Source organism: Pseudoruegeria sp. SK021, assembly GCF_002119405.1.
Taxonomy (GTDB): Bacteria; Pseudomonadota; Alphaproteobacteria; order Rhodobacterales; family Rhodobacteraceae; genus Meridianimarinicoccus.
Genome location: NZ_MTBG01000001.1, coordinates 57,672 through 115,342, shown reverse-complemented (window position 1 = coordinate 115,342; position 57,671 = coordinate 57,672). Strand labels below are relative to the sequence as shown.

The 57,671-nt window shown below is 61.3% G+C and carries 50 protein-coding genes, 2 tRNA genes and 1 riboswitch (2 of these 53 cut by a window edge); of the genes, 29 read left to right on the top strand and 23 right to left on the bottom strand.

The window, feature by feature from the left end; all coding sequences use genetic code 11:
- On the bottom strand, window positions 1-1,446 hold the 5' portion of the coding sequence (gene clpA, locus BV911_RS00500) for an ATP-dependent Clp protease ATP-binding subunit ClpA (protein ID WP_086051622.1). 876 nt of this gene lie to the left of the window's left edge; 1,446 of the gene's 2,322 nt are visible here — the first part of the coding sequence; the start codon lies at window positions 1,444-1,446; the stop codon falls past the left edge of the window.
- A gap of 185 nt (window positions 1,447-1,631) precedes the next feature.
- Window positions 1,632-2,399 (bottom strand): hydroxyacylglutathione hydrolase, encoded by a 768-nt coding sequence (gene gloB / locus BV911_RS00495; RefSeq protein ID WP_086051621.1) that lies wholly within the window; start codon window positions 2,397-2,399, stop codon window positions 1,632-1,634.
- Window positions 2,400-2,464: 65 nt separating this feature from the next.
- Here gloB and BV911_RS00490 point away from each other — a divergent pair, with 65 nt between their 5' ends.
- The 7 genes from BV911_RS00490 to BV911_RS00460 all read left to right on the top strand — a co-directional run bounded on the left by BV911_RS00490 (window position 2,465) and on the right by BV911_RS00460 (window position 10,239).
- Entirely contained in the window at window positions 2,465-3,232 is a 768-nt protein-coding gene (locus BV911_RS00490) for a class I SAM-dependent methyltransferase (protein ID WP_086051620.1), read from the top strand.
- Window positions 3,233-3,575: 343 nt separating this feature from the next.
- Entirely contained in the window at window positions 3,576-4,136 is a 561-nt protein-coding gene (locus tag BV911_RS00485) for a F0F1 ATP synthase subunit delta (protein ID WP_086051619.1), read from the top strand.
- A complete protein-coding gene (gene atpA / locus BV911_RS00480) occupies window positions 4,136-5,674 on the top strand; it encodes a F0F1 ATP synthase subunit alpha (protein WP_086051618.1) in 1,539 nt (512 codons plus the stop codon). Before BV911_RS00485 ends, atpA begins: the two co-directional genes overlap by 1 nt.
- Before the next feature lie 22 nt (window positions 5,675-5,696).
- Window positions 5,697-6,566 carry a F0F1 ATP synthase subunit gamma gene (locus BV911_RS00475; protein WP_086051617.1) on the top strand — a complete coding sequence of 290 codons (870 nt, stop codon included), beginning with the start codon at window positions 5,697-5,699 and terminating at the stop codon, window positions 6,564-6,566.
- 18 nt (window positions 6,567-6,584) lie between these two features.
- Window positions 6,585-8,009, top strand: a complete 1,425-nt coding sequence (gene atpD, locus BV911_RS00470) for a F0F1 ATP synthase subunit beta (protein ID WP_086051616.1) — start codon at window positions 6,585-6,587, stop codon at window positions 8,007-8,009.
- Window positions 8,010-8,088: 79 nt separating this feature from the next.
- On the top strand, window positions 8,089-8,484 hold the full coding sequence (locus BV911_RS00465; RefSeq protein ID WP_086051615.1) for a F0F1 ATP synthase subunit epsilon: 396 nt from the start codon (window positions 8,089-8,091) through the stop codon (window positions 8,482-8,484).
- 255 nt (window positions 8,485-8,739) lie between these two features.
- Window positions 8,740-10,239: a mechanosensitive ion channel family protein gene (locus BV911_RS00460; protein ID WP_086051614.1), complete on the top strand. Its 1,500-nt coding sequence runs from the start codon at window positions 8,740-8,742 to the stop codon at window positions 10,237-10,239.
- A gap of 19 nt (window positions 10,240-10,258) precedes the next feature.
- Here the strand turns inward: BV911_RS00460 and BV911_RS00455 are convergent, their stop codons facing one another.
- From BV911_RS00455 to BV911_RS00430, 6 genes are all read right to left on the bottom strand, one after another.
- On the bottom strand, window positions 10,259-11,008 hold the full coding sequence (locus BV911_RS00455; RefSeq protein WP_240512088.1) for an ABC transporter permease: 750 nt from the start codon (window positions 11,006-11,008) through the stop codon (window positions 10,259-10,261).
- Entirely contained in the window at window positions 11,005-11,730 is a 726-nt protein-coding gene (locus tag BV911_RS00450) for an ABC transporter ATP-binding protein (protein ID WP_086051613.1), read from the bottom strand. The genes BV911_RS00455 and BV911_RS00450 overlap by 4 nt, the downstream gene beginning before the upstream one ends.
- Window positions 11,727-12,413 (bottom strand): thiaminase II, encoded by a 687-nt coding sequence (tenA, locus tag BV911_RS00445; protein ID WP_086051612.1) that lies wholly within the window; start codon window positions 12,411-12,413, stop codon window positions 11,727-11,729. The genes BV911_RS00450 and tenA overlap by 4 nt, the downstream gene beginning before the upstream one ends.
- Window positions 12,410-13,345, bottom strand: a complete 936-nt coding sequence (locus tag BV911_RS00440; protein WP_086051611.1) for an ABC transporter substrate-binding protein — start codon at window positions 13,343-13,345, stop codon at window positions 12,410-12,412. Before BV911_RS00440 ends, tenA begins: the two co-directional genes overlap by 4 nt.
- 214 nt (window positions 13,346-13,559) lie before the next feature.
- Window positions 13,560-13,655: riboswitch (TPP riboswitch) on the bottom strand.
- A 52-nt stretch (window positions 13,656-13,707) separates the two neighbouring features.
- The gene (locus BV911_RS00435) at window positions 13,708-14,262 is read right to left on the bottom strand and encodes a hypothetical protein (protein WP_086051610.1); all 555 of its coding nucleotides are present in this window, start codon (window positions 14,260-14,262) and stop codon (window positions 13,708-13,710) included.
- A complete protein-coding gene (locus BV911_RS00430; RefSeq protein ID WP_168183943.1) occupies window positions 14,252-16,087 on the bottom strand; it encodes a glycerophosphodiester phosphodiesterase family protein in 1,836 nt (611 codons plus the stop codon). Before BV911_RS00430 ends, BV911_RS00435 begins: the two co-directional genes overlap by 11 nt.
- 519 nt (window positions 16,088-16,606) lie before the next feature.
- Here BV911_RS00430 and BV911_RS00425 point away from each other — a divergent pair.
- The 7 genes from BV911_RS00425 (at window position 16,607) to BV911_RS00395 (ending at window position 25,063) form a co-directional block, all read left to right on the top strand.
- Window positions 16,607-18,403, top strand: coding sequence for an adenine deaminase (locus tag BV911_RS00425; protein WP_240512087.1), 1,797 nt, complete (start codon window positions 16,607-16,609; stop codon window positions 18,401-18,403).
- A gap of 70 nt (window positions 18,404-18,473) precedes the next feature.
- Window positions 18,474-19,904 (top strand): AMP nucleosidase, encoded by a 1,431-nt coding sequence (locus BV911_RS00420; protein ID WP_086051998.1) that lies wholly within the window; start codon window positions 18,474-18,476, stop codon window positions 19,902-19,904.
- Between the two features lie 127 nt (window positions 19,905-20,031).
- Window positions 20,032-20,319, top strand: coding sequence for an HU family DNA-binding protein (locus tag BV911_RS00415; RefSeq protein ID WP_086051997.1), 288 nt, complete (start codon window positions 20,032-20,034; stop codon window positions 20,317-20,319).
- Between the two features lie 79 nt (window positions 20,320-20,398).
- A complete protein-coding gene (locus BV911_RS00410) occupies window positions 20,399-21,265 on the top strand; it encodes a DMT family transporter (RefSeq protein ID WP_086051607.1) in 867 nt (288 codons plus the stop codon).
- A gap of 143 nt (window positions 21,266-21,408) precedes the next feature.
- Window positions 21,409-22,011 (top strand): nicotinate-nucleotide adenylyltransferase, encoded by a 603-nt coding sequence (locus BV911_RS00405; protein ID WP_086051606.1) that lies wholly within the window; start codon window positions 21,409-21,411, stop codon window positions 22,009-22,011.
- Between the two features lie 250 nt (window positions 22,012-22,261).
- Window positions 22,262-22,351, top strand: a tRNA-Ser gene (locus BV911_RS00400).
- A gap of 426 nt (window positions 22,352-22,777) precedes the next feature.
- Window positions 22,778-25,063 (top strand): polysaccharide lyase family 7 protein, encoded by a 2,286-nt coding sequence (locus BV911_RS00395; RefSeq protein ID WP_168183942.1) that lies wholly within the window; start codon window positions 22,778-22,780, stop codon window positions 25,061-25,063.
- A 125-nt stretch (window positions 25,064-25,188) separates the two neighbouring features.
- Here the strand turns inward: BV911_RS00395 and BV911_RS00390 are convergent, their stop codons facing one another.
- On the bottom strand, window positions 25,189-26,115 hold the full coding sequence (locus BV911_RS00390) for a LysR family transcriptional regulator (RefSeq protein ID WP_086051604.1): 927 nt from the start codon (window positions 26,113-26,115) through the stop codon (window positions 25,189-25,191).
- 170 nt (window positions 26,116-26,285) lie between these two features.
- Here BV911_RS00390 and BV911_RS00385 point away from each other — a divergent pair, with 170 nt between their 5' ends.
- From BV911_RS00385 to BV911_RS00365, 5 genes are all read left to right on the top strand, one after another.
- Window positions 26,286-27,791 carry an ABC transporter substrate-binding protein gene (locus BV911_RS00385; protein WP_086051603.1) on the top strand — a complete coding sequence of 502 codons (1,506 nt, stop codon included), beginning with the start codon at window positions 26,286-26,288 and terminating at the stop codon, window positions 27,789-27,791.
- Window positions 27,792-27,854: 63 nt separating this feature from the next.
- Window positions 27,855-28,769: an ABC transporter permease gene (locus tag BV911_RS00380; protein WP_086051602.1), complete on the top strand. Its 915-nt coding sequence runs from the start codon at window positions 27,855-27,857 to the stop codon at window positions 28,767-28,769.
- 3 nt (window positions 28,770-28,772) lie between these two features.
- The gene (locus BV911_RS00375) at window positions 28,773-29,708 is read left to right on the top strand and encodes an ABC transporter permease (RefSeq protein ID WP_240512086.1); all 936 of its coding nucleotides are present in this window, start codon (window positions 28,773-28,775) and stop codon (window positions 29,706-29,708) included.
- Window positions 29,701-31,332: an ABC transporter ATP-binding protein gene (locus BV911_RS00370; RefSeq protein WP_086051601.1), complete on the top strand. Its 1,632-nt coding sequence runs from the start codon at window positions 29,701-29,703 to the stop codon at window positions 31,330-31,332. Before BV911_RS00375 ends, BV911_RS00370 begins: the two co-directional genes overlap by 8 nt.
- 133 nt (window positions 31,333-31,465) lie before the next feature.
- The gene (locus BV911_RS00365; RefSeq protein WP_086051600.1) at window positions 31,466-32,191 is read left to right on the top strand and encodes a ribonuclease activity regulator RraA; all 726 of its coding nucleotides are present in this window, start codon (window positions 31,466-31,468) and stop codon (window positions 32,189-32,191) included.
- Window positions 32,192-32,264: 73 nt separating this feature from the next.
- Here the strand turns inward: BV911_RS00365 and BV911_RS00360 are convergent, their stop codons facing one another.
- The 3 genes from BV911_RS00360 to BV911_RS00350 all read right to left on the bottom strand — a co-directional run bounded on the left by BV911_RS00360 (window position 32,265) and on the right by BV911_RS00350 (window position 37,362).
- Window positions 32,265-34,583: a Tex family protein gene (locus BV911_RS00360; protein ID WP_086051599.1), complete on the bottom strand. Its 2,319-nt coding sequence runs from the start codon at window positions 34,581-34,583 to the stop codon at window positions 32,265-32,267.
- Window positions 34,584-34,702: 119 nt separating this feature from the next.
- Window positions 34,703-36,013, bottom strand: a complete 1,311-nt coding sequence (locus BV911_RS00355; RefSeq protein WP_086051598.1) for an FAD-binding oxidoreductase — start codon at window positions 36,011-36,013, stop codon at window positions 34,703-34,705.
- Window positions 36,013-37,362 carry a glutamine synthetase family protein gene (locus BV911_RS00350; protein ID WP_086051597.1) on the bottom strand — a complete coding sequence of 450 codons (1,350 nt, stop codon included), beginning with the start codon at window positions 37,360-37,362 and terminating at the stop codon, window positions 36,013-36,015. The genes BV911_RS00355 and BV911_RS00350 overlap by 1 nt, the downstream gene beginning before the upstream one ends.
- A gap of 280 nt (window positions 37,363-37,642) precedes the next feature.
- Here BV911_RS00350 and BV911_RS00345 point away from each other — a divergent pair, with 280 nt between their 5' ends.
- The 5 genes from BV911_RS00345 to BV911_RS00325 all read left to right on the top strand — a co-directional run bounded on the left by BV911_RS00345 (window position 37,643) and on the right by BV911_RS00325 (window position 44,424).
- Entirely contained in the window at window positions 37,643-39,937 is a 2,295-nt protein-coding gene (locus BV911_RS00345; protein ID WP_086051596.1) for an arginine/lysine/ornithine decarboxylase, read from the top strand.
- Window positions 39,938-40,119: 182 nt separating this feature from the next.
- The gene (locus tag BV911_RS00340; RefSeq protein ID WP_086051995.1) at window positions 40,120-41,046 is read left to right on the top strand and encodes an MYG1 family protein; all 927 of its coding nucleotides are present in this window, start codon (window positions 40,120-40,122) and stop codon (window positions 41,044-41,046) included.
- A gap of 97 nt (window positions 41,047-41,143) precedes the next feature.
- Window positions 41,144-41,446 (top strand): SH3 domain-containing protein, encoded by a 303-nt coding sequence (locus BV911_RS00335; protein WP_086051595.1) that lies wholly within the window; start codon window positions 41,144-41,146, stop codon window positions 41,444-41,446.
- A 150-nt stretch (window positions 41,447-41,596) separates the two neighbouring features.
- Window positions 41,597-43,324, top strand: a complete 1,728-nt coding sequence (gene ggt, locus BV911_RS00330; RefSeq protein WP_086051594.1) for a gamma-glutamyltransferase — start codon at window positions 41,597-41,599, stop codon at window positions 43,322-43,324.
- Between the two features lie 149 nt (window positions 43,325-43,473).
- Window positions 43,474-44,424, top strand: a complete 951-nt coding sequence (locus BV911_RS00325) for an asparaginase (protein ID WP_086051593.1) — start codon at window positions 43,474-43,476, stop codon at window positions 44,422-44,424.
- A gap of 82 nt (window positions 44,425-44,506) precedes the next feature.
- On the opposite strand, the gene BV911_RS00320 is transcribed toward BV911_RS00325, so the two are convergent.
- A complete protein-coding gene (locus BV911_RS00320) occupies window positions 44,507-45,469 on the bottom strand; it encodes a phosphoribosylaminoimidazolesuccinocarboxamide synthase (protein ID WP_086051592.1) in 963 nt (320 codons plus the stop codon).
- 248 nt (window positions 45,470-45,717) lie between these two features.
- Here BV911_RS00320 and hisF point away from each other — a divergent pair, with 248 nt between their 5' ends.
- Window positions 45,718-46,479, top strand: coding sequence for an imidazole glycerol phosphate synthase subunit HisF (gene hisF, locus BV911_RS00315; RefSeq protein WP_086051591.1), 762 nt, complete (start codon window positions 45,718-45,720; stop codon window positions 46,477-46,479).
- Window positions 46,476-46,784: a phosphoribosyl-ATP diphosphatase gene (locus BV911_RS00310; protein WP_086051590.1), complete on the top strand. Its 309-nt coding sequence runs from the start codon at window positions 46,476-46,478 to the stop codon at window positions 46,782-46,784. The genes hisF and BV911_RS00310 overlap by 4 nt, the downstream gene beginning before the upstream one ends.
- 16 nt (window positions 46,785-46,800) lie before the next feature.
- Here the strand turns inward: BV911_RS00310 and BV911_RS00305 are convergent, their stop codons facing one another.
- The 3 genes from BV911_RS00305 to rlmB all read right to left on the bottom strand — a co-directional run bounded on the left by BV911_RS00305 (window position 46,801) and on the right by rlmB (window position 48,540).
- The gene (locus BV911_RS00305) at window positions 46,801-47,247 is read right to left on the bottom strand and encodes a CoA-binding protein (RefSeq protein ID WP_086051589.1); all 447 of its coding nucleotides are present in this window, start codon (window positions 47,245-47,247) and stop codon (window positions 46,801-46,803) included.
- 203 nt (window positions 47,248-47,450) lie between these two features.
- Window positions 47,451-47,750, bottom strand: coding sequence for a hypothetical protein (locus BV911_RS00300; RefSeq protein WP_086051588.1), 300 nt, complete (start codon window positions 47,748-47,750; stop codon window positions 47,451-47,453).
- A gap of 1 nt (window position 47,751) precedes the next feature.
- Window positions 47,752-48,540: a 23S rRNA (guanosine(2251)-2'-O)-methyltransferase RlmB gene (rlmB, locus tag BV911_RS00295; RefSeq protein ID WP_086051587.1), complete on the bottom strand. Its 789-nt coding sequence runs from the start codon at window positions 48,538-48,540 to the stop codon at window positions 47,752-47,754.
- Between the two features lie 123 nt (window positions 48,541-48,663).
- On the opposite strand from rlmB, the gene BV911_RS00290 reads away from it, so the two are divergent.
- Window positions 48,664-48,747: transfer RNA gene (locus BV911_RS00290), tRNA-Tyr, on the top strand.
- 472 nt (window positions 48,748-49,219) lie between these two features.
- On the top strand, window positions 49,220-49,471 hold the full coding sequence (locus BV911_RS00285) for a hypothetical protein (RefSeq protein ID WP_086051586.1): 252 nt from the start codon (window positions 49,220-49,222) through the stop codon (window positions 49,469-49,471).
- A gap of 46 nt (window positions 49,472-49,517) precedes the next feature.
- Here BV911_RS00285 and BV911_RS00280 read toward each other — a convergent pair whose 3' ends face one another.
- Together BV911_RS00280 and radA are read right to left on the bottom strand one after the other, a co-directional pair.
- Window positions 49,518-50,078 carry a CvpA family protein gene (locus tag BV911_RS00280; protein WP_086051585.1) on the bottom strand — a complete coding sequence of 187 codons (561 nt, stop codon included), beginning with the start codon at window positions 50,076-50,078 and terminating at the stop codon, window positions 49,518-49,520.
- Between the two features lie 19 nt (window positions 50,079-50,097).
- Window positions 50,098-51,459, bottom strand: a complete 1,362-nt coding sequence (radA, locus tag BV911_RS00275; RefSeq protein WP_086051994.1) for a DNA repair protein RadA — start codon at window positions 51,457-51,459, stop codon at window positions 50,098-50,100.
- Window positions 51,460-51,668: 209 nt separating this feature from the next.
- Here radA and BV911_RS00270 point away from each other — a divergent pair, with 209 nt between their 5' ends.
- Window positions 51,669-52,139 (top strand): hypothetical protein, encoded by a 471-nt coding sequence (locus BV911_RS00270; protein WP_086051584.1) that lies wholly within the window; start codon window positions 51,669-51,671, stop codon window positions 52,137-52,139.
- 10 nt (window positions 52,140-52,149) lie between these two features.
- Here BV911_RS00270 and cysG read toward each other — a convergent pair whose 3' ends face one another.
- The 5 genes in view from cysG to nirB are tightly spaced (at most 22 nt apart) and all read right to left on the bottom strand, a layout consistent with a single transcriptional unit that may run on beyond the window.
- Window positions 52,150-53,559 (bottom strand): siroheme synthase CysG, encoded by a 1,410-nt coding sequence (gene cysG, locus BV911_RS00265; RefSeq protein WP_086051583.1) that lies wholly within the window; start codon window positions 53,557-53,559, stop codon window positions 52,150-52,152.
- A gap of 10 nt (window positions 53,560-53,569) precedes the next feature.
- Entirely contained in the window at window positions 53,570-54,562 is a 993-nt protein-coding gene (locus BV911_RS00260; RefSeq protein WP_086051582.1) for a glycosyl transferase family protein, read from the bottom strand.
- 22 nt (window positions 54,563-54,584) lie between these two features.
- Complete coding sequence (locus BV911_RS00255; RefSeq protein WP_086051581.1) at window positions 54,585-57,209, bottom strand: nitrate reductase; 2,625 nt, start codon at window positions 57,207-57,209, stop codon at window positions 54,585-54,587.
- A complete protein-coding gene (nirD, locus tag BV911_RS00250) occupies window positions 57,206-57,553 on the bottom strand; it encodes a nitrite reductase small subunit NirD (RefSeq protein WP_086051580.1) in 348 nt (115 codons plus the stop codon). The genes BV911_RS00255 and nirD overlap by 4 nt, the downstream gene beginning before the upstream one ends.
- Window positions 57,550-57,671, bottom strand: the end of a protein-coding gene (gene nirB, locus BV911_RS00245) for a nitrite reductase large subunit NirB (protein ID WP_086051579.1). 2,320 nt of this gene lie beyond the right edge of the window; 122 of the gene's 2,442 nt are visible here — the last part of the coding sequence; the start codon falls outside the window, past its right edge; its stop codon occupies window positions 57,550-57,552. Before nirB ends, nirD begins: the two co-directional genes overlap by 4 nt.

Below are 57,671 nucleotides of genomic sequence, written 5' to 3'. Positions count from 1 at the left end.
CGAAGACAGCGCATCGATCGCCGCATCCTGACCGAACACCACGCGCTTCAACGACCGATCCAGATCCTTGAGGATCGCGGCGTCATCTTTGCTGACGTTTTTCGGCGGGATCCGGGCAATCTTGGCGACGACGGCCTCAATCTCTTTGGTGCCGATGGTCTTACGGCGGCGGCTGTCGGGCACAAGGTGCTGGGCCGCGCCCGCTTCGTCGATCACGTCGATGGCCTTGTCGGGCAATTTACGGTCATTGATATAGCGCGCCGACAGTTCCACCGCTGAACGGATGGCATCCATCGTATAGCGAATGTCGTGATGGGTTTCGAAATAGGGCTTGAGCCCTTTCAAAATTTTCACGGTGTCATCAATAGTGGGTTCGTTGACGTCGATTTTCTGAAAGCGGCGGCTTAGCGCCCGATCCTTTTCGAAATGCTGCCGGTATTCTTTGTAGGTGGTGGATCCCATGCATCGCAGCTTCCCGCCCTGAAGCGCGGGCTTCAGCAGGTTTGATGCATCCATCGCGCCGCCTGAGGTGGCCCCGGCCCCGATCACGGTGTGAATTTCATCGATGAACAGCACCGCATCGGGATGCTCTTCCAATTCATCCACAACGGCTTTGAGACGTTCTTCGAAGTCGCCGCGATAGCGCGTTCCGGCAAGCAGTGCCCCCAAGTCGAGCGAGAAAATGGTCGCCTTGGCGAGAACCTCAGGCGTTTCGCCGCGAACGATCTTCAGCGCAAGACCTTCGGCAATCGCGGTTTTGCCAACGCCCGGATCGCCGACCAGAAGCGGATTGTTCTTACGGCGGCGGCACAGGACCTGAATGCAGCGTTCGACCTCTTCCTCGCGGCCGATCAGCGGATCGACATCGCCTTTGCTGGCCTTCGCATTCAGATCAACGCAATATTTGCCCAACGCGGATTCTTTGCCCTCGGATTCGGTCGACTGGGTGGTTTCCTCTTCATACTCCGACGTGCCCGATACCGGCCGGGGCTCCCCGAAGCTGGGGTCTTTGGCAACGCCATGTGCAATGAAGTTCACGGCGTCATAGCGGGTCATATCCTGCTCCTGCAGGAAGAACGCCGCATTGCTTTCCCGTTCGGCGAAGATGGCGACAAGAACATTGGCGCCGGTGACTTCAGTCCGGCCAGACGATTGGACGTGAATCGCCGCACGCTGAATGACGCGCTGAAACGCAGCGGTTGGTACGGCTTCGGAACCGTCCACGTCGGTTTCCAGCGTCGACAGTTCTTCGTCGATGAAATCGGTCAACGATTTTCTGAGAACGTCAAAGTCGATCCCACAAGCTTGCATGACTTTTGCGGCGTTGGGTTCGTCAATCAACGCCAGCAGCAGATGTTCTAGGGTCGCAAGCTCATGGCGCCGTGTATTTGCCAAGGCCAGAGCCGCATGAATGGCTTGTTCAAGCGTATTCGAGAATGAAGGCACGCCGTGCTCCTTTTAAACAGGGCCGGATCGGGAAGGTCCCGCACCAACCGTGGGCTCCTTGTCTTAAGGTTTGGTTTTCCGCGGGCGTCTTCAAGTCTTTTTTCTGTGCGGTCGGGGAGAAAAGACAGTTGACGTTAGATTATGCGGCTCGGATCCGCGCTCGGGCTGCCTTGCCAGCAAAATGATCAGAAATTGTCTTTCATGCGTCTCATCTGGGCGAAAACCGCAGAATCCGCCGCATTTGACAGTCCCAAGGCGGCTTTGAGGCTAGGATCGGCCGCCCGCAGGAATGGATTTGTCGCCTTTTCCAGCCAAAGTTCGGTCGGAATGGTCGATTTTCCCGCGGCCCGGTCGCGATCAATTTTTGTTGCTCTGGCCTGCAATGCTGCGTTGTTTGGGTCGATGGACAGGGCAAACCGGGCATTTGACTGGCTGTATTCGTGGCCAGAGCACACCGTCACGTCGTCGGGCAGACCTGCGAGATGCGACAGGCTGGCCCACATTTGATCGGGGGTTCCCTCAAATAAACGCCCGCATCCAAGGCCCATCAAGCTGTCGCCGGAAAACAGCAGAGCCGATTTCGGGAAATAATAGGCGATATGGCCGACGGTATGGCCGGGCACGTCGATCACCGTCATCGTCTCGCCCAAGAGGTGCTGAGCCACGCCGGGGGCAAGGCTATGGTCCAGCGCCGGCAGGCGGTGCTGATCTGCGGCCGCGCCCCACACCGCGGCCCCAGTGACCGCACGAAGGGCGTCAACCCCGTCGATGTGGTCGCCATGATGATGGGTGATCAAGATATCGCTGAGGTGCCAACCGCGCGCCTCCAGTGCGGCCAGAACAGGCGCAGCGTCCGGAACATCGACCACAGCCGTCGCGCCGCTTGCATCATCGTGAATCAGAAAGGCATAGTTGTCAGATCGGCAGGGCACTGTGTCCAGAGTAAGAGGCATGGTTTTCCCTTCGGGATCAGCTATCATCGGGTCTGAACGGTACGCCGACCTGCAGGAGCTTCGCAATGCACCTCGACGTGCAGGACTTGAAAACTTTCTATTACCGCACCCAACTGGGCCGAGCGGCGCAAAAGGCGATCCGGGAAAAGGTCCTGCAAATCTGGCCCGAGGCGCAGGGTCAGACGATTGTGGGCTTCGGCTTTGCGGTGCCGTTGCTGCGCCCCTACTTGCCAACCGCGCGCCGGGTGGTGGGGCTGATGCCCGCGCCGCAAGGGGTGATGGCATGGCCGATGGGGCTGCCGAATGTGTCGGTCCTGTGCGAAGAGGCGCTGTGGCCGCTGGCGACCGGCATGGTCGACAAATTGATCATGCTGCATGGGCTGGAGACGTCAGAGCATCCAACAGAAGTTCTGGACGAATGCAGCCGTGTGCTGGGGCCGGGCGGGCGGGTTTTGTTCGTGGTTCCGAACCGGGCCGGGCTGTGGGCACGTAGCGATCAGACGCCGTTCGGATTTGGGCGCCCCTATAGTCTGTCGCAGATGGAAAAGCAGCTCAAGCGACACGGCTTTCATCTGACCCGCCATGAGGTGGCCCTGTTCCAGCCGCCATCGCACAAGAAGGTCTGGCTGCGCACGGCTGCCTTTTGCGAGAGGGTCGGGCAGCGCATTTCAAATCGCTATGCGGGCGGCGTATTGCTGGTCGAGGCGACCAAGCAAACCTTCCAGCCGACCGGCACCGAAATCCGCGATCAACTTGCCGATCCGATCCGGATTCTGGAAGGGATTGCCAAGCCCGCGCGCAAGCCGGCGACCTTGGTTGTGACCTCGCCGTGACAAGAATGCCGCCGGCACGGCGCGCAAGTTCACCCCAGAATGGCTGATCGACCGGCTGCAGGGCGGGCTAAGTGATATTAATCGGTGCCGGGGATTCGGCGGGCCACCCGCAGGAACCGGCATAATTCGTGAGTTGGGCCATGCACATAGGGTCGCACCCTTTCGCAGTTCCTTAAATCAAACGAATGGTTGCGCAATCGAGGTGGCTCTGAACGGTTGCTACAGCACAAGCCCTTTGCTACACCCACGCTGATTTTAACGGCTTCACGACGGTGTGAGGCTGGAATTCCGCCTGCGTCCTCGTTGAGAAAGCGAGCCGGGCCATGACATCGGAAGGGACGACGTGTCAGAACCAGCTTCGATTTCATCCGGCATCGCTGCGCGCTATGCCACAGCCATGTTTGAGCTGGCCAAAAGCGACGGTCAATTGCCAACACTCGAAGCAGATGTGGACGCGCTTGATGCGGCGTTGCATGATAGCGCGGACCTGCAGGCGATGATCCGCTCGCCGCTTTATGCAAGGGATGCCCAGCAATCGGCAATCACTGCCGTCGCCAAGGCGATGAAGCTGTCCCCCCTGTTTTCGAACACGCTGTCGCTGATCGCCTCTAAGCGCCGTTTGTTCGTCCTGCCGCAGTTCCTGCTCGCGCTGCGCGAGATGATTGCTGAGGAAAACGGCGAGACGACAGCAGAAGTGACGTCGGCGGTCAAGTTGACCGACGCGCAATCGGACAAGCTTGCCAAAACGCTGAAGTCGGCCGTCGGCAAAACTGTGAAGATCAAAGCGACTGTTGATGAGAGTCTCATCGGCGGTCTTGTTGTAAAAGTTGGCTCGCGAATGATCGACTCGTCGATCGCCGCAAAGCTCGCAAACCTCCAGAATTCAATGAAAGAGGTCGGATAATGGGAATCCAGGCAGCCGAAATATCTGCTATCCTAAAGGAACAGATCAAGAATTTCGGACAGGAAGCGGAAGTTGCTGAAGTCGGCCGTGTGCTGAGCGTCGGGGACGGGATCGCACGTGTTTACGGGTTGGACAATGTTCAGGCCGGCGAGATGGTCGAATTTCCAGGTGGCATCCGCGGGATGGCCCTGAACCTCGAGTCCGACAATGTCGGTGTCGTGATCTTCGGTGCCGACCGTGACATCAAAGAAGGCGATATCGTCAAGCGGACCAACTCCATCGTGGACGTGCCTGCGGGCAACGGTCTGTTGGGGCGCGTTCTGGACGGTCTGGGTAACCCGCTGGACGGCAAAGGTCCGGTTGATTTCTCCGAGCGCCGCGTTGCTGACAGCAAGGCACCGGGCATCATTCCGCGTAAATCGGTGCACGAGCCGATGGCGACGGGTCTGAAATCCGTCGACGCCATGATCCCGATTGGCCGTGGCCAGCGCGAGCTGATCATTGGTGACCGTCAGACCGGCAAAACCGCTGTCGCGCTGGACACCATTCTGAACCAGAAGTCGTATAACGACGCAGCTGGCGACGACGAAAGCAAGAAGCTGTATTGCATCTATGTTGCAATCGGCCAAAAGCGGTCGACCGTGGCGCAGCTGGTGAAGAAGTTGGAAGAAAGCGGCGCGATCGAATACACGATCGTTGTGGCTGCCACCGCGTCTGACCCGGCACCGATGCAGTTCCTTGCCCCCTATTCGGCAACGGCAATGGCAGAGTTTTTCCGCGACAATGGCCGTCACGCGCTGATCGTTTATGATGATCTGTCGAAGCAGGCTGTGTCCTACCGTCAGATGTCGCTGCTGCTGCGTCGCCCGCCCGGACGTGAAGCCTACCCTGGTGACGTGTTCTATCTGCACTCGCGCCTGCTGGAGCGGTCGTCGAAGTTGAACGAAGAAAACGGCTCGGGCTCGTTGACGGCGCTGCCGATCATCGAAACCCAAGGCGGCGACGTGTCGGCGTTTATTCCGACCAACGTGATCTCGATCACCGACGGTCAGATCTTCTTGGAAACCGAACTGTTCTATCAGGGCATCCGTCCGGCCGTGAACACCGGTCTGTCGGTGTCGCGGGTTGGCTCGTCGGCACAAACCGACGCGATGAAGTCGGTTGCCGGTCCGGTGAAGCTGGAATTGGCGCAGTACCGCGAAATGGCGGCCTTCGCTCAGTTCGGCTCGGACCTTGACGCCTCGACCCAGCGCTTGCTGAACCGTGGTGCCCGTCTGACCGAACTGATGAAGCAGCCCCAGTATTCGCCGCTGTCCAATGCCGAGATCGTTTGCGTGATCTTCGCCGGGACCAAAGGCTATCTGGATAAGGTTGCCGTCAAGGAAGTCGGCCGGTTTGAAAAAGGTCTGCTTGCCTTCCTGCGGAACCAGAAGAAGGATCTGCTGGACGACATCACCAACAATGACCGCAAGGTTAAAGGTGAACTTGAGGACAAGATCAGGGCCGCGCTCGACGAATTCGCCGCCAGCTTTTCTTGATTTAACCTGAGGGACAGCGCCCATGCCAAACCTTAAGGATCTCAAGAATCGGATCGCGAGCGTCAAGAACACGCGCAAGATCACGAAAGCCATGCAGATGGTCGCGGCGGCGAAGCTTCGCCGCGCCCAGGAGAGTGCCGAGGCGGCACGGCCCTATACCGAAAAGTTCAACGACGTGATGAACGGGTTGGCGGCTTCGGTCGGGGACAGTCCGACGGCGCCGAAACTGCTGGCCGGGACCGGTTCGGATCAGGTCCACCTTTTGGTGGTCATGACGGCCGAGCGCGGTCTCTGCGGCGGCTTCAACTCGTCCATCGCACGTCTTGCGCGACTGCAAATTCGGTCGCTCAAGGCACAGGGCAAGACGGTGAAAATTCTCACGGTCGGCAAGAAAGGTCGCGAGGCGCTGAAGCGTGATTTCGCGGATCTGATGGTCGCCCATGTGGATCTGTCGGCGGTCAAACGTGTCGGATATGAGGATGCCAAAAGCATCGCTGCAGAGATTCTGAAGCGGTTCTCGGACGGCGAATTCGACGTTTGCTCGCTCCTTTACTCGAAGTTCGAAAGTGTGATCAGCCAAGTGCCCTCGGCGCAGCAGATCATCCCGGCGAGCATTGGTGAAGCGGTCGAAGTCAGCACGCTTTATGACTACGAGCCGAGCGAAGAAGGCATTCTTGTCGATCTGCTGCCGCGCGGTGTGGCGACGCAGGTGTACGCAGCCTTGCTGGAAAATGGCGCATCGGAGCAAGGGGCGCGGATGTCCGCTATGGACAACGCAACCCGGAATGCTGGCGACATGATCGACAAGCTGACCATTCAGTACAACCGCTCGCGTCAGGCCGTCATCACCAACGAGCTTATCGAAATCATCTCGGGCGCTGAGGCGCTCTAAAGAAACCGGAGACACGACATGGCTAACGCAAAAGGCAAAGTCGCCCAGGTCATCGGCGCTGTCGTTGACGTGCAGTTCGACGATGAACTGCCGGCGATTCTGAACGCCCTGACGACCGAAAACAACGGCAAGAAGCTGGTTCTGGAAGTGGCCCAGCACTTGGGCGAAAAAACTGTTCGGACCATCGCAATGGACGGGACCGAAGGTCTGGTTCGCGGCGCTTTGGTAGAAGACACCGGTGCCCCGATCTCGATCCCGGTTGGCACCGCCACCTTGGGCCGGATCTTGAACGTCATCGGTGAGCCGGTGGACGAACAAGGCCCGGTTGTTGCCGACGAGACCCGCTCGATCCACCAGCCCGCACCGGACTTTGACCAGCAGGCGACCACATCGGAAGTTCTGGTCACCGGTATCAAGGTTATCGACCTTCTGGCACCTTACGCCAAGGGCGGTAAAATTGGTCTGTTCGGCGGTGCCGGCGTGGGCAAAACCGTTCTGATCATGGAATTGATCAACAACATCGCCAAAGTGCACTCGGGCTTCTCCGTGTTCGCCGGTGTTGGTGAGCGGACCCGTGAAGGCAACGATCTGTACCACGAAATGATCGAATCCGGCGTGATCGTCGAAGGCGATCTGACCAAATCCAAAGTGGCACTGGTCTACGGCCAGATGAACGAGCCGCCGGGTGCGCGGATGCGTGTTGCTCTGACCGGTCTGACGTTGGCCGAGCAGTTCCGCGACCAGTCCGGAACCGACGTTCTGTTCTTCGTCGACAACATCTTCCGCTTTACCCAAGCCGGGTCGGAAGTGTCGGCGCTGCTGGGTCGTATCCCGTCCGCTGTGGGCTATCAGCCGACACTGGCCACGGATATGGGCCAGTTGCAGGAACGGATCACCTCGACCAAAGCTGGCTCGATCACCTCGGTTCAGGCCATCTACGTGCCCGCCGATGACTTGACCGACCCTGCGCCGGCCACATCCTTTGCCCACCTTGATGCGACGACCAACCTGTCGCGCGCCATCTCGGAACTGGGGATTTACCCGGCGGTTGACCCGCTCGATTCCACGTCGCGTCTGCTTGACCCGGCTGTGATCGGCGAAGAGCATTATATGGTTGCTCGTGACGTTCAGGGCGTGCTTCAGCGCTACAAGTCGCTTCAGGACATCATTGCCATTCTCGGCATGGATGAGCTGAGTGAAGAGGACAAGCTGACCGTGGCCCGCGCCCGGAAAATCCAGCGTTTCCTCAGCCAGCCCTTCGACGTGGCGAAAGTCTTTACCGGGTCCGACGGCGTTCAGGTGCCGCTGGAAGACACGATCGCATCCTTCAAAGCGGTTGTGGCCGGTGAGTACGATCACCTGCCGGAATCGGCGTTCTACATGGTCGGCGGAATCGACGATGTAATCGCCAAAGCGGAGCGGATGGCAGCTGACGCTGCCTAATCGCGAACCGAAGACCTCTAGAAGAGGGGAGTGTGCGTTGACGCATGCTCCCCGACAACCTGCATAGGGAACCGAACGAATGGCCGATACTCTGCAATTCGACCTGGTGTCGCCGGAACGCCGTCTTGCTTCGATGCAGGCGACGTCGGTCCAGCTTCCCGGTGTGGAAGGCGATCTGACTGTGATGCCGAACCACGCGCCGCTGATCACCAACCTGCGGCCCGGGGTTATCCGCGTCACTGGGCCAGATGGGGCCGAAGACTTCGCGGTCACCGGCGGCTTTGCCGAAATCACTGCCGAAGCAACGACCGTGATTGCCGAGCGTGCCGTCCCGCGCCATGCCGATCACAAGCCGATCATTACGGCGCATCTGGATGAGGCGCGCAAGACCGCATCCGAAGCGTCAGCCGATGCCAAGGACGGTGCCGAGAAATTTGTCGCCGATCTGGTCAAACTTCTCGAAGACATGGAGTAGGGCCCAGATCGCGCTGCCGCCTCTGTGGTTGCTTGCGATTTGGCACAAATACCTTCATTATTTGAACAGACACAGCAGTCCGCGGTCATTTGTTGTCGCGGGCTGCGTATTCGTTAAAAAACCGCACATTTTCCGGCCAAGGATGACCGTCTTGTTGTGCCCGATCCCCCGCTCCAACGACTTATGTGCCGCGTTGCCGCGATTGTTGTGACCGGCTTTTGTGATTTCCCGCGATGTGGACTGAAGGACCTCCCGATGACCTTTTCCCCTAGATATGCTGTTTCGGCAGCGTTGCTTGCGTTATTCTTATGTGTGGCTTGGGCGCTTCCCAGTTTCGCACAGGACGCCGATGCGCCCGAGGTCGCTGCCGCGACCGACGTGCCGGTTGAAGAGACCGCTCCGGCCTATCCGGCGGGCCTCGACAACCCAGAAATTCCGGTCAGCGAACTGACCTTGCGGGTGATCCCGCTGACGACCGATGAACTGACCGCACTGGCCGATTCGTGGTTGATGATCGTCAAAGAGCAAACCACAGATGTGGTCGAGCAGCAGCTGGTCATCCCGACCCTGTCGGGAAGCGAAGCGGATGCCGCGCGTGAAGTCCTGACCGGCTTGTCGGATCAGCGCGGCCAAGCCTTTGATCGATATACAACCGTTGTCGACAATCTGGCGAAAAAGGGTGGCGACGAGGCCAAAGTCGCGTCCTATCGCGCCTATCGCAACGCCATCGTCGTGGACGAGAAGCAGAATGCCGACTGGCAAACCCTGTACAAGATGGCCGTGTCCTGGACGCTGTCGCGTGATGGCGGCATTGAGCTTGGGCTGCGCATCGCCGTCATCGTGGGCTCTTTCATCGCGCTGATGGCCCTTGCTGGCATTGTCCGCCGCGTTGCACGCCGGTTCTTTGGCCGGGTGCCGGACCTGTCCAAGCTGCTGCAAGGCTTTCTGGCCATGCTGGTATATTGGGTGGTCATCGCCTTCGGTCTGATGATCGTTCTGTCCAGTCTTGGAATTGACATCACGCCGGTCTTTGCTCTGGTCGGTGGTGCCTCCTTCATCATTGCGTTCGCCTTTCAGGAAACGCTCAGCAACCTTGCCGCAGGCCTGATGATCATGGTCAACCGGCCCTTCGATGAGGGGGACTATGTGACAGTCGCCGGAACCGGCGGCACGGTCAAAGCGGTGTCGATCGTGTCGACCACCGTCACAACGCCGGACAACCAGATCATCGTGATCCCGAACAGCAAGGTTTGGGGCGACGTAATCACCAACGTTACTGCCAGCGCAACGCGCCGGGTCGATATGGTCTTTGGGATCAGCTATGAGGATTCGATCGCCGATGCGCAGAAAATCCTTGAGGAAGTGGTGGCGATGCACCCGCTTGTTCTGGAGGACCCTGCGCCGACCATTCGGGTGGATGAATTGGCCGATAGCTCGGTGAACTTCATCTGTCGTCCGTGGTCCACCACCTCGAACTACTGGGCGGTGAAATGGGACCTGACCCGTCAGGTTAAGGAAGCCTTCGATAAGGCCGGGATTTCGATCCCTTATCCGCAGGCCGACTTCCACGTGCATATGAAGCAGGATGGTGCTGTGTTTCCGGGGGCAGAGCCAGCTGCGCTGACTGCGCCGACACCGACCGCGCCGACACCAGCCGCGGCCGCAACCGGGGGGACCCGCAGTCAAACCGCGGCCGCCATTGCGCGCGGCGAAGACGGTGACGGTGAAAGTGAGAACGAAGACCGGGGCGATTGATCCCCGGTCTCTGCCAAGTCTAATCCAACCGGGCGGTCATGCGGTCGCAAGCCCAACCGACCGCCCGGTGCAAGAGCAGCGTCATTGTCGCCAGCACCACGAGTGCCGCGAACATCAGGTCGATCTTGGCGCGGCCGTTGGCCAGTAGCATGAGATAGCCAAGTCCCTTGCTGGCCCCGACCCATTCCCCGATAATCGCCCCGATGGGGGCATAGACCGCCGCCAGACGCAGTCCAGATGCCAAGGATGGCAGGGCTGCGGGCACCCGAATGCGCCACAGGGTGCGGGACCGGGTGGCTTGCATGGCTTGAGCCAGATCCAGCCAGCCACGCGGTGTCTGCATCAACCCGTCGAAAAAGGCCGAAGCGACGGGAAAATAAATGATCAAGATCGCCATCAGAACTTTCGACCACAGGCCATAGCCCAACCACAGGGTCAGGATCGGGGCCAGCGCGAAAACGGGCAGGGCTTGGGTCAGCACCAATGCAGGCCGGATCAGCACCCGGGCCATGGGCGATACCGCCAGCCATAGGGCGGTGGCGGCGCCAAGGCTTGCGCCCAGTACCAGACCAATCAGCACCTCTGTCAGGGTCACCCACGCGTTCCGCGCAATGAGTCCGGCATTTGACCATAATGCGGTGGCGACGCGCCAAGGCGACGGCAGGATGAACGGTGGCAAGTCTGCCAGAACCACCAAAGTGTGCCACAGGCCAAGCAGCAGCGCCGTAATGGCCGCTGATACGGCGATTCGGGTCATCAACGGGCTCATGGCTCGGACCTCAGCAGGCCCAACAGTTCGGCTTGATAGCGCAGGGTGGCGGGGTCTTCTACGGCGCGGACCGGGGTGCCGGGCGGGGCGGGCATCGTCTCGAGCCCGGTGCGGCGCATCAGATAAATCCGGTGGCTGAGGCGTGCCGCCTCCCACGGGTCATGGGTGACCAGCAGGACGGTGCGGCCGTGGAGGGTTTCGGCGGCCAGTTCCTGCATGTCGGCGCGGGTGCGGGCATCCAGCGCCGAGAACGGTTCATCCAACAGCACGATGGGCCGATCCTCCATCAAGGTTCGGGCGAGGGCCACCCGCTGACGCTGTCCCCCCGACAGGGTGGCGGGGCGGCGGCTGGCCTGATCGCTCAGGCCAACCCGGGCGATCAACGCGTCCGCTTGACCAAGGTCGGGCCGGGTGCCGCGTAGGCGGGCGCCAACGCAGACGTTCTCGCGCACGCTCAGCCACGGCAACAGCAGATCGTCCTGCGCCATATAGGCGACGCGGCCATCCAAAGCAGCGTCGTCGCTGGCCCGCAGCGTTCCGTTAAATGTGGCGCCAGTGGGCAGCCCGGCAATCAGCCGAAGCAGCGTTGATTTCCCGATCCCGGATGGGCCCAGCAGACAGGTCCAGCCGCCAGGCACCAGATCGAGTGTGGTGGTCGGAAACAACAGATCAGCGCCAAGCTGGGCCGAGCCTTGCAACTGGATGCCGGGCCCAACGGTCATGTTTGGTCCAGCCCCATTTGCCAGAACCCTACCTCGAGCGCGGTGGCGGTGCTGAACCGCTTGCACAGGCGCGGCCATCGGGGCGCAAGGTCTAAGGGCGATCCGATCCGGCGGGTCAACGCGCCGTCCAGCATCACGCCAACATCCCGGCACAACGCCTGATAGTCGTCCCCGGCATAGGTATCGATCCAATCGCCATAGGGCGTGTCGGCGGCGCGGGTTTGGGCCAGTTGCAGCCCGATCTCGCCATAGCCAAAGACGCAAGGTGCCAAGGCGGCCAGAAGATCGCACAGATCCCCGGCTTGCCCGGCATCCATCACATAGCGCGTATAGGCCAGATTTGCGGGCGATTCCGCTGCCTCAAACAGGGTTTGCTCGGAAATGCCTTCATCGGCGCAGATCTTGACGTGAAGCTGCATCTCGCCATGTACCAGCCCTTGCACAAGGCTGGCGGAAAGGCGGGTTTCCTCTAGGGTTTCGGACTTGACGATGGCCAAGGCCCAGCCCCGGGTGAAATGGGTCAGAAAGACATAATCCTGCACCAGATAATGCAGGAATGCCGCGCGCGGAAGCGTGCCATCCCCCAGTTTTTGCACAAAAGCGTGCCGGGTGTAGTCGGTCCATGCCGGACCGGCCGCGTCGCGAAACAGCCCGAAGGCGCGGCCGTAATCTGGATGGGTCATTGGGCCCCCAGATCAATTGCCAAGTCCGAAACAGGGCGGGTGGCGTCGATCAGGCCGGCCTCGAACAAAAAGGTGTCGAAGCGGGCATAGCGTCCGGCATCCAGCCCAGATGGCGACAGGGCCAGACGGGGCCACGTGTCGTCCCATGCCATAGCGTTCAACTCATCGCGCAATTCGGCGGCGTAGCCGCTGAAGGCGTCCCAGCCGTCCTGCGGGTGGTTGACGATGAAATGCGCCGCGCGTTCAGTGGCGGCAAGGAACCGGCGGATTTTGTCCGCATCCATCCGGTCGGGATTGGCGACATAGATCAACTCGTCATAGGCAGGGATGCCTTCTTCTTCGATGAAAAAGCAGGTGCCGTTGACACCTTCGATCTCCATCTGGTTCAGCTCAAAATTGCGGTAAGCGCCGATGGTGGCATCCACCTGACCGGCCATCAGGGCCGGGGACAGCGACCAGTTGACGTTGACCAGCGTGATATCGTCCAGTGTGAGGCCATTATTGCCGAGAAGTCGCCCCAAAAGCGCCTCTTCAACACCGGCGACGGAATATCCGATCTTCTTGCCCTTTAGGTCTGCCAGCGTTTTGATCGGGCCGTCTTCCAGGACCAACAGGCAATTCAGTGGCGTCTCGATCAGCGTGCCGACGCGGACCAGCGGCAGCCCTTCGGCGATCTGAAGATGCATTTGCGGCTGATAGGACACGGCCAAATCTGCACGGCCAGCGGCGACCATCTTGGGCGGATCGGCCGGATCGGCCGGGGCGATGATTTCGACCTCTAGGCCTTCGTCCGCAAAATACCCCAGTTCTTGGGCCACAATGATCGGCGCGTGATCGGGGTTTACGAACCAATCGAGGATCAGGGACATTTGGTCCTGCGCCAATGCAGGAGTGGCAGTGAGCAGGCCAAAGGCGAGGGCGAGATGTTTCATCAGGGGTCCTTTTGGGTCGGATAATCAGAAGATCAGATGTCGTTTAAGGGGGGGCTGGGGGCTTGGATGCCGGACAGCGTGTTGGCCCAGATGCGGCACACAGCATCGCCCCCACCGGCACATCGCGGTGCGGGGCTTATGGGTCGGGCAGATGTGTTGGCATCGTTGTCCAGCCTCCTTTGTCAATCGGAAGCTGGCGCAAAAAGGGCGCGGCCCTTGTCTGCGAAAGACTTCCTACGCCGGGACTAACCGGGTCAGGTTCAAAGGGTACGATCTCAGCCCATCACAACGGGCGCCCCTGTCTTAGAGCGGCGTTAAAGCACAGTCGGTGCGGGCTGTCACGGGGGAAGGCGCGGAAAACGTCACTCGCCTAAAGGCGAACACTGCGGATAGCCATAGCCCCAGCGCCACGGCAAGCCCGAACAGGGCGCACCGCCAAGGCGCACGGCCTGATACATCGCCAGCGCGAGGGCGGAATAGTTCTGGGCCAATTGCGCCGGGGTCAGCCCGTAGGTCTCAATCGCGGGCGAGGTATCGCGCTCGGCCCAGCCTTCGACGCAGGTTCGAAGGGTTTGGTCTGCGGATAAGCGCGCAGCAGCACTGGCGTCCGCCGTCGTGGTGCCACCGGCATTGTGATAGGCGTGGTCATGGGCGACACAGCATGGCTCCCACGGGGGGCGGGCGCCATTCTGTCCCGCAAAGGCCGGTGAAATCCCGGCAAGGGTGGTCCACGCATCGGTCATGCCGCCGCTGCACCCGTCGGTTTCAAAGGGCGCAAGCTGTGGCTCTGGCGCATTGACTTGGGTCATTAGCGGCTCGTGCAGCCAGACCTCCATCCACAGCCCGTCTTGGGCAGCAAGCGGGCCACCGGACAGCGCGCCCCACAGCAGAACGGCACCCGACCACTTACGCCCCATCGGTCATCCGAATGGGCAGGTCAATTTCCAGCCCCATCAGATCGGCCAGTTCGATCAGCAGACGCTCGCCGGTGCTGAGACCTTCGCGGGCGGCGATCACCTCGCGGGCGCGGCCGGGATAGTCGGTAATCAGCCCCCATACGCCGCGTGAAATCATCTGGGACATTGTCACCATGTCATCCACGGTCCAGACCAGAACCGGCTGCTCTGCCGATTTGGCGTGGCGCATCAGGCTGGGTTTGGCCAAGCCGGTGTTGACCGCTAGAAAATCAGCATTCAGCCGGGTCAGATCCCCGACAGCGGTCGCCGCCAGAAAGCCGACATCCCAATCTGGACGGAGGGCTTTCATCCGGGCAACCTGCGTGGCCTCTAGTGACATCACCGCGATCTGGTCGGCCATTCCGGCCGCTTCGACGATCTCGGCGACCCGTTCTTCCAGTCGATCGCTGTGGCCATAATATTTCAGCTCGATCAATACCTTGGCCTTGTCCCGCGCCACGTCCAGCACGTCTTTCAACAAGGGCACCCGTTCAGCAGAATAGGCCGGGTCGAAATGGCTGCCGATATCCATCTGGTCCAGCTCGGCGCGGGTGATCTCCCAGACCTTGACCGGAATGCCGGCAATTTTCATGAAATCGCTGTCGTGGATGACGATCACTTCACCGTCGGCGCTTTCTTGAACGTCGATTTCGACCCAATCGGTGCCGTCATCAATGGCCTTCTGGATCGACGCCAAGGTGTTTTCTGGCCGAAGACCCGCCGCGCCGCGATGGGCAATGACCTGCACCTGATCCACGGATTTAAGGGTTTCGAACAGGGACACGCCAAGGGCACCGGCGAAGCCCACAATAAAGATCAGGGTCAGTCCGAATTGGGCCATCCGGCTTTCCGAAAGGGGGGTGTTGCTGTCGGGAAGGCGCAGGGGATCCGTGTCGAGGCGGGCAAACCGCTCAAGCAGAAGGGCGGCAAAACCAGCGGTGGTCAGGGTCGAGGTCGCCGTCAGAACCAAGGCCCAGATTACGACGACCGTCCCCACCACGGTGACCAACTGCCGAATTCCGGCCTGACCAAAGCCTTCGGCCAGATGGGCAAGCCCGGTGGCGCCCAAGGTCACCAGCGCCCCGACCGCCAGCACCACCAGCGCCCATAGCGAGAACCGCAAGGCGAGGCCCAGTCGGTGCCCTTTGGTCAGGCGGGCGCTGATGCCAAAGGCGCGCCGGGTCGGGCCTGGGCGGAACAGCACCACCGGCAAGGCCATTGACCACGCCACCAGACGATTAAGCACCAGCAGTGCGCCGATCCCAAGAATGGGGGCGATGATGTATAGGGTGGTCTGAAATTCAGCCGGACGCAGGGTGAGGTAGTAATTGATGTCATGCGCACTGAGGCGCTGATAGGCGATCAGCCCGGCCACAGCTAGAAACGGCAGAAACAACGCCAGCAGCCGGACGATCAAGTGGGCCGCGAATTGCAGCAGTCTGGGACCCTTCATGATCACCTGACGCACCGCCGCTGGCCCCCATTTCCGCCGGTCCCCTTTGGCCGAGACCTGTACCCACATCATCGCGGACAGTTCGATCACCGCAGCGGTCAACACCAAGCTGCCGATCAGCAAGAACACGATCACGCCCGCGGGGCTGAGTAGGAACATCGCAATGTCCTGATCGGCAAGGGCGGATTGCCCCGCCAGCGACAGACCCAGTTGCAGCGTACCGCCGATCAGCGGCGAAATCAGCGCAAGGGCAATCACCGAGACGGTCACGTGTGTGGCCAGCAGCGGCCAGCGCAGGTGCCACACCTGACGGATATAATCGTGGATAAACATTCTGTCTCCCGGAATACTGCGCGGGACTCTGTCAGGTCCGTACCGGTGGTTCAATTGCCCAGACCGCATTTGCCACGCGATTCGTCCGCAGAACCAAGCGGAACGGCTGTCGGCCGGTTTCTGCCTTTGGGCTTGGACTGGGGGAAGGGGGGGGCGCCCGGCCTGTAGCCGCCGCTTGTCCCCAGCCGGGTCCCCGGACGGACGGGGCTGGCGCGTGCGGCTGCCGGGCACGGGGCGACGCGGGGCAGGTCACAGGGGCGGGCGGTTTTTAACCGCCGGCCCCAGCATGTAGGCAAGACGCGTTGTGCGCCAGTATGGTGCCTTTTGCACCCGTCGTTTCCGACATCGTTTCCGACCGTTCTTTCCTAGAGCCTGCGTGGTTAATAAATCGTTTCCGTCTGGGCCATTTTCGCGCGGGCGGTCCCGATCATGGATGGCGAGAGGCTCGGTCCGAAGTTGCGATGATTTTGCACATGAATAGGCCTTGTTCATCTGGGGCGGCCTGTGTCAGCTATGGTCATGTCCAAAGTATCCAGCTGGGCCTCTGTTGCCCCCCGCCTGATCGATGTGGCCTCTGGCCGAAGTTTTGCTGACCTCGTGATCCGGGGCGGCGTTTGGGTCAATGTCCACACCCGCGAGTGTCTGCCCGATCATGATCTGGCCATCGTGGCGGGGCGTTTTGCCTATTGCGGCCCGGATGCCAGCCATTGCATCGGACCAGAAACCAAGGTGGTCGAGGCCGAAGGGCGCTTTATGATCCCGGGCCTGTGTGACGGTCATATGCATATCGAATCCGGCATGTTGACCCCGGCGGAATTTGCCCGCGCGGTCATTCCGCACGGCACCACCACCATGTTCACCGATCCGCATGAGATCGCCAATGTGCTGGGTCTGCGCGGCGTGCGCTTCATGCATGACGAAGCGCTGATGCAGCCGATCAACATCTTTACCCAGATGCCCAGCTGCGCGCCCTCTGCGCCGGGTCTGGAAACCACTGGCTACGAGATTAGCGCCGAGGACGTGGCCGAAGCGATGGACTGGCCCGGGATTATCGGTCTGGGCGAGATGATGAACTTTCCCGGCGTCGTGGCGGGTGACCCCAAGATGCTGGCCGAGATTGCTGCGACACAGCGGGCGGGCAAGACGGTGGGTGGCCACTATGCCAGCCCCGATCTGGGGCCGGCCTTTCACGCCTATGCGGCGGGCGGCCCGGCTGACGACCATGAAGGCACCTGCGAGGCCGACGCCATTGCCCGGGTGCGGCAGGGGATGCGGTCGATGATGCGGCTCGGCTCGGCGTGGTACGATGTCGAAACTCAAATTACAGCGGTCACCGAAAAGGGGCTGGACCCGCGCGGGTTCATCCTGTGCACCGACGACAGCCATTCCGGCACGCTGGTCAATGATGGCCATATGAACCGGGTAGTGCGGCACGCCATTGCCTGCGGCTGCGATCCGCTGATCGCCTTGCAGATGGCGACGATCAACACCGCCACCCATTTCGGGCTGGAACGCGAATTGGGCAGCATCGCGCCCGGGCGACGGGCCGATGTGATCCTGACCTCTGACCTGACCACCCTGCCGATCGAGCAGGTCTTCGCAGGCGGCGTTCTGGTGGCCGAGGACGGTGAGATTCGCGTCGACTGCCCGCATCTGGACTGGCCCGAGGATGCCCGCAACACGGTACATCTGGGCAAGACCCTCAGCGATAAGGATTTCCAGATTGCCGCGCCCGAAGGGGCCAATCGGGTCACCGCCAAGGTCATCGGCGTGGTCGAGAACCAAGCCCCCACCAAGGCGCTGATCCGTGAACTGCCGGTCACGGATGGTTGTGTGCAGGGGGATCCTGCCGCCGATGTTTGCCAGATCGCCTTGGTCGAACGCCATCGCGGCACTGGCGCGGTGCAGAACGCCTTCGTTTCGGGGTTTGGCTATACCGGGAATATGGCGATTGCCTCGACCGTGGCGCATGACAGCCACCATATGATCGTGGTTGGCACCTCGCGCGCCGATATGGCGGCGGCGGCCAACCGGCTGGGCGAGGTTGGCGGCGGTATCACCGTCTGGAAAGACGGGAAGGAGCTGGCGCTGGTGCGCTTGCCGGTGGCGGGCCTGATGTCTGACGCCCCGGCGCAAGAGGTGGCGGCAAGTGCCGACCGAATGGTCGCGGCCATGGCCGACTGCGGCTGCAACCTGAACAACGCGTATATGCAGCATTCCCTGCTGGCGCTGGTGGTAATTCCCGAATTGCGCCTGTCGGATATGGGGCTGGTGGATGTCACGCGCTTTGAACTGACGGATTTATTTGAAGGGTGAGACGATGACCGATGCCAGTGCTTTGTTGCCCACGACGGTCACGTCGACCGGGGTGATCTGTCCCGAGGACATGCCCGAACGCCAATTCTCGACCGCCGACGACGCCGTCGTCTATCTGCAAGAGCTGTACGACCAAGCCACCAGCTTTTTGGCCGAGGCATTTACCGAAACCATCCGGTCAGGCACCCCGAAAGGCCGGTATCGGGCGTTCTATCCGGAAATTCGGGTGCAGGTCAGCAGTTACGCCGCCGTCGATAGCCGCCTGAGCTATGGCTATGTCGGCAGCCCGGGGCTGTATACGACCACCGTGACCCGGCCAGACCTGTTCGAGAACTATCTCCGCCAACAAATCAAATTGGTGCAAAAGAACCATGGGGTGACGGTGACCATCGGCCCATCCAAGACCCCGATCCCGGTACATTTCGCCACCGCTGGCCAGTCAGTGCCCCATGACGGGGCGCTGCTGTTCCCGCTGCGCGATGTCTTTGATGTGCCGGATCTGGCCACGACCAACGATGATATCGTCAATGGGACCAGCTTGCGCGGCCCGGATGGGTCGTTGCCGCTTGCGCCGTTCACGGCCCAGCGGGTCGACTATTCATTGGCGCGGCTGAGCCATTATACGGCGACCGATGCCGAGCATTTTCAGAACCATATTCTGTTCACCAACTACCAGTTCTATGTCGAAGAGTTCGAAGCCTTCGGACGGCGGATGCTGGCGGATCCCGAGAGCGGCTATACTGCCTTTGTCGGCCCCGGCAACGCGGTGATCTCGGAACCGGATGCCGAGTTGTTGCATCCTGCGAAACTGCCGCAGATGCCGACTTATCACCTGAAGCGGGCTGACTCGTCCGGCATCACATTGGTCAATATCGGGGTCGGGCCGTCCAACGCTAAGACCGCGACCGACCATATCGCGGTGCTGCGGCCACATGCGTGGCTGATGGTCGGGCATTGCGCCGGGTTGAGAAACAGCCAGCGGCTGGGCGATTTCGTGCTGGCCCATTCCTATCTGCGCGAAGATCATGTGCTGGATGACGATCTGCCGCTGTGGGTTCCGATCCCGCCTTTGGCCGAGATCCAAATCGCGTTGCAAGAAGCCGTGGCCGAGGTGTCTAAGCTGGAAGGCTATGAGTTGAAGCGGATCATGCGGACCGGCACTGTCGCCACCATTGACAACCGGAACTGGGAATTGCGCGACCAGTCCGGGCCGGTGCAACGGCTCAGCCAATCCCGCGCCGTGGCGTTGGACATGGAAAGCGCCACCATCGCGGCCAACGGGTTTCGGTTCAGGGTGCCCTATGGAACTTTGCTGTGTGTGTCCGACAAGCCCTTGCATGGCGAGCTGAAATTGCCGGGAATGGCGTCGGATTTCTATCGCACGCAGGTCGCACGCCACCTTGAAATCGGGATCCGCGCGATGGAGTTGATGCGGGAAATGCCGCTTGAGCGGATCCATTCGCGTAAGTTGCGGTCGTTTGAAGAGACGGCCTTCCTTTAAAGGTCGAAAAACACCTAAAAACCGACGTTTTCGGGCAACATCTGGCGCCTAGGCCGTTGTGCGTCATATTCCATTGCCGTTAGATGCCGGAACAGACTGAAAATAAGGACGCATTGAGGAGGTTATGATGACAAAACCAATGACAAAGACCCAGTTGGTCGCGGCTCTTGCCGAAGAAATGGGTGCGGACAAGAAGACCGCTGGTGCGGCGCTGGATGCAATCACCGGCCTGATCACCAAAGAAGTTGCAGGCGGCGGTGCCGTGACCCTTCCCGGCGTTGGCAAGTTCTATTGCCGCGAACGTCCGGAGCGGATGGTGCGCAACCCCGCCACTGGCGAGCAGATCAAGAAAGACGCCGACAAGGTGGTCAAGATCACGCTGGCCAAGGCGCTGAAAGACAGCGTCAACGTCTGATCCTGTCGGGGGTTTCCTCGATCGGAGTACGTGCAATGGGGTCGCCAACTGGCGACCCTTAGCATTTGGGAGAACCGCTTTGGATATCAAGGCTCTTGCAATGGGCGTGGCCTTCGCGCTGATGTGGTCGTCGGCATTCACCTCGGCGCGCATTATTGTCGCCGACGCCCCAGCGATGCTGTCTTTGGCGGTACGGTTCGCGGTCTCGGGCGTCATCGCGGTGGGGGTCGCGAAAGCCTTGGGCCAAAGCTGGCGGCTGACCCGGCCCCAGTGGCGGGCCACCGTTATTTTCGGGCTTTGCCAAAACGCGCTGTATCTGGGGCTTTTTTTCACCGCGATGAAAACGATTGAGGCCTCGCTGGCTTCGATCATGGCGTCATCCATGCCTTTGCTGGTGGCGATGATCGGATGGGCGGTGCTGGGGCAGCGGTTGCCCATGCGGGCCGTGGCCGGTTTGTTGGCAGGGCTGGCAGGCGTGCTGCTGATCATGGGCACCCGCCTGAGCAGTGGCGCAGACCTTCAGGGGGTGCTGCTCTGCGTCGGCGGGGTGATCGCGCTCAGCGTGGCGACGCTGTCCGTTCGGGGCGCGACATCGGGGGGGAATGTCCTGATGATCGTCGGCCTGCAAATGCTGATCGGCGCGGTGGTATTGGCGGTCGTCGGAGTGATGACCGAGCCGTTGCAGGTTCAGATAACGGCGCCGCTGATCTGGGCGATGATCTATACCACGTTGGTGCCCGGCTTGTTGGCGACGGTGGTCTGGTTCCTGCTGGTGAACCGGATCGGCGCGGTGCGGGCGGCGACCTTCCATTTCCTGAACCCGGTTTTTGGCGTTGGAATTGCGGCGATTATCTTGGGCGAGCAAGTGCGCGTGATGGACGCGGTGGGGGTCTTGGTGGTCACGGCAGGTATTTTGGCGGTTCAAACGGCCCGAACTGAAAGATAGGGCGGGGGCGCGACCAAGCCCTGCTTAAGCGGCCTGCCTGACAGTGGAATGCCGGCTGATGTGGGGCTTCCACGTCAGGCCAGACTTGCGCGCCACTGATCTGCATGCTTTAGCGGGGGGGTACGCCGGACGGAGGAACCGCAATGCGGGCTGGTATGCCTCTGGCGCGGGCCGGGCAGAAAATTGGATTGCTCGGGGGGTCATTCGATCCGCCCCATGCCGGCCATGTGCATCTGACAATGGCGGCCCTGCGGGGCTTCGGGTTGGACGTTGTCTGGTGGTTGGTATCACCGGGAAATCCGTTGAAGACTGAAGGACCAGCACCATTGGACCGGCGACTAGCCGCAGCGCGGACGTTGATGCAGCATCCGCGGGTTCAAGTCACAGATCTGGAACGGCGCTTGGGTACGCGGTTTACCGCAGCGACCCTGAAAGCCCTGATTGGCCAGTACCCGGGCGTCCGATTCACTTGGCTGATGGGGGCAGATAATCTGGCCAGCATTCACCTTTGGGATCATTGGCGCAGTATTTTCGAACTCGCGCCCGTCGGGGTGATTGCCCGCCCGGGCGAGCCACTATCGGCACGTCTGACCCATGCCGCCCGGATTTATCGGGCGGAAAGATTGCGGGTGCAGCAATCCACGTTACTAGGCGGTGCCGCCCCGCCGGTCTGGTGTTATCTTGAGGGACCGCAAGTCGACATGTCCTCGACCGAGATTCGGGCTCGGGGCGACTGGGTGCGCTAAACCGGGCAGGGGGCGGATGCTGCACGCGACCCCATTGCTCGTCACCAAAGAGATGACCGGATCACGGGGCCTCGGGCGGGCGCCTCACTGATGCGTGCCGGTCGCCCCAATCCGCACCCCCGTGCCATGAAGCGTATAATTTCCTGGGTTTTTCTTATGTATTCAGGCCAGAAGTCGTGTCGCAGAGCAATTTGCGCAAGGGGTCATTTTGGGCTTGTTCCGGGCTGGATTGATCTCTAAACGGGTCCGCGGAGATGTGGCCGAGTGGTCGAAGGCGCTCCCCTGCTAAGGGAGTAGGCCCGGAAGGGTCTCGAGGGTTCGAATCCCTTCGTCTCCGCCACCTTACCTTTTTTGGGCGGCAGATTTCGTTCAAAAGACGACGATCGCTACACCCTGCTTCCCCCCACTATTTTCTAGACACTGCCGATCATTGGCGCGTTTCTATTGTCGTTGAGGCGGCAGTGCGTGCCGGGATGAATGTGTGGTGCACCTTTGACCGGCCCCCCCCGCGCGAAATTCATTAGTGGAGTGTCGAGGCAGGCCAACCCTGAGCGGGTTGGTTCGTTCCGCATTTCGGGCGGCAAGCCTCACGTGGCGAAAACGTATCCTCATGCTGAGCGATTTCTCGCGCGTCCAAATGCGGCAATGAAGATCATACTAGGCTACTAGTATGATCTTGTGCATGATCAGCATCAGGGAATCAGTTCGGGTCGGACGGAACGTCGGTACCGATCCTTGTCTGATAAAACTGCTCAGGGAGGTCACTGTGGCGCAACGTTCTTGGACAACAATCTGTTTCTGTCTCGCGTCTGTTTATGGATCACAAGCCATCGCCAATACAGCGTGCGATGCTTCGGATCCGCTGACCATCATTTCTGCGACCGATGATGGGCTGTATGAAGAAACGCATGGTCCGGAAAATGCCATTGACGGCAATTTGGACTCGGACTCGCGCTGGTCCAATCAATCGCAGGGCGCACCCAAGACGCTTCTTCTGGATCTGGGTGCGAAGCAGACCCTGAAATCTTTGAGCATCGCGTGGTATAATGGCGATACTCGTAAATCGAATTTCGCGGTTGAAGTTTCGACCGATGGGGTTGCTTACGACATCCTTCTGCCCGAACAGGCGTCTGGCGGCACTTCCTCTGCGCTGGAAGCCTTTGCCTTCGATCCCGTCGCGGCGCAGTTCATCCGCCTCCTCAATAACGGCAATGAGGCCAACGATTGGAACAGTATTGTCGAGGTCGCGGCCTTTGGCTGTGGTGTTGCCGTCGACAAGCCGGACCAGCCGGTGGTGACCGAACGCCGGGGATCGGGCATGTTCGGTCTCGACCCCGAAGCATCCCCCGGTGAGAATTTCGACCTGTTAGGCTGGTATGTGACAACCCCGGCGGACGATGATGGCGACGGTATTTCCGACAGCGTCTATGAGACCGCGTTGGCCGCCGGATGGACTGACCCGCGCTATTTCTACACCGACCCGGCCACCGGCGGTATGGTCTTCCGCGTTACCCCCGCAGGGGCAAAAACCTCGGCCAATACCAGCTATACCCGCACCGAATTGCGCGGCATGTTGCGGCGCGGTGACGACACGATCGAGACCCGTGTGGACGGCGGATACCCGAATAAAAACAACTGGGTGTTCTCGTCGGCGCCGCTTTCGGCGCAGGCGGCCTCGGGCGGAGTCGATGGCAAGATGACCGCGACCCTTGCGGTCAATCAGGTGACGCGTCTGGGCAAGGCCTATCAGGTGGGTCGTGTGGTGATTGGCCAGATCCACGCCAAGAACGACGAACCGATCCGGCTGTATTACCGGAAGCTGCCGCAGAACAAATACGGCTCGCTGTATTTTGCGCATGACCCAGAGGTGGGCAAAGAAGCGTGGGTGGACGTGATCGGCAGCCGGGGGGATCGGATCGACAACCCTGAGGATGGCATCGCGTTGGACGAGGTCTTTACTTACGAGATTGAAGTCAAGGGCGCGCCGGAAGGCGACCAAATCATCCCGATGCTGTACCTGACCATCATTCGCGACGATGGCAGCGTGGTGAAGGCCGAGCCGTTCGATATGCGCGACAGCGGTTTCAGCGTTGAAGACGAATTTATGTTCTTCAAGGCCGGTGCCTATGCGGGCAATAACACCAGCCCAGAGCCGGAAACCGATTTTGACAAGGTCATCTTCTACGCATTGGATGTGTCGCACGATCCGGCCCCTGCCGAAGGACCGGCGCTTGGGGCAGGCAAACCTGACGCGCCTGCAAAGCGCGCGCCCGTGGCCGCAACCCTTGCAACCCCGGGCGTCGTGGTCAATGACAGCTTCACAGATGGGGGTCGGGATGACGGCGCGGATGCGGCCGATTCCAATTGGTTGACAACCACCGCCAGCAGCGCCATCGAAGTCAGCACTGGCAGCCTTGGTCTGGTGTCGGGCGGGTCGGGCCGCGGCATTCGAACCACGTTCGCACCGCAAGCTTTGGCAGAAGGGCAGACCCTACAAGCCACGTTTACTTTCATCACACCGGCAACGATCGGAGAGGATCGGGAGTCCGCGTTCCGCATCGGCTTGTATGACACGCTGGGCCGGGCCGGGCTGGAGGCTGACCTGTCGGCATCCTCAGACACTCCCAATCCGCTGTATGATGGTCTTCCGGGTTATATGATTGATTTCGATGTCAATCTTGCCGATACGGCGGCGGCCAATATCGATATCCGCAAGCATAAGCAGGACACCCAAGGGCGCCTGTTGGGGACGACGAAAGGGTATGACAATCTTGGTGGCGGCGGCGCGGCCTACCAGTTTGCGCCCGAACAGACCTATACCGGCGTGATCGCGATCCAGAAGCTTGCGGAGGGCGTCAAGATCGCCGGGTCGCTCAGTCAGGATGGCAGCATTCTGAGTGAGGTCAGTCTGGTGGACGAGGGCAGCGATGTGGATACGTTCGGGATGCTGGCCTTCCACGTCAACAGCAAGACTTTCGGTGCGTCCAAGGACACGGACACGCCGGATAATGGGATCGACTTCACCAACGTGACAATTGAGGTCCTGCCATAATCAATCGGGCAGATCGCTGGCGGCTGTCGATCATGACGAATGACACAGCCCCAACCTGAGACAATCCTTCCCCGCCAGACCCCTCTGGAGGGGAAGGACGTTAATTGCGCCATGAAGCGGTGAGATCAGGACGCGCCGTCGGGTTCCCGGAACGGCTGCAGCACGCTGAGAATGAGCCGCTTGACCTGATCCCGGACGACCGAGTCCTGTCCTGATTTTGTCACGAGGTACATGTCGGATCGAAATTGCGAGGGCAGGGTGATCTCGCGATAGACCGTTTGCGTCATCTGGATAACCTGCGCGGATCTGGGCACCAGCGCGAACCCCAACCCGTGATTGACCAAACTGATGACAGCATGGGTTTGACTGACCCCCAGACGTGTGTCGGGCAGGATATTGCAGGCAAAGAACAGTGCATCGAGCGTCTCTTTCAGATAACCGCCCCGGTCTTTGGCGAACGAGATATACGGCTCACCGTCGAAATCCGAAATGGATAGGTCCGGTTTGTGCGCCAGCGGATGGTGCTTTGGAATCGCCAGAACGAAGGGTTCGCTGACGACGCGGGTGCGTTCGATCTCGCCCCGCGGGCTTTCCATTCGGGTCAGCCCCAAGTCAATCCGTCCAGATCGCTGGGCTTCGATCACCTCGTAGCCCATCATCTCAATCGGGGTCAGCGTGACTTTCGGCATCTCTGCGGTCATTCGTTGCGCGATCAGCGGCACAAACCGGAACGCGGCCGACGGGACGAACCCCAGGGCAATGCTGCCGGTTTCTCCCCGTTCCGCCTGACGTGCATTCAAGACAGCATGTTCCGAGCGTTTGATGATGTCGACGGCGCTTTGGTAAAAGCTTTCTCCGGCAGAGGTTAGGCGGACATGGCGGTTGTCGCGCTCTAGCAACTTGAGATTGATCCGCTCTTCCAAGATTTTGATCTGCCGGGACAGCGGCGGTTGCGTCATGTTCAACCGATCCGCTGCCCGGCGAAAGCTCAGTTCTTCCGCGACCGCAACGAAGCACCGCATTTGAAAGTATTCAAACTGGCCTTGGGCCATCGTGATGTCCTCAAATTGGGGCGCGGTCACACCGGTGATATAATTTGTGTATCATAACAATCTAAAATTGGAATTTACAAATGTCGGCATAGCCCCGAATTTGCGCACGTTAATTCGGCGCGTTCGATCAAAAAGCGGACCGCTGCTTTGACATCATTAGGGAGGACGAAATGACTAGAAAACCGCACATCTTTATGGTGTCGGCCCTTGCGTCGGCATGCGCCTTTGCCGCGCAGGCGCAAGACAATTCCGTAACCATCGTACTGTCAGAGGAACTTGAAATCGTCGAACCGTGTTCCGCGACCAAATCCAATGTCGGCCGGGTTCTGTTCCAGAACATCTCGGAGACCGTGACGGAAATGGACCCGGAAACCGGGCTTCAGCCGCGTCTGGCCAAAAGCTGGGAAGATATGGGCGACGGCACGTGGCGGTTCCATTTGAACGAGGGCGTGACGTTCAGTGACGGCTCGACCATGGATGCCGAAGATGTGGCCCATTCGCTGGTGCGGGTGAAATCACCCGCGATCGCCTGTGAGATTGGCGCAAAGTTCTTCGGTGGTATCGATATTACCACCGACATTATCGACCCGACCACCATCGATGTGACCGCGAACCCGCCACAGCCGATCCTGCCGATGTTGATGTCCACCGTGACGGTCACCCCTTCGGATACGCCATTGGACAAGTTCGTCGATCATCCGATTGGCACCGGTCCGTACACGTTTGATGAATATGAGCGCGGTCAGTATATCAAACTGTCGGCCAACCCGAACTATTGGGGCGAACAGCCGACCGTTCAATCCGCAACCTATCTGTTCCGTGCCGACAGCGCCGTACGGGCCGCGATGGTCGCCGCCGGTGAAGCCGACATCGCGCCCAGCATCGCGCTGCAGGATGCCGTTGATCCGTCGATGGACTTTTCCTATCCCAATTCGGAAACCGTGTTCCTGCGCATTGAGCATGAACAAGCGCCGCTCAATGACCTGCGCGTGCGCGAAGCCCTGAACTTGGCTGTGGACCGCGAAGCGTTCGTTGGAACCATCCTTGCGAATGGAACATTGCTGGCGACCGGGATCACACCGCCATCGACCATCGGTTACAATCACGATCTGTCGCCCTATGCCTTCGATCCGGATCGGGCGCGGGCCCTGCTGGAAGAGGCGCAAGCGGATGGGGTGCCGATTGATACCGAAATCACGCTGATCGGTCGGACCAACAACTTCGGCAACGTGCTGGAGATGATGGAAGCCCTGCTGGCGATGTATCAGGATGTCGGCTTCAACATGAAGCTCGAGATGGTCGAAGTGGCTGAATGGTTGGAACGCTATGCCAAGCCGTTCCCCGAAAACCGGGGTCCGGAACTGATCGAGGCGCAGCATGACAATGCCAATGGCGACCCGGTGTTCTCGATGTACTTCAAGTATCACTCGGATGGTCAGCAGTCGGGCATCACCGATCCCAAGGTCGATGAGATGATTGCCCAAGCAACTGCCGCCACCGGCGACGAACGTGCCGCCCTATGGAGCGAGTTGTTCGCCTATCTGCATGACGAGATCATTGCAGATGTGATGTTGTTCCACATGGTCGGGTTTAGCCGCGTCAACGAGCGTTTGGATTTCGCACCGTCGATCCGCACCAACAGCGAACTTCAGTTGTCGCAAATCGAGTTCAAGTAAATTGAACCCGGCTACGGGCGGCTTGCGCTGCCTGTAGCCACCCTTTGATGAAGGACCGCCTCCATGCTGAACTTTTTGGGCAAGCGCGCGATTGCCAGTGGGATTTCTCTGGTCGGGCTGGTGTTGCTGGTATTCTTCCTGAGCCGTCTGACCGGCGATCCAACTGGCCTGTACCTGCCACTTGATGCCTCGGAAGAAAGCCGGATGCAGTTTCGAGAAATCCACGGGCTTAACGATCCGCTGATCGTCCAGTTCTTTTCCTATATGGGCGACCTGATCCGCTTTGACTTTGGCGACTCGATCCGGCGCTCTGAACCGGCGATTGATGTGGTCTTGCGCGCCTTCGCATGGACGCTTCAACTGGGCACCCTCACCATGATGCTGGTGGTGTCCTGCGCCATCGTCGTCGGGTCTTTGGCGGCATTTCACGTCGGCGGCATCTTTGATCGGATCGCGACGTTCTTTTCCCTGATTGGCGCCAGCGCGCCGGATTTCTGGGTCGCCATCGTCGCCATCGTGATCTTTTCGGTGACCTTGGGCTGGGTGCCGACCTCGGGCACCGGCAGCGTTGCCCACTGGATCTTGCCGATTGCGGTGCTGTTTATCCGACCGTTCGGCCTGATTGTGCAGATCGTGCGCGGATCGATGATCACAGCGCTAAGTTCGGCCTATGTCAAAACCGCCCGGGCAAAAGGGATCAAGAACCGCGCCATCATCTTCGTGCATGCGCTGCGCAATGCGATGTTGCCGGTCATTACGGTGGTGGGGGATCAGGCCGCAGCCCTGCTGAACGGGGCGGTCGTGGTCGAGACCATCTTTGGCTTTCCGGGCGTCGGAAAACTGATGATCGATTCGATCCTGCAACGCGATTTCACCGTGGTCATGGCGGCAATCATGGTCACCGCCACGGCGATCTTCGTCATGAATCTTTTGATCGATATTCTGTATTCGATCCTCGATCCCCGCATCAGGTACTGACCCATGGCTCATATGCACGACAAAGATACCGACGGTCTGACTGCTCCCACAGCCCCCAATCCGGTTGTCCAAACCTTTCTGATGCTGTGGCGGGACAAGTTCGCATTCGTGTCGGTGATCTTTCTGCTGCTGGTGCTGTTTTCAGCGATTTTCGGGCCGATGCTGCTGGAAGACCTTGCCACGAAACAGAACCTGCGCGGGCGCAATGCGCCGCCGTTCGATTTCTCACGGGACTGGCTGTATTGGCTGGGTGCAGATGCGCTGGGCCGTCCGCTGTTGCCCCGGATCATTGTCGCGGCGCAGAATACCATTTTCGTTGCCGCAGGCGCGGTGTTCTTTTCGCTGACCATTGGCACGGTGCTGGGGCTGATCGCGGGCTACACGTCCAAGATGTGGAGCCAGATCATCATGCGGCTGGCCGACATCATCATGTCGTTTCCGTCCCTGTTGCTGGCAGTGATCGTGCTGTTCATGCTGGACAGTTCGGTGTTCAATCTGGTGATCGTTCTGGCGATTACCCGCATCCCGGTCTATCTGCGGACCGCCCGGGCCGAGACCCTTGAGGTGCGTGAGCGGATGTTCGTACAGGCCGCCCGGGTGATGGGCGCCTCGGGACGCAGAATTGTCTTCCGGCACATCCTGCCGGTGGTGTTCCCGACCTTGATCACCATTGCGACGTTGGATTTTGCCTTTGTCATGCTGGCGGAATCGGCACTGTCGTTTCTTGGCATTGGCATCCAACCGCCTGAGATCACATGGGGGCTGATGGTCTCGCAAGGGCGGCCGTATTTGACCACGGCGTGGTGGCTGTCTTTCTGGCCCGGGCTGGCCATCATCCTGACCACCTTGTCGCTGAACCTGCTATCGCACTGGATGCGGACGGCGCTTGATCCCGCGCAACGCTGGCGGCTTGAAAATGTGAGGAAGAAAAATGGGTGACCGACTTCTCGAGGTCAGGAACCTCTCGGTGGATTTCCACACCTCGCAGGGCACCGTGCACGCCGTCCGCGACGTCAGTTGGCATCTCGATCGCGGCGAGACCTTGGCCATCTTGGGCGAATCCGGGTCCGGGAAATCCGTGTCGGCCTCGGCGATCCTGAACCTGATCGACATGCCCCCGGGCGAGATCACATCGGGCGAGATTCTGTTCGAGAACCGCAATCTCTTCGAGATGACGGCCGAGGACCGCCGGCAACTGAACGGCCACCGCATCGCCATGATCTTTCAGGATCCGCTCAGCCATTTGAACCCGGTCTATTCCGTTGGCTTTCAGATCGCAGAGACGATGACAGCGCATGGGGTCAGCCGGGCGCAGACCCGCGCAAGGACCATCGAGTTGTTGAAACGGGTCGGCATCCCGGATGCAGAGACCAAGGTTGACGCCTATCCGCACCAATTCTCGGGCGGTCAACGTCAGCGCATCATGATCGCGATGGCCTTGGCGCTGAAGCCGGACATTTTGATCGCCGATGAACCGACGACGGCGTTGGATGTGACCGTGCAGGCGCAGATCCTCGCCCTGTTGGAGGAATTGCAGCAAGAGACCGGCATGGGCCTGTTGCTGATCACCCATGATCTTGGGGTGGTGGCCGAAGTGGCGGACCGGGTGGTGGTGATGAACTCTGGCCAAATCGTCGAGACCGGGACGGCCCGCGATGTCTATCACAACCCGACCCACCCCTATACCAAGAAGCTGATTGCGGCGATCCCGGGCAATGGCGCGATGGCCACGCCACTGGACACGGGCATTAAGCCGATCCTTGAAATCTCGGGGCTGACCAAACATTACGCGGCCTTTGTCGCCTTGGATCAAGTCAGCCTGACGGTTCTGCCGGGGGAATCGGTGGCGATTGTTGGCGAGTCGGGGTCGGGCAAGTCGACGCTGGCGAAGACGGTGCTGCGGCTTGAAGAGGCGACCAGCGGCGCGGCCCTGTTTGAGGGCCGTGATCTTGTCACCATGTCCCCGAAAGAGCTGTTCCATACCCGGCGCGACATCCAGATGGTGTTTCAGGACCCGACACAATCTCTGAACCCGCGCATGACGATCTTCGACATTATCGCGGAAGCGTTTGTGATCCATCCGGAAATCTTGGCCAAACCGCACTGGAAGGCCCGGGTAAGTCAGTTGCTGGAACAGGTCGGATTGAAACCCGAGCACATGTACCGCTATCCGCACCAGTTTTCCGGCGGTCAGCGCCAGCGAATTGCCATTGCTCGGGCCTTGGCCTTGGAGCCGAAACTGATCGTCTGCGACGAAGCGGTGTCTGCGCTGGATGTGTCGATTCAGGCGCAGGTTCTGGCGCTGTTGACCGGATTGCAGAACGAACTGGGGCTGAGTTATCTCTTTATCGCCCATGACCTTCCACTGGTCCGGGATTTCGCCCATCGGGTGATTGTCATGAAAAGTGGCAAGATCGTCGAGCAGGGGCCAGTGCAGCAGATCTTCGAGGCCCCGCGCGAAGCCTATACCCGCAACCTGATCGCCGCCAGCCTAAGCCCCGACCCCGAGATTCAGGCATCCCGGCGCATGGCGCGTCACGATCTGCAAGAGGCGGCATCGTGAGCCTGCCAATTGGGGGGCAGCAGTGCCCCCACAGGGTCTTGCCGGTTTCAGGACGTGTCAGACCCACAACCCACACCGCGTGCCAGAGTTGGGGCGCGATCCACAGCCGCATCATCACAAAGAAGGACATCCGATGACGGAGCATACTCTATCGCCAGAAACAAAAGCGTTGCTGGAAACGGTTTCTGTCGCAACACTGGCGACGGCGCTGTTCAAGCGCGGCCTGCGCAATCAGGTTATTCAGGATGTTCAGCCGCTGACACGCAAGGGCCGGAACATGGTCGGACCGGCCTTTACCCTGCGCTATATGCCCGCCCGCGAAGATCGCAATCAACTGGTCGAATTCAGAAATCCCAAGCATCCTCAGCGTCATGCCATCGAAACCTGCCCTCCGGGTCATGTGATGGTGATGGACAGCCGGAAAAGCGCGACCGCGGCGTCGGCGGGGGATATCCTGATCAACCGGCTGATGATGCGCGGCGCTGCTGGCGTCGTGACCGATGGCGGCTTTCGTGATGCAATGAATATTGGCGAGCTTGAGATGCCCGCCTACCACAACCGGCCCTCCAGTCCGACCAACCTGACCACCAATGAAGCCATCGACATCAACGTGCCGATCGGCTGTGGCGATGCGCCGGTCTTTCCGGGCGACATTGTGGTGGGCGATGACGATAGCGTCATCATCATCCCGGCGCATATGGCGGATGAGGTGGCCAAGGAAGCCGTCGAGATGACCGCATTCGAAGATTTTGTCCTGAGCAAGGTCAAGGCCGGGGCGACGATCATTGGTCTGTATCCGGCGACCAAAGATGAAAACCTTGAAGAGTTTGCCAAATGGCGGGCGGCCAATGGCCGGTAACGGCAGGACCCCGGCGGCCTAAGCAGCCAACTGTTTAGATTGGGCGCGCTGGAACCGCGCGCCCAATCTGCGATCAATCCTTGCGCTTCATCGCGGCTTGTAGGGCGGCGCCCAAGCCGCCCACCGCAGGTTCGGCTTTGGGTTTGCTGGTGGAATGGGCTTTCACCGCGCGCTGGTTGGGTTGCGGCGTGGATTTCGGGGCGCTTTTGGGGGCCGCATCGCCACCGCCATCCTTGCGCATGCTCAAGCCGATGCGCTTGCGCGGGATGTCGATCTCAGTGACGCGCACCTTGACCACATCCCCGGCTTTGACCACCTCATGCGGGTCCTTGACGAACCGGTCTGCCAGTTGGCTGACATGCACCAGACCATCCTGATGCACGCCGATATCAACGAATGCGCCGAAGGCGGCGACATTGGTCACCGTGCCCTCCAACAGCATCCCGGGCCGCAGATCGGACAGGGTGTTGATTCCGTCCGCGAAGGTGGCTGTGCGGAAACTGGGGCGGGGGTCGCGGCCGGGTTTTTCCAGTTCTGACAGGATGTCGCGCACCGTCGGCAGGCCGAAAGTGTCGGTAACGAAGGTTTCGGCGCGCACGCCGCTCAGGGCGCTGTTGTCGCCCATGATCGCCCGGATATCGCGGCCACAGGCCTTCACAATCTGGCGGGCGATGCCATAGGCTTCGGGATGGACCGAGGACGCATCCAGCGGTTCGGCCCCATCACGGATGCGCAAAAATCCCGCGCATTGCTCGAACGCTTTTGGCCCGAGCCCGGCAACCTTCAGCAGCGACTTGCGCGACGGAAACGCGCCGTTGGTGTCCCGGTGGGTCACGATGGATTGCGCCAAGGACGGCCCAAGGCCTGCCACATGCGACAGCAGCGGGATCGACGCGGTGTTCAGATCGACACCAACCGCGTTCACCGCGTCTTCGACCACGGCCTCTAGGGTCTGGGCCAGACGGCGCTGATCGACGTCGTGCTGGTATTGTCCGACCCCAATGGATTGGGGTTCGATCTTGACCAGTTCCGCCAACGGGTCCTGCAACCGCCGGGCAATTGAGACGGCCCCGCGCAGCGAAACGTCCACATCCGGGAATTCCTTCGCCGCCAGTTCTGAGGCGGAATAGACCGAGGCCCCGGCCTCTGAGACGATCACCTTAGTGGGGCTGGGGGTGCCTGCCGGCAGGCGTTTCAGGACGTCCGCAGTCAGGCGTTCGGTTTCCCGGCTGGCGGTGCCGTTGCCGATGGCGATCAGGTCAACCTGATGCTTGCGGATGAGATGCAACAAGGTTTCTTCGGCCCCGCGCAAGTCGTTCTTGGGCTGGAACGGGTAGACGGTAGCGGTTTCCAGCAATTTGCCGGTGGCATCGACCACCGCCACCTTGACCCCGGTCCGAATGCCCGGATCCAGCCCCAGTGTTGCCCGCTGCCCGGCAGGCGCTGCCAGAAGCAGGTCCTTGAGGTTGCGGGAAAAGACCTCGATCGCTTCGTCATGGGCGCGGCGGCGCAGGGTGCCCATCAGATCCATATACATGCTGAGGCTCAGCTTGACCCGCCACGTCCATTCGGCGGCAGCGCGCAGCCACTGATCGCCCGGACCGGTGCCGCGAATGCCAATCTCGGCGGCAACGATGCCTTGCGCACGCGGGATGCCGGTTTCGGGATCCGGGGCGATCTCAATGCTGACGATGTCTTCCTTGGCGGCGCGCAAAATCGCCAGCGCCCGGTGCGAGGCAATCTTGGACCACTTTTCGCGATGGTCGAAATAGTCGGAAAACTTCGCGCCAGCCTCTTCCTTGCCGGGCAACACCCGCGAGGCGATATCGGCTTCAGCGTACATGAAGTCCCGCAGCCGGCCCAGCAGGGCGGCGCTTTCGCTCAGTTCTTCGGCAAGGATATCCCGGGCCCCGGTTAGGGCGTCTTTTTGGGTGGCGACGGCCTCGGTCAGATAGCCTTGGGCCAACGTTTCGGGGTCTGCATTGCGGTTGGCCAGAATGGCCCGCAGCAGCGGTTCCAGCCCTTTTTCGCGGGCAATCATCGCCTTGGTCCGGCGCTTGGGCTTGAAGGGCAGATAGATGTCTTCCAGCGTCGCCTTGGTGTCTGCCGTCCCGATCGACCGTGCCAATGCATCGGTCAGTTTGCCCTGATCCTTGATGGATTGCAGGATGGTGGCGCGGCGGGCTTCCATCTCGCGCAGATAGCCCAGCCGGTCGGCCAAGGTGCGCAACTGCGTGTCGTCCAAACCGCCGGTCGCTTCTTTGCGATAACGGGCGACGAACGGCACGGTCGCCCCCCCGTCCAACAGAGCCACCGTCGCGGTGACCTGAGCAGTGGATGCCCCGATCTCGACGGCGATGGTATGGGCGATGCGGTCTGTGGCTGAGGTCAAGGCGCGGTCCTTCCGAAGCTGGGATCGTCTTGATACATCGGCGTTACACGCCCGCCAAGGGGGCGCAGTCCGCGCCGGACGCGGTGCCCGCGATCCGCCGCTTTCCGCTGATTGCTGCGTTACACCCCCAACCGGTCCCGCAGCGCATAATACCACGAGCCGATCATCGAATAGGGCACCCGCAGCGTCCGGCCCCCGGGGAAGGGCAGCCAAGGCACTTTGGCGAACACGTCAAACCGGGTTTTGTCGCCATCAATCGCTTGGGCGAGGATTTTGCCAAAGGTGTGCGATCCGGTGACGCCGTGACCGGAATAGCCATGGGCGAAATAGGTGTTGGCCCCGAGGCGACCCAATTGCGGCACCCGGCTGAAGGACAGCGCGAAGTTTCCGCTCCAGGCGTAGTCGATCTTGACGCCTTTCAGGCTGGGATAGACCTTTTCCATGGCGGGGCGCAGCTTTGCTTCGACATCGGCGGGATCGGTGCCGCCATACACGGTGCCGCCGCCAAAAATCAGGCGCTTGTCGGCCGTCAGGCGGAAATAATCCAGAATATACCGGATATCTTCGACACATTTGTCGGTGGGCAGAAGGGCGTTGGCCCGGTCGTCACCCAGTGGCGCGGTCGCCATCATCTGGGTCGATACCGGCATCACTCGGGATTCAAGCGCCGGGACCACATGGCCAAGATAGGCGTTGCCGCATAGCACCAAGGTGGTGCAGGTCACGGTGCCGCCCGCAGTTGTCACCACCGGCTTTGCCGCTTCGGTATCGGCATGAAGGACCGGGGATTGCTCATAGATCACCCCGCCCAGCGATTCAAACGCAGCCGCCTCGCCCAGACACAGGTTCAAGGGGTGCATGTGGCCCCCGGTCGGGTCGATCAGGCCGCCTGCATAAACGTCGGACCCGATGTGGTCGCGCAGTTGTGCCTTATCCAGCATTGTTTGATTGGTAATGCCATAGCTGGCCCATAGGGCGCGGCGGGCCTCCAGCTCTTTCATATGCGCGGCGGTCAGGCCGGTGAAGATGTTGCCCGGTTTCAGGTCGCAGGCAATCTTATAAGTGCTGACCCGCTCGCGGATAATCTCGCCGCCTTCCTGCACCAACGAGGCGACGAAATTCGCCGTGTCCTGGCCGTACCGCCCCTTGATCGTCTGCAAGCTGGCGTTCAGTCCATTGACGATCTGGCCGCCATTGCGCCCCGATGCGCCCCAGCCGACCCGCGCCCCTTCCACAATCGCGACCTGATAGCCTTTTTCGGCCAAATGCAGCGCGGTGGACAGGCCACTGTAACCGGCACCGACGATGCAGATGTCCACATGGGTGTCGCCGATCAGGGCAGGGCGTTCCGGCGCGGGGTTGGCACTTGCCGCATAATAGCTGCCGGTGTGCTTGGTCTGGCCGTTGCGGGCAAAGGTTTCGATCGCCATCACACCGACTCCAGATAGCTGTCATATTCAAAATCGGTCACGTAGCGTGAGAACCGCTTCAGCTCTTGCATCTTGCACTCGACCAGCATGGTTTGCAGCCGTTTCGAAAAGACGTCCTGCACATGGGGGCCGCGGCGAAACGCCTGAATCGCGGTGGCCCAGTCCAGCGGCAGGTGATCCAGTTTTTGACTATAGGCATCACCGACAATCGGCGCGGCGGGCTGCATCTTGCCTTCGATCCCGACCAGCGCCCCGCCCAGAATGCTGCTGAGCACCAGATAGGGGTTTGCATCCCCCCCGGCCACGCGGTGTTCGATCCGCCGTGCCTTGTGACTGCCGCCGGGGATGCGGATCGCGGCGGTGCGGTTTTCATAACCCCAGGCCACGCTGGTGGGCGCATGAGCGCCGGGCAACAGCCGCCGGTAAGAGTTTTGGTGCGGCGCAAAAGTCAGGGTATTTTCCTGCATCGTGACCAACAACCCGGCCACCGCATTCAACATCAACTCGGTGCCTTCGTCGCCGCCATTGTCAAACAGGTTCACGCCGTTTTCGTCCACAAGGCTGAAATGCACATGAAAGCCGTTGCCCGACCGATCGCCATAGGGCTTGGCCATAAAGGTCGCGGCCATGCCGTGTTTGCGCGCAATGCCGTGAACCAAGCGTTTGAACAACACCGCATCATCTGCGGCCTGCAACGGGTCCGCCACATGCACCATATTGATTTCAAACTGCCCGGCGCCGTTCTCCGAGATCGCCGCATCGGCCGGGATGCCTTGTTCCTGACAGGCATCGTAGACGTCATTCAGGAAAGCATCGAAATGTTGCAATTCATCCAATGACAGCGCCCCGTCAGAATCCAGCCGCTTGCCAGTGACCGGCGAGCAGGGGGGCTGCGGCTGTGCGTCGGTGGGGTCGCAGAGATAAAACTCAAGCTCGGTGGCCACGACCGGGGTCAAGCCCAACGCCTTGTAGCGTTCGACGATATTGGACAGCGCATGGCGCGGGTCCCCGGGAAAGGGCTGACCATCTTCGGTGTCCATCCAGAACATCACCAGCGCAGAGGGCCGACTGGTCCAATTGACCATGACGATAGGGCGCCCGGTGAATTCGCAGATGCCGTCCGCGTCGCCGGTTTCGAACACCAGTTCGTTGTTTTCGATATCTTCGCCCCAAATATCCAAGCTCAGCACCGACAGCGGCATCCGCAGCCCGCCATCCATGATTTCTTTGGCCTTTTCGATTGGCAGGCGCTTGCCCCGCATCGCGCCGTTCAGGTCGCAGACGCAGGCAAAAACAGTCTCGATTTCAGGGCGCTCCTGAAGCCATTTTCTGATATTGGTCGCAGGCATTTCGGGGATATCCTTTTCGGTCACCGGTCACGGATCAGCCTGTCTGCGGCGCATTCTGGCTGACGTCGGACGGTCAATGGAATTGAGGTAAACCGATCCTGTGCAAAATGAAACAGGGTTCAGACGGCTGCGGGGTGGCAGTGGACCTTGACGGCGCGGCCATCAATGCCGAAATAGGGCGGGCGGTCTGTTTTCTTACTCTCGAAGACGAAAGACGGCCCCGCCGTGTCGGGGTTTCGTGTGTCGGAGGTTGATCGATGTTTCCCTGTCGGAGTGTTCCATGAAATTTCGCTTTCCGATCGTCATCATTGACGAGGATTTCCGTTCGGACAATTCGTCCGGCCTTGGCATCCGCGCCGTTGCCGAAGCCATCGAAAGCGAAGGCTTCGAGGTTTTGGGCACCACCAGCTATGGTGACCTGTCGAAGTTTGCCCAGCAGCAATCGCGCGCCAGTGCTTTCGTCTTGTCCATCGATGACGAGGAATTCACCCCCGGGCCGGATCTGGACCCTGCAGTGGTGAACCTGCGCAATTTCATCGAGGAAGTCCGGTGGAAGAACGAAGACGTTCCGATTTACATTTACGGGGAAACCAAAACCAGCCGCCATCTGCCCAACGACATTCTGCGCGAACTGCATGGCTTCATCCACATGTTCGAGGACACGCCCGAATTTGTCGCCAAGCACATTATTCGGGATGCCAAGGCCTATCTGGAAGGCATCCAGCCGCCGTTCTTCAAGGCGCTGCTGGATTACGCGGAAGACGGGTCCTATTCGTGGCATTGCCCGGGGCATTCCGGGGGTGTCGCATTTTTGAAAAGCCCGATTGGGCAGATGTATCACCAGTTCTATGGCGAAAACATGCTGCGCGCCGATGTGTGCAATTCGGTCGAGGAACTGGGCCAACTGCTGGATCACAACGGCGCAATCGGGGCGTCTGAACGCAATGCGGCGCGGATTTTCAATGCCGACCACTGTTTCTTCGTCACCAATGGCACCAGCACCTCGAACAAGATGGTTTGGCATCATACCGTCGCCCCGGGCGATGTGGTGGTGGTCGACCGGAACTGTCACAAATCGATCTTGCACAGCATCATTATGACCGGGGCCATTCCGGTCTTCATGAAGCCGACGCGCAATCATTACGGCATTATCGGCCCGATCCCGAAGTCGGAATTTGAAATCGATGCGATCAAGGACAAGATTCGGGCCAACCCGCTTTTGGCTCATGTCGATGCCGACACGGTCAAGCCTCGCATCATTACCCTCACCCAATCCACCTATGATGGGGTGCTCTACAACACCGAGACGATCAAAGATCTGCTCGATGGATATGTCGATAACCTGCATTTCGACGAGGCGTGGTTGCCTCATGCGTCGTTCCACCCGTTCTATGGCAATTTCCATTCCATGGGCCAGAAACGCACCCGTCCGACCCATTCCGTCACCTATGCCACCCAATCCATCCACAAGCTGCTGGCCGGGATCAGTCAGGCCAGCCATGTTCTGGTGCAAGACAGCCAGACCACCAAACTGGACCGGCATCTGTTTAACGAAGCCTACCTGATGCACTCCAGCACCAGCCCGCAATATAGCATCATTGCCAGCTGCGATGTGGCCGCCGCGATGATGGAGCCGCCGGGCGGGCGCGCCTTGGTGGAAGAAAGCATCCTCGAGTCGTTGGATTTCCGCCGTGCCATGCGCAAGGTCGACGACGAATATGGCGCGGATGATTGGTGGTTCCAGGTCTGGGGTCCTGAGGAACTGGATGAAGAGGGCATTGACCACCCCGGCAATTGGGTTCTGAAAAAGACCGACACCGAAGGCGTGCAAGCGTCCGACGGCGAAGAATCTTGGCATGCGTTCGGCGATATGGCCCCGGGCTTTAACATGCTCGACCCGATCAAGGCGACGTTGATCACGCCCGGTCTGAACCTGAAGGGCCGCTTTGAGGAAACCGGCGTGCCCGCGTCGATTGTCACCAAATATCTGGCCGAGCATGGCGTCGTTGTCGAAAAGACCGGGCTTTACAGCTTCTTCGTCATGTTCACGATTGGTATCACTAAAGGGCGCTGGAATTCGTTGCTAACCGGATTGCAGCAATTCAAAGACGACTATGACAAGAACCAGCCCATGTATCGCTGCATGCCCGAGTTCTGCGCCAAGCACCCGCATTACGAGAAAATGGGCCTGCGGGATTTGTGCCAGCATGTTCATTCGCTCTACGCAAAGTATGATGTGGCGATCCTGTCGACCGAGATGTACCTAAGCGATCTGACGCCCGCGATGAAGCCCAGCGATGCGTTTTCCCATATCGCGGCCCGGACGACACAGCGGGTGCCGATTGATGACCTTGAAGGGCGGATCACCACCAGCCTTGTTACGCCGTATCCGCCCGGCATTCCGTTGTTGATCCCGGGCGAGGTGTTCAACAAGAAGATCGTGGAGTACCTGAAATTCAACCGGGCGTTTGCCCTGAAATGTCCGGGGTTCGAGACGGATATTCATGGCCTCGTCCAAGAACCGGATGAGACGGGCCAGATGCAATATTTCGCGGATTGCGTCGCAAAGGACTAAACGGCGGCGGGTCATCCAATCCCCGCGCTGGGCCAGAGGCGATCCCGCGTTGGCCCCGCACCCTGCGGATGGGCAACGGTTCGCTCTGGCTTTGGCCTGCCCCGGGCGGGGGCGATGACGGCTTGTTCCCCCGGACGGTGCAGACTAACTGGACCGACCTTTTCACAACTGCGATGCCTCTCATGTCCCTGCGTTACCTCGTTACTCATTCCGGCGGCTTTCATGCTGACGAAGTGCTTGCCTCTGTCATTTTGACCCGCCTTTACCCTGAGGCCGAGATTGTTCGCAGCCGCAAGCCCGAGTGGATCACCCCCGGACCGGACCGCGTCATCTATGACGTAGGCGGTGTCTTTGATCCCGAGGCGGGGATTTTTGATCACCACCAGCGCGGCGCACCGGTGCGCGAGGACGGTCAGGCGTTCAGTTCGTTTGGTCTGATTTGGCGGCAGTTCGGACGCGCCTATCTTGGCCTGCTCGGCGTGCCTGAAGCCGATCTTGAAGCGGTTCACGCCAGTTTTGATGGTGCTTTTGTGGTGCCGGTGGATATGGTCGATACCGGAACCCTGTCGCCGGGTTCGGCCGGTCCGCTGTCGGCAATGACGCTGCCCGGTTTGATCGAAACGCTGAAACCGGTCTTTGATGAGGCCGATCCAGAGGCCGAATTGCGCGGCTTTCACACCGCAGTCAGCATCGCGCGCAGCTTTGTTGAAGCGCGGGTGGCGCGCAGTGCTGCGAAGCTTCGGGCCGAAGCGATGGTCTTGGCCGCGATCGAACGCGCCGGTGAGGGCCGGGTGCTGGAATTGCCAATGGGGATGCCGTTCCGCCCGGCTGTGGTCAAGGCCGGGGCCGATCATCTGCTGTTCGTGGTGACGCCTCGGGGTGACGAGTGGTCGTTGGGGGGCATCCGGCTGAAGGATGACGGGTTTGCCCAGCGTGCCGATCTGCCTGCTGCTTGGGCAGGATTGACCGATAGCGCGCTTGAGCAAGCCTCTGGGGTCGACGGGGCCATTTTCTGCCACACTGGCCGCTTTATCGCCACCGCACGCAGCCGCGAAGCAATTCTTGCGATGGCCAATATTGCGGTGGAGCAGGCGCTGTCCGCCGCTTAAGCTGGATCGAAAGGGGCGGGTGATCCGCTGGGCCGGTCGCCCCCTTCGTCAGGTCAGACCGACGCTGTGATGCGAGGCGTTTGGAAGGGGAAACACGATGCGCAAACCCATCGTTGCCGCGCTGGCGGTCATGCTTTTCGCGGCATTGCCTGCCGCCGAACCCGCCACGGCAGGCGGGCTTGGCCGCTTTGAAGTGGTTGGCGTCGATGAGGATGACATGCTGAAAATGCGGGCCGGGCCCGGTGTCGGCTATATCGTGATCGTCGGCCTTCCGAACGGAACCGTTTTGCAGGTCCAAAGCTGCGAACGGACAGGGGCAACCCGCTGGTGCCGGGTTTCCCTAGACCGGGCCCGGGACCTCAAGGGCTATGTCTCGGCGGCCTATCTGAAGCAAATGTAGGGCAGTGTGGTCGCCGCGCAGGTCGCGCAGCGGGGCCATCCCGAGCGGCGGCGCGGATCTGAGGATCGGTTCAGGCTGTCGCGCCGGTTGTCGAACCGCTGAACCTTGGCTAGGCTTTCCGGGCAATGGGCAACCAGAGGAGGATTGTCGATGAAACGGACATTTGCAGCAGTGGTCAGTGGCGCGTTGGCGTTGGCCCCAGCGGTCGGGGTCTCGCAAGAGGCGGCGATCTACAGCGGCATGGATCGCATCCATCCGGCTTGGGCGGCAAACGGCATGGTGGTGGCTCAGGAAGAGCTGGCCGCCGCGATCGGGCGCGATATTTTAGAGGCGGGGGGCAATGCGGCGGATGCGGGCGTTGCCGTGGCCTTCGCCCTTGCGGTGACCTTGCCCCGGGCCGGCAACCTTGGTGGCGGCGGGTTCATGATCGTGCACGATGCCGAGACCGGCGTCTCAAAGGCCATCGATTACCGCGAAATGGCCCCGATGAGCGCGGATCGCGACATGTTTCTCGATGAGGCGGGCGATGCCGACAGCGAAAAGTCCCGCTTTACCGGCCTCGCAACTGGCGTGCCCGGCACCGTCGCCGGAATGCAGATGGTTCTAGATCAATACGGCAGCATGACCCTTGCCGAGGTTCTGCAACCGGCCATCGGGCTGGCCCGCGACGGCATCGTCGTGACCGCCGATCTGGCCGACAGCCTGAAAGGGCTCGAAAAGCGCCTGAAAAAATGGCCCGCCTCGGAAGCAATCTTTTTCAAAGAGGGCGGCGCGTTTTACGAGCCCGGCGATGTGCTGATCCAATCCGACCTTGCCGCCACCCTGCAGCGGATCGCGGATGAGGGTCCGGTCGGGTTCTATAAGGGCCAGACGGCCCAAGGCATCGTCGATGCGGTTCAAGCCTCTGGTGGCCGCATCACCATGGACGATATGGCCGGTTACGAGGCGCTGAGCCGCGATCCCGTCCGTGGCACCTATCGCGGCTATGAGATCGTGTCGATGCCGCCACCGTCCTCGGGTGGGATCCACATTGTTCAGATCCTCAACACGTTAGAGGAATATCCAATTGGCTTTCTGGGCGCCAACTCATCCGATACCATCCACCTGATGGCTGAGGCGATGAAGCGGGCCTATGCGGACCGGTCGGAATATCTGGGTGACCCGGATTTTTACGACGTGCCGCAGGCAGAGCTGATGTCCAAGGACTATGCGGCGGACATCCGCAAGGGCATCTCGTTAAGCCGGGCGACCCCGTCGGAGCAGATCAAACCGGCGGATCTGGCCCCTTATGAAAGCGATCAGACGACGCATTTCTCGATCGTGGACAAAGACGGGAACGCAGTGTCCAACACCTATACGATCAACTTCTCCTATGGGTCGGGCATGGTGGCGGACGGCACCGGCGTCTTGATGAACAACGAGATGGATGATTTCGCCGCCAAGCCCGGTGTGATGAATGCCTATGGCCTGATTGGCGGCGATGCGAACGCGGTGGAGCCGGGCAAACGGCCCTTGTCCTCAATGAGCCCGACCCTCGTGATGAAAGATGGCGAGGTCTTTTTGGTTACCGGTAGCCCCGGTGGGTCGCGGATCATCACGACCGTCATCCAGATCATCATGAATGTGATTGATCATGGCATGAACATCGCTGAGGCCACCGTGACACCGCGTATCCATCACCAGTGGATGCCTGAGGTCCTGCGGGTGGAAGAGGGCATCAGCCCGGACACCATCGCCGCACTGGAGGCCAAGGGGCATGTGGTCGAGGTGATGTCGACCATGGGCTCGGCGCAATCCGTGGTGGTTGAAGCCGACAGCGGACTGCTGCTTGGCGGTGCCGATACCCGGCAAACAAGCTCGGCCGCGCGCGGCTACTGAACCAAGCGGGCAGGCGGGTGGCATCAGCCGTCCGCCTGCCTTGCGATGAGGGGGCGCGTCTGACGGCCATCCGGTGCTGGGCGCGCCCTTGGCATATGTCATTTCGGGCGTTTTTTAGTCGCGCCGCAGCACTTTTAGAAGGCAAAATTATGGCGATCTTGGTGGTTCACACTGGCGGCACAATTGGGATGCAGGCCACCGCAGATGGGTTTGCGCCACAGGTCGGGATCGTCGAGGACGCCGTGGCAGAGCTGATCGCCGCAGGGCATATCGGCACGTCGGTGGATATCGTCCGGCTGGAGCCCTTGATTGATTCCGCGCAGGCGACGCCGCAGGATTGGCACCGCGTGGCGCAGGCGATCCACGGTGCTCGGGACGCATATGACGCCGTCATCGTGACCCACGGCACCGATACGCTTGCCTTTACGGCTGCCGCGCTTTGTCTGGCGTTGCCGGGTGTGGCCATGCCGGTGATCGTGACCGGGTCCATGCTGCCGCTGACCGTCGCGGACAGTGACGGCCGCCACAATCTGATTGACGCATTCGCGGCGGCGGCAACGGCACCGCCCGGGGTCTGGGTGCAATTTGCTGGTCGCCTGCTGCATGGTGGGCGGGTGCGTAAAGCGCATTCACACGCGCGGGCAGCGTTCGAGGCCACCCCAAGCCCCGTACCCCCAATGATTACGGCAGCACAGCCCGGCTTGGTCGAGGTGCAAGCGCATCGGGTCAGCGTTTTGACGGTCACGCCGGGGTTTTGCGCGGACCTGGCGCTTCATGCTGCGGCGACCTGCGACGGGGTGGTGTTGCGCTGCTTCGGCTCTGGCACCGCGCCGGATACGCCCGCCATGCAGGCCGTCTTGGCAAAGGCGTGGGCGATGCAGGTGCCCGTAATCGCGGTCAGTCAATGTCCCGAAGGCGGCATGAAACTGGGAACCTATGCCGCGGGCAAGATCCTGCGCGATGGCGGCGTCATCGATGGGCGCGCGATGACCGCAGACATGGCTTTTGTGAAAATGCAGTTCGCGCTGAGCCAGTTCGATGAGTTCGAGGCGCGGCGCGGCTACCTTGGCACCGATCAATGCGGTGAGATGCTGGACTAGCCGGTGCGCGGTGGCCGTCGATTGCCGCCGGAGCCGCGGCACGCAAGGCTGCGTGCGTTGGCTCCAGCGGCGATGCGGTGCTCTAGGAGGCGGAAAAGTAACTGGCCAGATTGGTCCGAACCCGGTCCAAAGGTGTCGCGCCAGACATATCCGGCACAAACGCTTGGCCGGTGATGGCTTCATATGCGTCGATATAGACTTGCGATGTGGCGTTGATCAGATCTTCCGGAATGACGGGAAGGTCATCGTGATAGGGATCGCATCGGGCATCCACCCACGAGCGAATGATGTCCTTGTCAAAGGACGGCGGCCGCGTTCCGTCCGCAAAGGCACGCTCATAGCCATCGGCCAGCCAGAACCGGGAACTGTCGGGGGTATGGATTTCATCGGCCAAAATGATGGCACCATCCGCATCGGTGCCAAATTCGTACTTGGTATCGGCAAGGATCAACCCGCGTTCGGCGGCGATTTTTTGACCCCGGGCAAACAACGCCAAGGCTGTGGCCGAAACCGTGTCCCATTGGTCTTGGGTCAACAAGCCTTGTGATAGGATGTCATCCGCGGTCAGTGGCGCGTCGTGCTCGCCGTCAAAGGCCTTGGTCGTGGGGGTAATGATCGGGGTCGGAAGCGGCGCGTGATCCCGCAGACCATCGGGAAAGCTATGACCATAGATCACCCGCTCGCCGCGCTTGTACCGGGGCAAGATCGAGGTGCTGGTGCTGCCGGCCAGATAGCCGCGAACAATGATCTCCACCGGAAGGATCGTCAGGTTCTTGGCGATCACTACATTGGGATCGGGGTATTCCAGAACATGGTTGGCACAGATGTCGCCGGTGTTCTCGAACCAGAAGCGCGCCATTTGGGTCAGGACCTGACCCTTGAACGGGATGGCGGCAAGAATGCGGTCAAACGCGGAAATCCGGTCCGAGGCAATCAGAATGCGCCGCTGCTCGGGCAGGTCATAGCAATCCCTAACCTTGCCGAAATAGGGGTTGCGAAGCTCGGGGATGCGCGCGTGATCGAGCACGCGGTCGGGGTGGGTCATGGCGGCCTGTCCTGAATGAAGCGCGAATGGTGCTGCAATTGCCTATCACACTCTGAGATGGAAGTTCCACGTGCGCGGCACTGCCAATCGCACGCGATCCACGGTTTTCTTGTGATGGCGTCAGCTTGGCGGTGTGGGGGCGCCGGGGATCGCCGCGCGTCTGTCTGTCCCAAGGCGCAACCCACCGCCAGACTTTCCTTTTGCGGGCACCTTGCGTATCAGGGCGCAGAACACCGCCCGGAGGCCATATGCTGAAGACTCGCATCATCCCCTGTCTCGACGTCAAAGACGGCCGTGTCGTCAAAGGCGTAAATTTCGAAGGGCTGGTGGATGCCGGCGACCCGGTTGAGGCCGCAAAAGCCTATGATGCGGCTGGGGCGGACGAGCTATGTTTCCTTGATATCAACGCGACCCATGAAAATCGCGGCACCATGTATGATCTGGCGACCCGAACGGCCGAGCATTGTTTCATGCCGCTGACCATCGGCGGCGGGGTGCGCAGCCATGAGGACGTGCGGAAATTGCTGCTGGCCGGGGCCGACAAGGTCAGTTTCAACTCGGCGGCGGTGGCCAATCCCGATGTGGTGGCAGAGGCGGCGTTGCGCTTTGGCTCGCAATGTATCGTGGTGGCGATTGATGCCAAAACCGTTGCGCCGGGCCGGTGGGAGATTTTCACCCATGGCGGGCGCCGGGCCACCGGTATTGACGCGGTGGAATTTGCCCGGACTGTGGTGGAAAAGGGCGCGGGCGAGATCCTGCTGACCTCAATGGATCGGGACGGCACCCGGGCCGGGTTCAACCTGCCGCTGACCAAGGCGATCAGTGATGCCGTGCCGGTGCCGGTGATTGCCTCTGGTGGGGTCGGGACGTTGGATCACTTGGTCGAAGGTGTAACCAAAGGCGGGGCCAGTGCGGTGCTGGCGGCGTCGATTTTCCATTTTGGCGATTTCACCATCGGCGAAGCCAAGGCCCATATGGCCGCGGCCGGTATTCCCATGAGGCTGACATGACCACGCTCACCCGTTTGTATGACACGATTGACGCCCGCCGCGCTGCGGATCCGGACAGTTCATGGACGGCCAAGCTGTTTGCCAAAGGCCCAGACAAATGCGCCGAGAAATTCGGTGAAGAGGCGGTCGAGGCGATCATCGCGGCGGTCAAGAATGACCGTGACGAGTTGACCAATGAAGCCGCCGATGTGCTGTATCACCTGCTGGTCATGCTGGCGTCGCGCGACGTGGCTCTAAGCGACGTTTTGGCCGTACTAGAGACGCGGATGGGCCAATCCGGGATCGCCGAAAAGGCATCGCGTTAACTCAATTCCGCGGCGGCTAGAGGGCGGGTCTGTGATCGAGCAGGCCAAGGCGCGGAATATCGATTTTTGGGCATCTGTTCTGGACCACCTGAACGCCTGCGGCCTCGGCCCGGCGCGCGGCATCCGCGTGCTGGACGCCGATTTGCATCCAGATGGTCCTAAGATGGGGCAAAGCGTCCAGCGCCTCGTCCACCACCGCTGGCACCTCTTCGGATCGGCGGAAGACATCGACAAAATCAACCGCGATAACGGATGGAATATCGGACAGGCGGGCGTAAGCGCGTTCGCCGAACAGGGTGTTTCCGGCCTGACCCGGGTTGACCGGGATCACGCGATAGCCTTGGGCTTGTAAAAACAGGCTGACATAGTGGCTTGGCCGCGCCGGGTTGGGTGACGCGCCGACGCAGGCGATGATGCGGGTGCGGGTCAGAATTTCGGTCAAACGGGTGTCGTCGTCGGTCATGGCAGGTCCGATCCGGTTGAAGGGTGGCCAAAAAAAAGCGCCCGAACTGTTGCGGGCGCTAGTTTGGAACGAGGGACAGTGAGGCAGTCTTGCAAGGGTTCCAGTCTTGCAGCCTCGCTCTGTTAGATAGGATGGGTTTGGCCGAATGACAGGGGCGCGGCCCGGCGTTTCCAAAGAATCACAGTTAATTGACTGCGGATGCCTCAGTCGAAGAGGTCCTCTAGCAAATCAAACGCGTCCGAGAAAAGGCCGCGCGCCTTGCGATAGGCCTTGGGCCGTTTCGCTTTTTTGGTCTTTGCCTGTTTCTTCGGCCGCAGCGATGTGGGGCGCGTGGGCCGGGCGCGGATCGGGGCACTTGGTGCCGCTATCGGCAGTCCCTTGAGGTCATGCAGCGGTGCGCCACAGCTTGCGCAGGCCAATTCGTGGCGCACCGTCCCGGTCAGGACCAAAGCTGCGCGTGCGCCGCAATAGCAGCAGGTCGCAATCTTGGTCCCGGCCGCCATGTCAGGTGTCGTTGCTTCGCGATGCCGCATAAAGCGCGACAGCGGCGGCGTTGGACACGTTCAGGGACCCGAAGTCCCCGAAACTGGGAATGCGCACCAGATGATCGCAGGTCTCGCGGGTCTTTTCGCGCAGACCGGGGCCCTCTGCCCCCAGAACCAAGCCAATCGGGCGGCCGATTTCCGTGGCGAGGGCGGGGGCAATGTCCTGATCCGCTTCGCCAGCCAGCCCGAACAGGCGATAGCCCATGCCTTGCAGCTCTTCCATTGCCGTCGCAAGGTTGCGCACCCGCAGATAGGGTTGCCGTTCCATGGCCCCAGAGGCGGTCTTGGCCAACGCGCCGGTTTCGGGCGCAGAATGGCGTTGCGGGGCAATCACCGCCAGCGCACCGAACACTTCCGCCGAGCGCAGCACAGCGCCGACATTGTGCGGATCAGTTACCCGGTCCAGCAGCACCACCATGGGCACTTGCCCGTCGCGGGCCATGCAGCGGTCTGCCACGGTGCCCCAATCCAGAGGTTTGGCCTCAAGCGCGGCACCCTGATGCACAGAGCCGGGGTCGAGCGGCGCGTTGAACTTGCGCGGATCAACGATCTCGGGCTCCATGCCCGATTCTGCGATGGCCTCGGCCAGACGGTCCGCCGCGTTTTTGGTCACCACCAAGCGCAGCCGGGTGCGGGCAGGGTTCAGCAGGGCGTCTCGCACCGCATGCAAACCGAACAGCCACACCGTCTCCTGTGCCGAGGCTCGCCGTGCCTGTTCTTTTTCGATCACCCAAGTTGGTTTTTTCACGGACTATCACCCTGTTTTGCGCAAGGCCGGGACAATGCAACGCAAGTCGATCCCGAGCAAGGGCTTTAGAGAGGATTTTCTGGTTGACGCCCCCACGAGGGGCGGCTATCCCCCGGCTTATTAGGGCGACGTGCTGCAAGGTGCGGCAGCGGACTGTAACTCCGCCGGGGAGACCCACGCCTGGTTCGATTCCAGGGTCGCCCACCATTTACCTATTGGTTGCAATAGGTAAATTCCTAATCCCGCGCTGCGGCCATAGCTTGGCCAAAGCCGGGGGGTCTTCTGATTTACATCTTACTGTGTGGCCCTGCGGTGGATGGGGTGATGCCCTTATCTCGGCGGCGGTGCCCGTGTTGGGATGCCGGTTCTGCGTGGTCCGTCGCGGACGGCAAGTGCGGTCCGTGGCGCGGCATGGCGATCCCTCAGTGGCCCGTATATTTCCAACCTGATTCTGCGCCGACGGCCTGCAGCCCGCTGCGTTGCCTTGATGTCCGGATTCCGTGGACTGGCCCGCGTATGTGATTCATTTCCTGCGAAAATATGACTCAGGACTCGCACGGGCGGGACGAATCTGACACCAAGGGCGGCACGCCAGCCAGACGATTCCCTTGCGGAATGAATCGGTTAGAGCGGAGGCATGGCCGGATCGGGCCGAGGCCGGATGGGCAAGGAGAGACCGTTGGAATTGATCGTTGGAACGACCCGGATCGTGGCCTCAGACCTACAGGTGACCGAAGGCGGCGTGATCGCACGACTGTCGGGTGCTGCGCTTGCGTCGGTGTTGGATGCGACCTTTGGCGGGACTGCTGCGGTTGACGTTTGGGCCAACGGGCAGGGGGTCCGACCTATGACTGTGACTGGGATTCACATGACTGGCAACAGTTCGACCGTCACGTTGACAGCGGCGGGCGCGCAGGCCCGTCTGCACTGAACCGGCGCCCGAACGGATCGGACGCCGTGAGAGTTTGACCTAGTGGTCAGGTCGCGGTGCCGCAGGTGCCGACCAAGGTTTCATACCGCATCAGGATCCAGCCTGGCGCATCCTCGGGGATCTGGCTTTCGACATTGCCGCGGATACCGGCAAAGATTTTTGCGGTCCGGCTGTCGTCGACCATCGGCACGTTTTGCGACACCACCACCCGGTCGAACACCACCAAGGCGACCACAACCAGAAGAATGCCGCGAAGCGCGCCGAAGATGAAGCCTGCACCCTGATCGACCGCCCCAAGTGCCGACCGGTGCACCAGTGTCGAGAACAGCGGCGTGAACAGCGACACCACCACCAGCGACAGGGCAAAGACCGCGCTGAAGGCCGCGATGATCGACAATTCGCAACTGTCGCGCAGGAAATCGCCCACATAGGGGATTTCCTTGACCAATGGCTCGGCCTGCGGGGCAAACAAATAGGCCAGAACCGCCGCGGCGACCCAGCCGGCAATTGCCATCAATTCCCGCACCAGCCCGCGCGAATATGCGAGCAGCGCCGAGACGACGATCACCGCCGCAACGACCCCGTCCACAATCGTGAAACCATCCATGCCCTAACCCCTTTCGCCGTTATCCGGCCCCGAACAGATCGCCGACAAACGTGGTCAGGTCTGCCATGGTTTGTAATGTGGATTCGTTGCCGGATCCCGTTTTGCTGCCCTTCGGCAGGATTGCGTTGGAAAAACCAAGTTTCCGGGCTTCTTTCAACCTGTTTTCGGTCTGCGAGACCGGACGAATAGCCCCAGAGAGGGAAATCTCTCCGAAAACCACGGTTTCAGGCGGCAGTGCGACATCCTCGCGGGCGGAAAGCAGGGCGGCGGCCACGGCCAGATCGGCCGCCGGCTCTGAAACGCGCAGGCCACCGGCGACATTGAGATAGACGTCGAGCCCGGCAAACGGGATGCCACAGCGCGATTCCAAGACCGCCAAAATCATCGCCAGCCGCCCGCCATCCCAGCCCACGACCGACCGGCGCGGCTGTCCGTGCGGGGCCGGGGCCACCAGCGCTTGAAATTCGCACAGGACAGGCCGGGTGCCTTCGATCCCGGCAAAAACCGCCGATCCGGCCACTGGCGCGCCCCGGTCGGCCAGAAACAACGCGGACGGGTTCGATACTTGCGACAGGCCCGCGCCGGTCATCTCAAAGACCCCGATTTCATCGGCTGGGCCGAAGCGGTTTTTGACGGCACGCAGAATTCGAAACGGATGGCCGCGCTCGCCTTCGAAATACAGCACAGTGTCGACCATGTGTTCGATCACCCGTGGCCCAGCGATTTGGCCGTCCTTGGTGACATGGCCGACCAAAATGACGGCGACGTTGCGGGTTTTGGCGAAGGTGGTCAACTCATGCGCGGCGGCGCGGACCTGCGCCACCGATCCCGGCGCGCTGGTGACGGTGTCCAGCCACATGGTTTGGATCGAATCGACTATCACCAGATCGGGGGTATCGGCCTCAAGCGTGGTCAGAATGTCGCGCAGATTGGTCTCGGCGGCCAGTTTGACCGTTGCTTTCTCAAGGCCAAGACGGCTGGCGCGCATCCGGATCTGGGCTGCGGCCTCTTCGCCTGACACATAGACGGTGCGCATGCCCCGGCGTGTGAAGGCGGCAGCGGCCTGTAACAGCAAGGTCGATTTGCCGATGCCGGGATCGCCGCCGACAAGGGTGACCGACGCTGGCACCAGCCCGCCGCCCAGCACCCGGTCCAGCTCTGCGACATTGGAGCAGGTGCGCGGCGGCGGTGCTTCTGAGGTGGACAGCTCGGTCAGGGGAACTTTGCGGCCCCGGGCCAGCCCAAGGCTTTTTCCGGGACCAGCCGACAGGGGCTGATCTTCGGTGATGGAGTTCCACGCGCCACAGGCCTCGCATTGGCCGGCCCATTTCGCGGTGGTGGCACCGCATTCGGTGCAAGAGAAGGAGGACGGTTTGGCCATAGCGCTTCGTCGCCCATCGCGGCGGCGGGGGCAAGAGCCAGGGCGCATTTGCGGCGCAAAGACCATGCGCTGCGGATCGCAAAGCACAGGCAGTCTTGCTGCCACTGGATCCTCCGCCCCGGCAACACCATGGGCGCTGGCACCAAAGGCGGCTCGACATATGGCCCCAATTCAGCAATCGTCAGGGCGATCCCTGCCGGAGTTCCCCTATGCGCCTGCCGTCCATTGCCCTGATCTTGGTGTTAAGTGCCGGTCCCGGCATCGGTCAAAGCCTGCCGGACTACCTTGATGACCGCAGTTCGCCCGAACAGGTGGTCCGGTCGCTTTATAATGCCATCAACCGCCATGAATACCTGCGCGGCTGGAGCTATTTTGCGCCCGATGACCGCCCGGACTTATCCGGCTTTACCGCAGGCTATACCGATACCGCCGCGGTGACGCTTCATGTGGGGGCCGTGGCCAGTGATGGCGCCGCCGGAACGATCTATTGGCAGGTTCCTGTTGCGATCGCGGCTGCGGCCCTCGACGGCAAGGTCAGCGTGTTCGCGGGATGCTATACGCTGTTCCAACCTCAGCCCGCCGTGCAGGCCGTGCCCCCCTTCGCCCCCATCGCCATTAAGTCAGGGGCCTTGGCTCCGGCCAGCGGAGCGGCTGAAGATGCGGTGCCAAACGGCTGTTAACGCGGCGGGTTCAGGCGATTCTGGCAGGGGCACGTAAGGGCAGGGGCCGGGCTGCGCCCATCGGACGGCGTTTGTCGATCGACACAAGAATAACCGCCTGACCGGTGACGGCATCCCGCCTGAGGGCCGAGGGAAGATCGGCCAAGGCGCAATGGATGGTCCGCTCGCGCACCGTGCTGACGGCGACGGCGATCTGAACCGGGGTATCGGGGGCGACACCCGCCGCCAGAAGGCTGTCGCGCAGGTCAGGGGCGCTGGCCACTGCCATGTAATAGGCCAGAACCGTGCCGGGGGCGGCGTGCCGTCCCCAATCGGGCTGGGGGTCGCCGTCGCGGCAGGCGCCGGTGGCAAAAACGATGGTATCGGTGCGGCCGCGTTCGGTCAGGGACTGACCAAGGCTTGCCGCCGCAGCCGAGGCCGCAGTGACACCCGGGACAATCTCGACCGGGATGCCCTCGGCCCGGGCGGCCGCCAGTTCTTCGGAAGCGCGCCCAAAGATCGCCGGATCGCCGGATTTCAGGCGCACCACTCGCTGTCCAGACCGGGCCGCCGCCACGATTACAGCGTCGATCCGAGCTTGCGGCCATGCCGACGCGCCGACCACCTTTCCGACGAAGATGCGTTCGGCGTCGCGCCGGGCCAGCTCCAGAACGTCTGGGTCAACCAGCCGGTCATAAAAGATCACGTCGGCTTCCTGCAGACGCTGCACCGCCCGCAAGGTGAGCAGATCGCGCGCGCCGGGGCCAGCGCCGACCAAGGCAATCGACCCTGTGCCGCGGTCATCCGGGGCATGGCCCACAGCAATCGCGGCCTTCAGGGTCTGGGCGGCCTCGCGTTCGGCCCCGCGCATCCATGCTGCGCGGGGCGCATCGGCAAAGGCCCATCGCCAGAAGGCACGCCGCGCCGGTTTCGGGACCCGGGCGGCCACCGCGCCGCGCAACCGGCCTGCTAGCGCCGCGTAGCCGCCCAAGCCGGGAGGCAGCAGCGTCTCGATCTGGGTCTTGATCTGGCGGGCCAGAACCGGGGCTGTGCCTTCGGTGCCAATGGCCACGACCACCGGGTCGCGATCCACCAGTGACGGGGTGGTGATGTCGCACAGGTCTGGTTGATCGACCACGTTCACCAGCGCGCCCCCAGCCTTGGCCAGATCGTGAAGGGCTGCGTCCAAGCCGGGACAGCCGGTAGCAATGAAGCACATGGCGGTGTCGGTAAAGCTGGTTGCCGTGGCGGGTCCGGTGTCGTGGGTTGCCCGGCCCTGAGCGACCAGATCGCGCAGTTCTGGGTCCAGCGCGGGGGCGAGCAGGACCAATTCGGCGTCGGTTTTCAGCATCAGTCGCGCTTTTTGAGCAGCTTGTTCGCCGCCGCCGGCGATGACGATTCGGCGTCCGGTGCAGCGGATGAACATGGGGAAGGCGTGCATGGCAGTGTCCTTAAGTTGGCGGGGTGGCGCACCGCGCGGCCCAGAGATCCTGCGCCATGGCCAGCCCCGCACCGGGGGCGGCGCGCTGGCAGGTCTCAAGGGCCAGCGCAGCGGTGCCCAAGACGATTTCGGTGGCAAACGGGTCATGAAGCGCCCCGGACCAAAGACGCCCCAGATCGCCGGGCTGCCGATTGGTTTCGCCCAATTTGCGATGTTCCGGTGTCAGGGCGGCGAAGCTTTCGGTGAAGGCGGTAGTCTCGCGTAGCCCATAAAGCAGGATATCCTTGCCGGGATGGCGCTCGAACTCGCCGCCGCCGCCTTTGATGATCGATAGGTTGCGCAGGCCCATCCGGGTCGCGGCCTCTTGCTGTAAGTTCCGATAGCCGGGGTGGAAGACCCCTTGAACCACGGCCCCGGCCCCGGCAGGGTTCAGCATCCGCACCACCGTGTTCAGGATCGACCGTAACCCCAGCCGATCCCGTAGCCGCAGAAGGGCATGGGCGCGGGGTGACAGGTCCTCCAGCGCGACATAGGCGATGCCACCGGTCCGCAGCAGCCCCGGCGCCGCCTCGAAGGTGCGCGCGCGCGGAACCCCGGCCTCGGCCAGCGCGGTGCGCACATCGGCGATGCCGGCTTGGTGTGAATTCCAGCCATGCAACAATACCGGCACCCCGGATTGCGCCACCAACCGGGCCGACAACAAGAACCACGGCAGGCCCCGGGTGCGTCCAGCAGCATAGCTGGGCCAATCCAGACCGGGCGCTGGGCTGGTCCATTCCGCCAGCGTATCGCGCAGGGCCAAGCTCAGCCCAGCCAATTCATCCGGCGTCTCGCCGCGATAACGCAAGACCATCAATAGCGCGCCCACCGCCTCTGGGTCGGCATCCTCGCGTAGCATCAGGGTCATGGCCTGATGCGCCTCATCCAGCGTCAGCGGCCGACCCCGGCCGGGGCCGCGTCCGACAATGCGCACGAAGGGAGCGAGGGAGTGGGGTTCGGTCATGCCTATGCCTTTCGAGAGAACGTCATTCCGCCGCCACACGGACCCGCATCTGCGCCAGCAGTGCCGCGATTTCGGGGCGGCATGAGCCGCAATTCGTCCCGGCCCGCAACGCGGTTCCGATCGCTTCGACGGTCATTAACCCTTGAGTTTCGATCCCTTCGATAATGGTATTAATTCCCACATTCATGCAACTGCACAGGGTCGGGCCAGCGTCGGGACGGTCGACGCCGGGGCGTCCGGACAGCACGTCTGGTGCAGGGCCATCCAGTGCATCGACCAGATATTCCCGGGACACGGCAACCGGGGTTGGGGCGATGAACAGTGCGGCGCACAGGCGGCCATCTTGCATGAAGGCGATCCGGGTGGTGCCGCGCTGAGGGTCATCGACCTTGATGGCGTCTGCGTCAGGGCAGTGCAGCATCTGCCGGGCGGTGGCCTCCCAGTCGGAGCCGCCGGTGGTGCCTGCCAATTCCATGCGCCAGCCCGCAGTGGCACGACTGACCGCCCAATACGCGCAGTCGGCGTCGGGGCGACGGGTGCTTACGGCAAATCCATACCAGTCGGCGTTGAACCGGGTCATCGCGGCGACGGCGGCTTTGCTTTCCGGTTGACCCGAGACCGGATCGACGGTGGCGGGCACCAGCGCGTCGATCCGGGCCGCCGACGCGTTCACTCCGGTCCAGTGCATTGGCACAAAGATGTGCCCGGGCTGGACCCGGTCGGTAATTAGAGCCCGCATCAACGCCCGGCCGTGATCGGTGTCAATCTGCACCAAATCGGCGGGTTTAAGACCCAGCTTGACCGCATCCCGGGGATGGATTTCGGCAAAAGGTTCGGCAAGGTGGCGACCCAGTCGCGGCGATTTTCCGGTCCGGGTCATGGTGTGCCACTGGTCACGGATGCGCCCGGTATTCATCACGAAGGGGCGGGCGGCGCTGGGCTGCTGCGCTGGCGGGCGCGGTGTCAGTGCCAACATGCGGGCTTTGCGATCTGGTGTGAAAAAATTGCCCTCGCCGAAAAAACGCCCGGCGGTGCAGCGGGTGTCACGGGTGGTAACGGGCCATTGCACCGGGGCCAGCGCGTCATATTCCCCGTCGTCTAGATCGGAGAGGCCGAAGATATCGAAGTCCAACCCCTGTGCCCCGGCAACTCCTGACAGGGCGGCATGTTCGCGGAACACCTCGGCTGGCGATTGAAAGTCGAAGGCCGCGGGCCACCCCATCCGGCGACCAACTTCCGCCAATATTGCCCAATCGGCGCGGGCCTCGCCCGGGGGGGGCAGTAGGGCGCGTTGACGGCTGATCCGGCGTTCAGAGTTGGTGACGGTGCCGTCCTTTTCCCCCCAGCCGGTGGCGGGCAGCAGCACATGCGCCAGGCGCGCCGTGTCGGTGTCGGCGGTCAGGTCCGAGACGACCACGAAATCGCATCCGGCGATGGCGTCGCGCACTGCGTCGGCGTCGGGCATGGAAACGGCCGGGTTGGTGCAGATGATCCACAGCGCCTTGATCCGGCCGTCGCCCACCGCACGAAACAGATCCACCGCCTTTAAACCGGCCGCGTCGGGCAGGGCCGGAGCTGACCAAAACTCGCGCACCGCCTGCCGATGGGCCGGGGTTTCGATGTCCATATGACAGGCCAGCATGTTGGCCAAGCCGCCGACCTCGCGGCCGCCCATGGCATTGGGCTGGCCGGTGACGCTGAACGGTCCCATGCCGGGCTTGCCGATCCGCCCGGTCGCCAGATGGCAATTCAGAATGGCGTTGACCTTGTCGCTGCCGCTGACCGACTGGTTCACGCCTTGGGAATAGACGGTCACGACCTTCTCAGTGCCGATCCAAAGATCGACGAAGGCATCGATGTCGGCCTGCGTCAGGCCGGTCACAGATCGGTCGGTGGCGCGGGCGGCTGCGACGGCGTCCTCGAACCCGGTCACATGGGCGCGGACATAGGCGTCATTCACCGCGCCGCAGTCGGCGATCCGGGCCAACAGGTGATTGAACAAGGCGACATCGCTGCCCGGGGCTAACGATAGGTGCAGATCGGCCAAATCACTGGATGCTGTGCGCCGTGGGTCGATATTGATCAGTTTCATGGCCGGATTGGCCGCTTTTGCCGCCACGATCCGTTGGTACAGCACCGGATGGCACCAGGCCAGGTTGGAGCCGACCAGCACGATCAGGTCGGCCTGTTCCAGATCTGCATAGGTTCCCGGCACCGTATCGCTGCCAAAGGCGCGTTTGTGCCCGGCGACACTGGAGGCCATGCACAGCCTTGAATTGGTGTCGATATTGGCCGAGCCGATGAACCCTTTCATCAGCTTGTTGGCGACGTAATAATCCTCGGTCAGCATTTGGCCCGAGACATAAAAGGCAACGCTGTCGGGGCCATGGTCGCGGATCGTTGCACTCAGGCGGCTGGCAATGGTGCCAAGCGCGTCGTCCCAACTGGCACGGGTGCCGTGCACCATGGGATGCAGCAACCGCCCGTCCAGATCCACGGTGTCATCCAAGGCTGCCCCCTTGGAACACAACCGTCCAAAATTGGCAGGATGGTCCGGGTCGCCCTTGATGGTGATGCCACCGGCCCCGTCCGGCGCCGCCAGAACGCCGCAACCGACACCGCAATAGGGGCAGGTGGTGCGGATCATGCCGCGATCCGCTTCGCCAGCATGGTCATGTCGATCAACAAACGTCCGGCTTCGACGCGCACGGGATAGGTCGCGATCTGGCCCGCATCCGCGCCTTTGGCCTGACCGGTGGACAGATCGAACACCCAGTTGTGCAGCGGGCAGGTGACAGAGGCCCCGTGCACGATGCCGTCTGACAGTGGCCCGCCCTTGTGGGGGCAGCGGTCATCGACGGCGAAAACCTCGTCGCTCGCAGTACGAAAGACTGCGATGCAGCCTTCTGACGTGCGGATCACCCGTGCGCCCCTAGGGGCGATGGCGTCGAGCGGGCCGATATCCATCCAGTCGGTTAAAATTGCGGTCATTCTGCAGCCTCCAGATTAAGCTGTGCAATGGGGTGATAGGTTTCCGCCCGCTCGGCAACGTGCTGGGCCCACGGGTCTGTCTGATAAACGCTTTGGGACAGAGCGAACCGGTCGATCA

Coding starts and splice junctions, on each gene's coding strand:
- BV911_RS00460 (WP_086051614.1), top strand. CDS start 8,740: ATGACCTTTTCCCCTAGATATGCTGTTTCGGCAGCGTTGCTTGCGTTA.
- atpD (WP_086051616.1), top strand. CDS start 6,585: ATGGCTAACGCAAAAGGCAAAGTCGCCCAGGTCATCGGCGCTGTCGTT.
- BV911_RS00430 (WP_168183943.1), bottom strand. CDS start 16,087: ATGTTTATCCACGATTATATCCGTCAGGTGTGGCACCTGCGCTGGCCG.
- BV911_RS00455 (WP_240512088.1), bottom strand. CDS start 11,008: ATGAGCCCGTTGATGACCCGAATCGCCGTATCAGCGGCCATTACGGCG.
- BV911_RS00425 (WP_240512087.1), top strand. CDS start 16,607: ATGTCCAAAGTATCCAGCTGGGCCTCTGTTGCCCCCCGCCTGATCGAT.
- BV911_RS00465 (WP_086051615.1), top strand. CDS start 8,089: ATGGCCGATACTCTGCAATTCGACCTGGTGTCGCCGGAACGCCGTCTT.
- BV911_RS00490 (WP_086051620.1), top strand. CDS start 2,465: ATGCACCTCGACGTGCAGGACTTGAAAACTTTCTATTACCGCACCCAA.
- BV911_RS00335 (WP_086051595.1), top strand. CDS start 41,144: ATGCGCAAACCCATCGTTGCCGCGCTGGCGGTCATGCTTTTCGCGGCA.
- BV911_RS00390 (WP_086051604.1), bottom strand. CDS start 26,115: ATGGCCCAAGGCCAGTTTGAATACTTTCAAATGCGGTGCTTCGTTGCG.
- nirD (WP_086051580.1), bottom strand. CDS start 57,553: ATGACCGCAATTTTAACCGACTGGATGGATATCGGCCCGCTCGACGCC.
- BV911_RS00385 (WP_086051603.1), top strand. CDS start 26,286: ATGACTAGAAAACCGCACATCTTTATGGTGTCGGCCCTTGCGTCGGCA.
- BV911_RS00270 (WP_086051584.1), top strand. CDS start 51,669: ATGCGCCTGCCGTCCATTGCCCTGATCTTGGTGTTAAGTGCCGGTCCC.
- atpA (WP_086051618.1), top strand. CDS start 4,136: ATGGGAATCCAGGCAGCCGAAATATCTGCTATCCTAAAGGAACAGATC.
- BV911_RS00345 (WP_086051596.1), top strand. CDS start 37,643: ATGAAATTTCGCTTTCCGATCGTCATCATTGACGAGGATTTCCGTTCG.
- BV911_RS00260 (WP_086051582.1), bottom strand. CDS start 54,562: ATGACCGAACCCCACTCCCTCGCTCCCTTCGTGCGCATTGTCGGACGC.
- BV911_RS00440 (WP_086051611.1), bottom strand. CDS start 13,345: ATGAAACATCTCGCCCTCGCCTTTGGCCTGCTCACTGCCACTCCTGCA.
- gloB (WP_086051621.1), bottom strand. CDS start 2,399: ATGCCTCTTACTCTGGACACAGTGCCCTGCCGATCTGACAACTATGCC.
- BV911_RS00305 (WP_086051589.1), bottom strand. CDS start 47,247: ATGACCGACGACGACACCCGTTTGACCGAAATTCTGACCCGCACCCGC.
- BV911_RS00435 (WP_086051610.1), bottom strand. CDS start 14,262: ATGGGGCGTAAGTGGTCGGGTGCCGTTCTGCTGTGGGGCGCGCTGTCC.
- tenA (WP_086051612.1), bottom strand. CDS start 12,413: ATGACCCATCCAGATTACGGCCGCGCCTTCGGGCTGTTTCGCGACGCG.
- cysG (WP_086051583.1), bottom strand. CDS start 53,559: ATGCACGCCTTCCCCATGTTCATCCGCTGCACCGGACGCCGAATCGTC.
- BV911_RS00365 (WP_086051600.1), top strand. CDS start 31,466: ATGACGGAGCATACTCTATCGCCAGAAACAAAAGCGTTGCTGGAAACG.
- BV911_RS00450 (WP_086051613.1), bottom strand. CDS start 11,730: ATGACCGTTGGGCCCGGCATCCAGTTGCAAGGCTCGGCCCAGCTTGGC.
- BV911_RS00255 (WP_086051581.1), bottom strand. CDS start 57,209: ATGATCCGCACCACCTGCCCCTATTGCGGTGTCGGTTGCGGCGTTCTG.
- BV911_RS00420 (WP_086051998.1), top strand. CDS start 18,474: ATGCCCGAACGCCAATTCTCGACCGCCGACGACGCCGTCGTCTATCTG.
- BV911_RS00310 (WP_086051590.1), top strand. CDS start 46,476: ATGACCACGCTCACCCGTTTGTATGACACGATTGACGCCCGCCGCGCT.
- hisF (WP_086051591.1), top strand. CDS start 45,718: ATGCTGAAGACTCGCATCATCCCCTGTCTCGACGTCAAAGACGGCCGT.
- BV911_RS00355 (WP_086051598.1), bottom strand. CDS start 36,013: ATGGCGATCGAAACCTTTGCCCGCAACGGCCAGACCAAGCACACCGGC.
- BV911_RS00320 (WP_086051592.1), bottom strand. CDS start 45,469: ATGACCCACCCCGACCGCGTGCTCGATCACGCGCGCATCCCCGAGCTT.
- BV911_RS00350 (WP_086051597.1), bottom strand. CDS start 37,362: ATGCCTGCGACCAATATCAGAAAATGGCTTCAGGAGCGCCCTGAAATC.
- BV911_RS00375 (WP_240512086.1), top strand. CDS start 28,773: ATGGCTCATATGCACGACAAAGATACCGACGGTCTGACTGCTCCCACA.
- radA (WP_086051994.1), bottom strand. CDS start 51,459: ATGGCCAAACCGTCCTCCTTCTCTTGCACCGAATGCGGTGCCACCACC.
- ggt (WP_086051594.1), top strand. CDS start 41,597: ATGAAACGGACATTTGCAGCAGTGGTCAGTGGCGCGTTGGCGTTGGCC.
- BV911_RS00300 (WP_086051588.1), bottom strand. CDS start 47,750: ATGGCGGCCGGGACCAAGATTGCGACCTGCTGCTATTGCGGCGCACGC.
- BV911_RS00340 (WP_086051995.1), top strand. CDS start 40,120: ATGTCCCTGCGTTACCTCGTTACTCATTCCGGCGGCTTTCATGCTGAC.
- BV911_RS00325 (WP_086051593.1), top strand. CDS start 43,474: ATGGCGATCTTGGTGGTTCACACTGGCGGCACAATTGGGATGCAGGCC.
- BV911_RS00405 (WP_086051606.1), top strand. CDS start 21,409: ATGCGGGCTGGTATGCCTCTGGCGCGGGCCGGGCAGAAAATTGGATTG.
- BV911_RS00280 (WP_086051585.1), bottom strand. CDS start 50,078: ATGGATGGTTTCACGATTGTGGACGGGGTCGTTGCGGCGGTGATCGTC.
- BV911_RS00370 (WP_086051601.1), top strand. CDS start 29,701: ATGGGTGACCGACTTCTCGAGGTCAGGAACCTCTCGGTGGATTTCCAC.
- BV911_RS00475 (WP_086051617.1), top strand. CDS start 5,697: ATGCCAAACCTTAAGGATCTCAAGAATCGGATCGCGAGCGTCAAGAAC.
- BV911_RS00380 (WP_086051602.1), top strand. CDS start 27,855: ATGCTGAACTTTTTGGGCAAGCGCGCGATTGCCAGTGGGATTTCTCTG.
- BV911_RS00415 (WP_086051997.1), top strand. CDS start 20,032: ATGACAAAACCAATGACAAAGACCCAGTTGGTCGCGGCTCTTGCCGAA.